Origin of the sequence: Kaistella haifensis DSM 19056, assembly GCF_000735695.2 — a bacterium.
Lineage (GTDB): Bacteria > Bacteroidota > Bacteroidia > Flavobacteriales > Weeksellaceae > Kaistella > Kaistella haifensis.
Genome location: NZ_JASZ02000020.1, coordinates 1 through 46,338 on the forward strand (window position 1 = coordinate 1; position 46,338 = coordinate 46,338).

Consider the following 46,338-nt stretch of genomic DNA (forward strand, 5'->3'; position numbering starts at 1 on the left):
GCTGTTGATTTTCTCATGAGAACTTTGGCATATTTCTTAAGTCCTGTGAAGATTATTCTTGCTGATGGAGGTTACAGAGGAGAAATCATAGAACAGGTGAAAAATAAGTTTGCTTATCTAATCAATGTGGTGATGAGAAATGATGAAAAGAAAACAGATTTTAAGCCCTTTTCTAAAAGATGGATTATTGAACGGACATTTTCCTGGTTTGATAACGACAGGAGATTATGCAGGAATTACGAATTACTAATGGAAAATTCTGAAAATATGGTAAAATTATCCGCTATAAAAAATTTATTGAATAAAATTTAAACAGGCTCTAAATTAAAAAAATATAATGTCATTTTTTTATTTGCAAAAATCAATAGTAGTTCTATTTATTTCGATTAAAAGGGTTTTGTAAAAGAAGATTTAACAAAAAAACCGCCTTTTGTTAGGCGGTTTTGATGAGTTTATTTTTCTTTCAGACATTTATCGAGAAATTGCTCTTGTTCCCATAATGTGTGTAGAATGCTTTCTTTTGCAGCATATCCATGAGATTCTTTCGGGAGTAAAACCATGCGAACGGGTGCTCCTAAATTTTTAAGTGCTTGAAAATATCGTTCGGTTTGCAAGGTGAAAGTTCCCGGATTGTTATCCGCATCTCCATGAATCAACAGTAAAGGTTTTTTCATTTGATCGGCGTGCATAAAAGGAGACATCGTATTATATACTTCCGGCACGTCCCAATAATTGCGTTGCTCTGACTGAAAACCAAATGGAGTCAAAGTTCTATTATAAGCACCGCTTCGTGCTACTCCACAGGTAAAATCATCACCATGAGTTAGCAGATTAGCGGTCATAAATGCACCATATGAATGACCTCCTACCGCAACTTTTTTCCGATCGATATATCCTAGTTGATCTACAGCATCAATTGCTGCTTTTCCATTGGCTAGAAGTTGAGGAATAAAGGTGTCGTTTGGTTCAGCTTTTCCTTCACCGATGATTGGGAAGGCTGCATCATCTAAAACCGCATAGCCCTTAGTTACCCAATATATGAACGATCCATAACTTGGAAATGTGAAATCATTGGGATTTTGGGTATTCATTCCAGCGGTATTTTTGTCTTTATACTCTGTCGGATAGGCCCAAATTAGTAAAGGTAATTTTTCTTTTTTGCTTTTTCTATCGTAGCCGGCCGGTAGATATAAGGTTCCGGTGAGATCTACGCCGTCATTTCTTTTGTATTTGATCACTTCTTTATAGACTTTTCCCAAGCTAGCAAAAGGATTTTCGAAGTTGGTTAATGCTTCAATCCTTCCGGTTTTAATATTTTTTTTATAGGAGTTGGGGTATTGGGTTGCGGATTCTTGGCGGACCAAAATTTCACCTTTTTCAATATCCATAATATCGATGATGCTTTCTTTCACTCCGCTTACTTGTGCGGTGTACAATCTTTTCTTTGCTAATGATTTTAAATCGTGCTCATCAATAAAAGGTTTTTGTCCATCTTTCGTGAAGCCCTCTCCGATGAGGTATGCTTTGTCCTTCTTTACATTGATTACATTTCTTCCATATTCATTTTTAGTTTCAAAAAATTGCCCAGGATCATTATACACATCCTGAAAATTCCGATCTTCTATCATCCGTGATGTTCCGGTATTCAAATCTAGGAGATAGGATTTGGTGTTCCTTGTATCATACCAGCTTTCGGAAATAACCGCGTAATTGGAATTAGACCATTCTGTCCCTGAATAACGCTGTTTTGTCCTGAAAAGGCTTTTCGCAGCAGTGGTAAATGGAGCTTCCCATGTGAAAATTTCGTCTCTGTACTCCGCGGTTTTATTTTGGTCGCCTCCGTCCAATGCTTCTGCGTACACCAAGGTTGCCGGCTGATCATCGCGCCATGTCATGTTTCTTTTTCCGGTTCGAACAGAAGAAAAACCTTTAGGCATAATTTCAGTTAGTGGTACCTCGTTCACTGTTTTTACCAACTTACCAGCTTGGTCGTAAATGGTAGTGGTCATTGGAAATCGACTAAGCGGAACTATGTAAGAAAAAGGTTTCTTGATGGTGGTAAGCATTAAATATTTACCGTCCGGCGAGAAACTCATTCCTGCATAGAGATCTGCAGTTTTTTCCTCGGTTATGTCTCCATTGAGATTAACTTTTTTCAGATCGGCTTTAGTCAAAGTTTCAAAATTAATTTCATCCTGAGGATTTTTTAACAAATCCTGATACGTTCTGTTTTGGGAAACTTTTCCATCGGATGTAGAAATAGTGGGGCCTGTAGGAAGATCTTTGCTCGAATCAATTAACTTGGGTTTATCTGTGGGAATAGTTTTAATTAATAAATTCTTGGAGTCTTTATACCACAGATAAGGCATACCGAGGTTTGCATTGAGTTGATCAGCGACGAGTTTGGTAGCTGTTGAACTAGCTAAATCTAGCACCCAAAGTTCTACACCTTTGTCGGTAGTATTAGTAAATGCCAATTTCTTCTCGTCTGGTGATAGAGTGGTATAGGCGATTTTAGCTCCTTTCGGCAACCCTTTCACTTGAGTTTCATCTTTATCTTTTACTTTTTTTATTTTCAGGTTGGTGATGTAGGTTAGTGAGCTTGAAATATTGGTTACAGGATTGATTCGCAAACCGCCCAACCTCATTTCTTGTTGGTTCAGTTCATCTAAAGATTTATAGGTATCTCGGTAAGAGAAAATCATCCATTCTCGTTTGCTGTCCATAGATACCGAAGGTGGTCTTTGGTAATCTGCTAATTTCAGAATCTCTGCAGAAGGTTGTTGGTAGCTTAAATTTTCTTGGCCGTTGATCCATCCTATCATTGCCAAAAATACCACTGTAATAGTTTTTTTCATTTAATATCAGCTTTAATTACGAAAATAAGAAAATTTAATGAAGAAATACCTTGGAAATATAAAATTCATTGAACTTATCTGGAGCTTTATGGAAAAGCTGTCCGCAGCTTTCGAGTCATTAATACTTTCTTAGTCTTCCTATCTCAATTCTTAGGATTTCGAACAATTGAGCCGATTAGAAAGGATAATCGGCTCATTATTTTTAGTATATTTGAGCCGAATATTAATCGCAATCGGCTCATGAACTATATTTGGCAATTAGAAAACTTTCCGGATTTCTCGTACAGCACCGAGAAACTACTTCCTGGTATTCAGAATTTTGCTTTAGAATTGGGAGAGACCAATGGTATTTTGCAAGGTTTTTCTGAAGAAACAAAACGGGATGTTTTTACAGAATTATTGCTTTCAGAAGCATTGAAAACTTCTGAAATCGAAGGTGAATATTTTAGTAGGGAGGAGGTAATATCATCATTGAAACTCAATTTAGGATATAAAGATTTCCATAAAACCACAAAAAATAAAAAAGCGAATGCTATTGCGGTATTAATGATTGAAGTCCAGAAAAGTTATAACAAAACATTGGACGAAAATCTATTATTAGATTGGCATAAAATATTAATGGAATACGAAGAATCCATTAACCACGGTCAGTTTAGAAAAGGTAAAGAACCAATGCAAGTGGTTTCTGGGAGCTTCGGAAATTTCACCGTTCATTACGAAGCACCTCCTGCTAAAGATTTACCGGTGCTGATTCCGGAATTTATTGGTTGGTATAAAAGCTTTACTGAACCAAATTTAGGGAAAGTTGGAGAGGCGATGTTATTGGCGGCAATTGCTCATTTATATTTCGAGACATTGCATCCTTTCGAAGATGGAAACGGACGTATCGGACGCGCCTTAGCCGAAAAAGCGTTAGCTGAAAAATTGGAAATACCCATTTTTGTAGGTCTTTCAAAAGCAATTGAGAAAGACAAATCAAGGTATTATAATGAATTGAAAAAGGCACAGAGAAACTTGCAGATTACAGACTGGGTGCATTATTTCTTTGATATTTTGAATGCTGCGCTTATTAATTCTAAAAACGTAGTGACTTTTACACTAAAAAAAGTCCGGTTTTTTGACAGTTTTCAGGATCAGCTTAATGAAAGGCAATTAAAAGCCATCAATAAAATGATGGAGCAGGGAGAAGAGGGATTCGAAGGTGGCATGACTGCCAAAAAATACATCTCCATCACTAAAACCTCAAAAGCTACAGCAACAAGAGATTTACAGCAACTCGCAGAAATGAACGCCTTTATTAAAGTAGGAGCCGGCCGTTCCGTTTCGTACGAGTTGAACATGTACTAAAACTCAAACTTCTTTCTACCACACTTAACATCATTCTATCCACACCCCCAATCACATAAAAAACTCTCACAACCTAATGCGAGAGTTTTTTATGTTTAAAAGAAAATACAATTAAGAATTTTCTAAAATATAAGTAAACATCAGCGGTGCGCAAATGGTGGCATCACTTTCAACAATGTATTTTGGTGTATCCACATCGAGTTTCCCCCAAGTGATTTTCTCGTTCGGAACTGCTCCGGAATAAGATCCGTAAGAAGTTGTAGAATCTGAAATCTGGCAGAAATAAGCCCAGAAAGGGACATCTTCCCATTCCAAATCCTGATACATCATCGGTACTACACAAATCGGGAAATCTCCAGCAATTCCTCCTCCGATTTGGAAGAAACCAACGCCTTTTCCACCGGAATTTGCACGATACCATTCCGTTAAGTAAATCATGTACTCGATTCCAGATTTTACGGTATGAACATTCAGTTTCCCTTTGATGACGTTTGACGCAAAAATATTTCCTGTGGTCGAATCTTCCCAACCTGGACAAACAATCGGAAGGTTTTTCTCGGCTGCTGCGACAATCCATGAATCTTTCGGATCGATTTCATAATATTGCTCCAAAACACCGGAATTCACTACTTGATACAAAAATTCATGCGGGAAATAACGTTCTCCTTTTTCTTCTGCAGCATGCCACACATCTTCCAAATGCTTTTGTAGACGACGAAATGCTTCCTCTTCCGGAATACAAGTATCGGTTACACGATTGAAGTGTTGATCCAGCAAATCTCTTTCTTGCTCGGGCGTCAAATCTCTATAATTAGGTACTCTTTTGTAGTGTGAATGAGCAACTAAGTTCATTACATCTTCTTCAAGGTTAGCTCCTGTACACGAAATAATCGCTACTTTGTCCTGACGGATCATCTCAGCCAAAATCTTTCCTAATTCCGCTGTTGACATCGCTCCGGCCAAGGTAATCATCATTTTACCGCCGTCTTTTAGGTGCGCAACATAGCCTTTCGAAGCATCCACCAATGCTGCTGCATTGAAATGGAGATAATATTTTTCTAGAAATTCTGTGATCGGTTTATTCATTTCTCTAATTGTTTTTGCAAAGATAATATTTTAGGTTGGAATCGAAATCCCGTACGTTTAAAAGCTTATTATTCCAAAGAAAAAAGTACAGCCCATCATGAGCCGTACTTTCATTTTTATATAAAGAAATTATTTTTAGTTCTGCCAATTTTCAACCTTCAAGACTTCAATTCTACGCTCTCCGTCTCGGAAAGGCCATTCAATGACATCACCAACCTTGTATCCTACCGTTGCCAAAGCCATATCCGACAAAATGGAGTGCTTATTTTTCTTTGGTCTGGCTTCTGAAACACCTACAAAAATATATTCTTCTTCCTTATTTTGGCTTAAGTCCTTGATGGTTACTTTTCGGTTCACCGTCACTACGTCTTCCGGTAAAACCCTTCTTCGCACTTGTAGCGCATTTCGCAGTTCGGAAGCCAATCTTACTTCTTCATTGTGACTTACTTTTTTTCTTCTTAAATTATCTTTTATTGCGTCGTAAATTCCTGTTGTTAAAATGATTTGATCGGACATTATTCTTATATTTTTTAAAATGAATTAAATATGCTTCCAAGTTCGGTTCAACGCAATTAGGCAAAACGTCAATGGATATTTTGTCTGCCGAAAGCACATCTCGAAATGATTATTAAAAAACGATGGGTTCCCCGTCTTGAACCTGACAGGGATTAATGGATAAAGTCCTTGGAACTTTTCAGAAATGAATCGGTATGAAGATACATCAATGACTGCAAAAGTCCTGATAGACGACCAAAGTCGGATAAAAAGAGCGATAAAGCCATGATGATTGAAGATTTTTACGAAGATAATGAATAACTTACTGAAAAACAAATATTTAACGTCGATTAACAAATGGAGAAAGAACCAAGAATCAAGAACCAAGAATCTGAAATCTTGCATCTCGAATCTTTTACCCCCTTTTGAATAACTAAAAAAAGAAAAAACTTTTGATCCTTTTGTGGTTGAAAAAGAGTTAGAAGGTTAAGAGGTTATAAGGTTAAAATGTTTTCGAATGAAGAGTCAGGAGCCAAAAATCTGAATATCATTACTTGAATCTGACGTTCACCTTTTTCGTCCTTTGGAATAGCTTAAAAAAGAAAAAACTTTTGATCCTTTTGCGGTGAAAAAAATGGCTTTATAATCAAGAGCCAAGGATCTGGAATCTGACATCTAGCATCTAACATCTAACATCTAACATCTTCAAAACCTAAACCTCCTATTCTCCTTCTTTTCGGAAATCTGTTTTTTTGCCATGATGCGTTTTTCAATTTGCCTTTTCGATGGTTTTGTGGCCTTTCGCGGTTTCGGTTTATAAAGTGATTTCTCCACCAATTCCAAAATCTTGTCGGTTGCTATCTTTTTATTCTGAAGTTGGGTGCGACCTTCCGAAACGGTAAGCTGAAGAATTCCGTCTTGATTGATACGGTTTTTGAGCTTTTCCGAGATCAGTTCAATTTCTTCGTTGCTAAAAAATTCGGTGTCGGCAACTTTCCATAGCACCGTCACGGATGTTTCTACTTTATTCACGTTTTGGCCTCCTGCGCCACTGCTGCGGGAAGTTTTGTAGGTAAGCTCTTTCGTGAAATTTCTCATGGCGGAATCAATCGGATTTAGAACAAATGTAGCAATTCTTTCCTATTAATTTTTCCGTTGGGAAGTCTCGGAATTTTTTCAAGATAAAAAATCTGTTTCGGAAGATGATTTTTGGTAAAAGTTTCGGCAAGTTCCGATAGAATAGGGCGAAGCTGTGATTTCAGTTTGTCGCTTTCATCGCTTTCAATAATCGCAACCAGTTTTTGACCATAAGTTTCATCATTTAAACCTAAAAAAACAATCTCGTTGGAGAGTTTTTGCTTCATGAAATATTCCAATTGTTCCGGGAAAATCTTCAAACCTGCGGAATTAATGACATTATCGAATCTTCCTAAAAACTTAAATTGTCTGTTGTTTTTTAATTCAACTAAATCGTTCGTTTGAAGAATCTCAGGATTAAGTTTTGGAGCTTTTATGTTGAGACATCCTCTTTCATCCAAAGAGATTTCAACGCCTTTAAATAAGGTGAAATGTTCTTCCTGAATGGGATAAAGTTGTTTCAAAGCAATGTGGGAGAGCGTTTCGCTCATTCCATACGTTTCGTAAATCGTAGTTTTGTTGGAAGTACTGCGAAGGACTTTATCGATTTTTTGTTTTAAGGATTCCGAAACTTGCGCACCACCGATGATGATTTTTTTAATGAAATGAATCTCATCAAGCGAATTTTCAACCTGAAGTGGCGACATCGCACAAAAATCAATGTCATGATCGAGGTTTGCAAGAGGTGTTGATGAAGGGCTTTCGATCGTAAGTTTTAATTTTCTTACCACAGAACGGACGATCATCATCTTACCGGAAATATATTCAACAGGAAGGCAAACCAAGGCGGAATCTCCTTCTTTTAATCCAAGATAATCGCAGGTCATCTTTGCTGAACTCCTCATGCGTACCTTTTCGATTTCAAAAACCTTCGGAACGCCGGTGGAACCGGATGTTTGTACGGAAACCGTGGTAGAATCGGAATACCAATCCTCCAAAAAAGAAATCACTTTCTCCTCAAATTCGGTTTGGGGAAAAAGTGATTTTAATTGTATATTTTTAGAAAAATCGAGTTCCATTACATTCTGTCAACCGTTCCGATTCCCAGTAGTTCTAGGCCTTTGCGGATGGTTTTTCCGGTAAGGGCGGATAATTCGAGACGGAAGTTTTTTGTGTTTTCGTTTTCTTGGTTGAGGATCGGATTGTTCTGGTAGAACGAGTTGTAAGATTTCACCAACTCATAAACATAATTGGCAACCAATGCCGGCGAAAGGGTTTCCGCTGCTTTGGCAATCACCTCCTTGAAGTTGGAAAGATTCATCACCAATTCCTTCTCATAATCGTTCATTTCGTACTCGGCAATCGTTTGGTCCGCATAGTTGGCTTTGTTCAGCAACGATTGAATTCTCGCATAAGTGTATTGAATAAAAGGCCCTGTATTTCCGTTAAAATCAATACTTTCTTTTGGATTGAAGAGCATTTTTTTCTTCGGATCTACTTTCAGCATGAAATATTTCAAGGCGCCTAAACCTACTGTTTCGTAAGATTTTTCTTTGTCTGCCTCAGACAGGTTTTCCAATTTGCCCAATTCTTCGGCTTTTTCCTTGGCGGTTTCTACCATTTCCTGCATCAAATCATCAGCATCTACCACTGTTCCTTCACGGGATTTCATTTTTCCTTCTGGCAATTCTACCATTCCGTACGAAAGGTGGAAAAGGTTTTCTGCCCAGCTGTAGCCCATTTTCTTTAGGATCTTGAACAGCACATCGAAGTGATAGTCTTGTTCGTTTCCTACGGTATAAATCAATTTCTGTATGTTATTTTCCTTGAATCGCTGAACAGCAGTTCCCAAATCTTGAGTCATATAAACCGAAGTTCCATCGGAGCGAAGGAGTAATTTCTGATCCAAACCTTCGTCGGTAAGGTCGCACCACACCGATCCGTCGTCTTTGCGATAAAGCACACCGCTGATTAAACCTTCCTGGATAAGATCTTTTCCTAAAAGATAAGTATTGCTTTCATACTGAACTTGATCGAAATCTACGCCCAATCTTTGATAGGTTGCACCGAAGCCTTCATATACCCAGCTGTTCATCTCTTTCCAAAGCGAGCGTACTTTTTCGTCTCCTTTTTCCCAGTCGAGCAACATTTTTTGAGCTTCAAGAATAATAGGAGCTTGCTTTTTGGCAACGTCTTCATCATATCCTTGCTCCTTCAGTTCGGCGATTTCTTTCTTATAGTGTTGATCGAATTCTACATAATAATTCCCCACAAACTTATCCCCTTTAATTTGGGTGGATTGTGGAGTTTCACCATTTCCGTAACGTTCCCAAGCAAGCATCGATTTGCAGATGTGGATTCCTCGGTCGTTGATAATTTGGGTTTTGATAACATCGTATCCGTCTGCTTTAAGGATTTGTGCTACCGAATATCCCAATAGATTATTTCGGATATGTCCCAAGTGAAGGGGTTTGTTGGTATTGGGTGAAGAATATTCCACCATGACGGTTTCGTTCTTTGGAGCTGCTTGATCGAAGTTTTCTTTGGTAGATTTAAAATTCTCTAAAAAGAAACTTTTCTTAATGGTTAGGTTAAGGAAACCTTTCACCACATTGTAGCTTTCCACAAGATCGGATTGCGTAGAAAGGGCATCACCCAGTTCCATTGCGATAAGGTCCGGACTTTTCTTCAATACCTTCACGAGAGGGAAGGTCACGATCGTAAAGTCGCCTTCAAACTCTGATTTGTTTTGCTGTACCTCAAGCTTGATGGAATTCGGATGATTCACATCATCAACCTGAAAAACCGATTGAATAACCTCCGCGATTTTATCTTCAATGATATCTTTAATATTCATGTTACAATTTTGAATGACAAATATACGGAAATAAAAAAACCACTCCGAAGAGTGGTTTGGAATTATCATAAACTAATTCAAATTAGTTTTTGTCCCAGATTAGTTTGGTGCTCATTTTATCACCTCCTATAGCTGTTGCTGCTGCAGCGTAGTTTTGAGGATTCAACGTTTGAATTAATGTTGGATAATACAATCTTGTCGGTAAATCTGTAAGATCTGCAATTAGTGGTTCAAACATGTAAGTAGTTGCTCCTTCAAACGGTACATTCAATGTTCCTGTTTCGCCAGGAAGTAAAAGAACAGAGGTGTCAGGATATCCAGTTCTTCTGTAATCCGCCCAAGCTTCGTATGGTTGCATGAATAAAGCAACATACTTTTGTGTCATTACATTTTCAGCATTCGCTGGGGGTAAAGAATTTACGAATGCATCTATATCTGCACTATTAACTCCCCACTTTTCCATAGAAGCTCTAACTCCCTTTTCATAATTAGACTGGCTCCAACCATTGGCCTCACTTAAAAGGAATTCAACCTCAGAATATTCCATTAAGATTTCAGTATAGTCTTGTTTGTAAACATGCTTACTAAAGAAGTTTGATTGCTCTGCTTGTGACGTAGATAAAGATTGATCTAGACCATATGGCTGCCCTATGTAAAGGCTAAGATCTGTAGACTCAGACAGAGAACCATCAATTATCCTCTCTTTTAGAGTCTTGTCTGGATTAGCTGCGATTTCCTCATCTGATAATTTATTCTTAGATACATATTTAAAAAGTCTAGGATCCAGACCAAAGCTCGCTGTATTTCCTTTTAGGAGATCAATAAATGTTTTAGAAACAGAGAAATCGGATCTCTCAAGGAAGTCTTGAAACAGGGGTGAAGGGTTGGTACGATTGTTTTCGTAGGTTACACCAACATTATCATCATTGGAAGTCATTAAACCTCCTGCAATGGCAGAAGCGATATGTGCTTCCGCACCAGGAACTACTCCTTTAACTCTTGTTGCAACACGAAGTCTCAATGAATTTGCAAATTTCACCAATTTTTCTGCGTCCCCGCCGAAAAGAAGGTCACCTTGGGTAAAGACAGGTTTTCCAACTTCAACCATTGCAGCTGCCTCCTGCAATTCTTTCATAATGTCTGCATACACTTTCTGTTGGGATGCAAATTTTGGCTTAAGAAATTCTTCTACATTCAATGCCTGAAAATCTGCGTCTTTATTCCCATAAGAATAGTAAGGAATATCACCAAAAGTATCTGCAAGGTTTAAAAATACGTAAGAAAGCATAACTCTTGACGCAGCAATCTGATTTTTATTGGATCCATACGCACTTGCGGCTACAGCTGTTTGAGGATTTGTGTTGATATCAATAATTTGCTTATAATTAGACGCTGCACCGTAAAGGTTTCTCCATAGCGCATCACCACTCGTAAGACGGTATTGATATCTGTCTTCTTCTGTATATGCGGTTTGCGCTGAATATTGCATCCATGGTAATGCTACTCTTGCAGACTCGAAGGAATTTCTTGTCGCGTCAGTCACTGCCTTATTCGCAGCGTTATAAATACCGTAAGTAAGTGCTACTTCCGGGTTATTAGGATTCGTATTGATTTCTTCAAAGCTGTCTGAACAACTCACAACCGCAGTTGTGGTAAAGAATGCTGATGCTAATACGAATGCATATCTTTTAATATTTTTCATTGTTATAATTAAAATTTAAAGTTTACGTTTACACCATATTGTCTTGTTGAAGGAAGTGAACCTCCTTCGAGACCTTGAATGTTACCGGAACCGTAACTTGTGTTTTCAGGATCCATACCCTTCCAGTCAAGTCCCCATGCAAATAAGTTTCTACCAAACGCGGTAATTCTTACACCTTCCAAGAATCCTCCAATTAGAGATTTCGGCAGGTCGTAACCTAAGGTAAGATCTCTAAGTTTGATATAATCTGCATCAAAAACATTAAGTGCGTCCACTGTGTTGTAGTGCATTGCGCCGTATTGTTGTGCAGTAAGTTTACGAGTGTTTGGACTTCCGTTTGCTAATACACCCTCCAAGATAATTCCCTGCGATCTGTCTCCGCCAAGTGTGGATTCTTCGATCATACCAGAATACATTCCCCACATATGCGAAGTTGAGAAATATTTTCCACCTTTTTGCATATCGAACAAGAAAGATAAGGTAAAGTTCTTGTATTTTACGGTATTTCTTAGCCCCATTGTGTAATCAGGCAGTGTTGATCCTAAGTTTTTGATACTAGAAGGTGCATATCTACCATTAGATGCAATAATTTTGTTTCCGTTTGCATCATAAGTAAAGTCTGTACCATAGATAGAACCATAAGATTCTCCCTTAACAGCCATTAATCTTGCTCTGAACGGTGCAGTAGTAAGCTGATAAGTCTCTACGTCCTCATATAGTTCTTCAATAACGTTATCATTCTTAGCGAAATTCCAGTTTAGCGTCCAGCTAAAATCATCAGATTTTACCGGTGTTGCCCAAACCATTGCTTCGACACCTTTGTTATTGATTTTACCGGCATTAACTAGTTGGCTTCTAAAACCTGTTGCAGGATCAATAGTTAAAGGAAGGATTGCATCTGTAATGTTTACATCATAGTAAGTTACATCAAATCCTAACCTGTTTCGTAAGAAGTTAACCTCAATACCAATCTCTTTGGTATCTTTCATTTCCGGTCTTAATTCCTTGTTGTTGTTCTGCGTAGTCAAGGTATATCGAGGGGAGCCTGCGAAATTAATGGGTTGGTTGAAGAAATTGTTTATTTGGTAAGGATCTGTATCACTTGCCACTTTTGCCCAACCTGCTCTAATTTTACCAAAAGACAACCAATTTGCGTCAATAAGATTAGAGAAAACGAAACTACCAGTAACAGATGGATAAAAACCATCGTGAACAGTCGTGGAGAACCAGTCGTTTCTTCCAGTAGCTTCAAGGAATAATGTTTCTTTAAATCCTAATGATAACGATCCAAAAACTGAATGCACCATTTTGTTAAAGTCGTCATTTTGCGCTAAAGGAGTTTCCACACTGTTTTTAAGGTTATAGAAATTTGGCTGAACCAATCCTCCAACTGTTTGGCCAAATATTCTTGAAAGTCTGCTATTTCGGATATTTCCCCCTATAAATGTTTGTAATGAAAAATCATCAGAGATTTTTGGATTCCAGTGTACTCTACCTTCATAGTTGTACTCGCTGAAAGTTCTTGTACTGGTTGCATAGCCAGAGGTTGACTGAGAACCGATAGCAACACGGGAATCATTATCCTGAGAATACATATCCGCGTACACTTTTCCGACGGCATATAAATTAGGTAGAATTTTGTATGTTAAACCTACATTACCAAAGAATCTGTTTCTCTTATCGTTTGCAACATTTTCATAGATTGTCCAGTAAGGGTTGTCAGAGTATTTTGGAGTTGCATCGTCCCAAGCTGTTCTGTTCCAGCTTCTTTGCATCCCATTTGCTAATTTATAGTCTTTCAGTTTAGAGAAATCTAATTGTCTTTGCCCCCACTGGAAAAATTTTTGAGCTACGGAGTTGTCGCCGTAACCCTGTTCAGGTCTATTGAAACCGTGGGTTTGTACAAAATTAATTGAAGTTTCTATCTTTAGTTTTTCAGAAAGTTCACTGTTTGCATTGATATTGAAATTGTGCTTTTCAATTGAAGAGTTCGGAACGACACCATTGATGTTAGTATTGGTATAAGAGACTCTCAGGTTTGACTTCTCAAAAGATTTTGCTACAGACAGGTTATTCGTATACTGTGTCCCAACCTCAAAAAAGGAATCAACATCATTTTCAGATGCTACCCATGGGATGGTCTTCATATAGTCATTGGCAAATTCAGGATCAAATGCATTCCAAGGAAGGTAATACAAGTTTGGATCAAAACGTGGTCCCCAGCTTTCATCCATCCCATAATCGGCAATATTATAAGTAACGCCACCAATTGTTGCAGTTGGAAGAGAATTCGCTAAACCACCACCGTAGAGTTTTTGTAATTGCGGATAAATATATATACTCTCGAAAGATACACCTGTGTTAAATTCTACATTAGTTCTTCCTTTTTTCGCACTTTTGGTTGTGTATAAAATCACTCCATTACTCGCTCTGGATCCATAAAGTGCAGCAGCTGGACCACCTTTAAGTACCGTTACTGATTCAATATCATCTGGGTTAATGTCAAATGCGGCATCGCCATAATCTCTACCACCTGATCCTCTTTGAGTGTCAACATTATTCACGTTGCTGTTGTCCAATGGAACGCCGTCAACGATGATTAAGGGTCTGTTTTCACCTGTGATAGAACTGATTCCTCTCATGGTAATTCTTGTGGAGCCACCCATACTAGAAGGAGAAGTTACTTGTACACCGGCTACATTACCTGAAAGAGCACTTAATGCATTAGTTTGACCAGCTTCTGAAATGTTCTCTCCCGAAATCTCCTGAGATGCATATCCCAAAGATTTTTTTTCTCTTTTAATACCCAAGGCTGTTACTACAACGCCTTCGATATCTTGCGTTTTTGTGGTATCTACCTGTGCATTCACCAAAGCAAATGACGAAGTCAAAACTACCGCTAAAACGCTTGTTGTTAGTTTTTTCATATCAAATTAAATTTTTTCATTGGAGCAAATGTGCAAAACTTTCTTAATATAACCAAACTTTTTGTTAATTATTTCTTAATAATCTAACATTTTTATGGGTTCTATGTGTTTTTACTAATATTTTCGGGTTTTCTGTTAATTTGTCAAAATTAAGGGGTGTTTTTTGATGATTTTAACTTAAATATTAACTTAATGTTAAATTATCGATTTTTTTTAACTTGTTTTTTCTTTAATGTTGTAAATATTTTTAGGTTAATTTAACTTAATTTCAATTTAAAACATATATGTTTTTGCGTCTGTTTTTTCGCTGAAATTAGCTGCTTATATTCAAATTCCTCTTTGTTTTCTCTCTTTTCCATTTTTTTTATGCCATCTTTCCAGTTTTTAGTGGTTTGGGTTCATTCAATGCTGAATGTTGGCTTCTATCGTTATTCATCTTTATATTCCTCTGAAAGTTTGTATTTTTACCTCTCGATTTTTTGTCTAATAATCAGTTGTGTTTAGAGGAGAAGTGATTTATTGAAAGTAGTTTAATATGACTTAGGAAGCGGAGGCGTTAAGAAATTTTATAGAATTCCCGTTAAAAAACCTGCCGAAGGCAAGGTTCGCTGATTCCTTAAAAAAATAAAAAAGATGAAGCAAATTCCCACTGTTTGAGTGGCGGCCAAAATATAGTTTTATAAAACCCTTGTCTTTTCGCCCGAAACCGCTTGCGGTTCGCTGATTCAAAAGAAAAGAATAAAAAGAAGAAGCAGTTTTGGGGATTTTAGGGAATACTTTAAAATTTTAGCCGGAGTTTCCAGTCTTGAACTTTTGGTTCTTTTTGTTTCAAGACAAAAGAACATATAATCAAATAGTTATGTTTTTTTTACTAAATGCACAACATGGGTCTAATATTATAGTTATATCAGTTTTATGGAATTGTTAAAAAGCTGGTCTCAGCAATATATTGAAGCGGGTTGCGATGAAGTAGGTAGGGGTTGCTTATGCGGTCCGGTAGTGGCGGCTGCGGTGATTATTGATGAGGATTTTCAGCAAAATTTAATCAATGATTCCAAAAAACTCACCTTCAAAACCAGGTTGCAGTTAGACGACTACATCCGGAACAATGTGGTCGATTATGCCATTGCAGAGGTCGCCCCGGATTTTATCGATGAGCATAATATTCTGAATGCAAGTATTCACGCCATGCATTTGGCATTGGATCAGCTCACCACCCGACCGAAATTCATCCTTGTTGATGGCAATAAGTTTCACCCTTATCCTTTCATTCCTCATCAATGCATCATCAAAGGGGATTCTAAATTCCTTTCCATCGCGGCGGCATCTATTTTAGCAAAAAACTACAGAGACAGGATGATGATCGCGCTTCACAAAGATTTCCCAGATTATGGCTGGGCTACCAATATGGGCTATGCTACCAAGCAACATCAGCAAGCTTTGAACAAGTACGGTCCCACCATTCATCACCGACGATCTTTCCGTCTCGATTACACCATCGACATTATCAAGTAGCTCCTTCGTGGGTGTTTGTTTTTTTTAATGTTTTAAATTTAATTAGGGATGCTTTGTTATTAAATAGAGCAATCAGCATTGTAAACAATCACTTAATTACGACCTAGTAAGTGGAGACGTTAAGGAAATAAATTGCAAGATAATTGAGCGATTGATTTTGAAAGCGTAGCGTCTTTGTATTTCAAAAAAAATCTTTTCATAAAACAAAAACTTTTGATGCTTTTGCGGTTAAAAAAACTTTAGCAGACTAATCTTTTTTCCGCCCGAAACCGCTTGCGGTTCGCTGACTCAAAAGAAAATATCAAAAGATCAGCAATTTTGGGGATTTTGGGACTTCTTGTTTATTTTTAGTCGAGCTTCCAGTCTTGATCTTTTGGTACTTTTGCATCAAGGCAAAAGTACAGTGCAACACAAATCACTTACAATGGCTATAGCTTACACAAAACCATTGCTACCGTTTAAGTTCTCCGTTTATTAAATTCAAATCCTTTCTTTTACATAGTCAATGAACGACCTAGGAAGCGGAGACGTTAAGAAAATAAATAAGAAGTCCGTTAAGAAACCTGCCGAAGGCAAGGTTCGCTGATTCCTTAAAAAAATAAAAAAGATGAAGCAAATCCCCACTGTTTGAGTGGCGGCAATAATCTTGTTTAGCAGATTAATCTTGTTTCCGCCCGAAACCGCTTGCGGTTCGCTGACTCAAAAGAAAATATCAAAAGATCAGCAATTTTGGGGATTTTAGGACTTCTTGTTTATTTTTAGTCGAGCTTCCAGTCTTGATCTTTTGGTACTTTTGCATCAAGGCAAAAGTACAGAAGACTACAAAACATATACAATGCGCATGTATATTATTCTTTTATCTCAATCCTCCCTCCCCAAAAATAGCTATTCGCTGTAGTGAGCAACTCCCCATTTTGCTGTACACGCGACTGCTGAAAACGGATTTCACCAATCACAAACAACAGTTGTCCTTCAGGAAGCTCTGTTAAGGTAAAGCGGGTTTCCTCAATCTGCTTTCCGGGATAAACTTCCAAAGTCACTTCTTTTAACAATTCGACATTCGGGTAATTTTCCAGATCGGGGAGTGCGGCGATACAAATAATGCGCAATTTTGCAGTGTGTGTTTTTGGGGGAGCTTTCAGTTCTCGGTTCCACACTAGTTTCGGAATGGCGATGGTCATCGAGCGCATTTCTGCATCCAACTGTATTTGCGGAAAAAAGCGACAGGTGTTTTGCCACTCAAGATGTCTGTTAAACCCGAAACCTTCCATCAATTTCGGATTCCCTTCCACAATCGAAACATCACCTTGCAGGGTGTGCCTGTGACTCGTTGCCATTTTATAGAACTGACTTCGATGTCGGTAGGCGTAGCGGTCATCGGTTACGAGTTTACACAATTGCATCAGCTTTCGGCGGTACTGCGCATCTCGCTTGCTGATGTACCCGAAAATACCTGCCGCTTTTTTTGTGTTTGCGCTCTGTCTTACTTGGTCTGGTTTACTTCGGACAACATTTCGATCGCCTTGGTTTACAAAAACCAAATTCGATATTCCCCCACTGATTAATCCGTTTTTACTCAATCGTGCCATAATAAAAAGGTATTTTAATTGAAACCGATAATCAGCTAATCCTTTATGAATAAGCCTCACTATCTTGTAGTTATCTTCTACGAATATACAAATTTTTAAAATAGATTATCAGTAGTAAATCTATATTTTACATAGATATTCTATTGACTTAGTATGGACTTACTATAGAGATATGGCGAAGATGATAGCACTATGATTGGGCTTAAGGTTGAATATAGAATGGAGAAAGGTTGAAGTAAATAAACAAAAAAAGCGGAAAATTACTTTCCGCTTTATAAATTATTCAGGTTGAAGAAGGGTTATTTCTTTTTGCCAGGTTGTTGTTGCTGTTGCATTTTTTGTTGTTCCTGTGCTTTTTCCATCATTTCTCGCATTCTTTTCTGGAATTTGCCTTCTTTTTTCGGCTCTTTTTGTTTGTTAGCTTGAATTTGAGCATGGATTTTTTTCTCATCAAGAATCCAATATTTAATGACTAAAATGATAAGGATGTTGATGGCATTTGAAACGAAGTAATACCAAGATAATCCGGAAGCTGAAGTGTTTAGGAAGAATAGGAAAGTAATCGGGAAGATGTACATCAATACTTTCATATTCGGCATGCCTTCTTGCTGTGGTTGCTGCATGTTTCCGGAAGTCATTACCGTATAAATTAAAATCACTACCGTACACGCAATCGCGAAAATACTTAAATGCTCACCCAGGAAAGGAATATTGAACGGAAGCTTAATCACATCATCGTAAGCAGTCAAATCTTTTGCGAACCAGAAACTTTTACCTCTAAGGTCAATCATATTCGGGAAGAATCGGAACAGGGCATAGAAAATCGGGACCTGAAGCAATGCCGGTAAACAGCCTGCCATTTGGTTCACTCCAGCTTTTCGGTAGATGGCCATGATTTCCTGTTGCTTTTTCATCGGATCTGCATCCTTGAATTTGGCATTGACCTCATCGATTTCCGGGCGAATTACCTTCATCATTGCACTCAGTTTATGCTGCTTGAACATGACCGGTGAAAGAATGATTTTCACAATAATCGTCATTAAGAAAATAACCCAACCTGCTGCTAATCCCCAACTGGAGATCAGGTTGTACATCGGGATAAAGAACCATCTGTTCAAACTTCCGATAAACGACCAACCTAATGGGAGTAACTCGTCAAAATTTTTGTTGTAAGATTTTAATAAAGGCAAATCCAATGGCATAAAGTACCATTTGAAGTTTTGGTTTAGTTCGTTTCCTGCCAAATCTACTTGTCCGTTGAAGTTGAATTTTTTCAGGAATTCGCCTTCTTCGATCATCTCTTGGGAGCCTTTAGAGTTTTTGAAACCGTGCTGAGGTTCAATTACGGCCGAGAAAAACTGTTGTTTCACAGCAAGCCAGTTCAGTGTTTCGTCGGGTTCTTCCATAGTGGTTCTACCGTCGTAATCGAAACTCTTGTAATTGTTGAAACTGTAATTAAATTCGGTGTGCGTCTGTTCCTGTGAACGGCCTTTCTCCATTTGTCTTGCGCTAAAGTCCCACACAAAATCAGCTTTGGAATCTGCTACCAAACGCGATAAACCTTGGGTTTTCACATTGAAATCAACGGTGTATTTATCCAACAAAGTATAGATGAATTGGATCACGGCACCATTGGCATTAGCTTGCATGGTTACGCTGTTTCCGTTCTGAATCGGGATAAAAACTAAATCCTTAGTATTAAAGGTTTTGCCTGTTTTATCTTTGAATTGAAATCCGTAAGAAGAATTGTTTTTATCAAAAATCAATAAATCCTTGTCGTTTTTGTCAGTATTTTTATTGTAAGCTTTATACTCGTTAAGCTGCACAGTAGTGATTTGCCCGCCCAAAGTAGAAATTCCTACGGTCAATTCTTTGTTTTTCAGTTGTACCTGCTGGATGGAAGTGGTCTTAACACTGTCGTTCAAGTTGGTCACCAAAGCGGGTTTGGTGGTGTTTTGTACTGCGGTTTGCGTGGTTTGAGCTTTGTTTTGTGCATCCAGTAATGCTTGTTCTTGGGTTTGCTTGTTTTGGAAATAAAACATCGCACCGATAAGAATGAGTGAAAACAGGGCGAAACTGATCAGTTGATTTTTATCTAAACCGTTATTTTGCTGCATCTTTTTTAATTGATTATTTGATGATTAGGCAGGTTTTTGTTCAAACACTGGACCTTTTAATTTTGGCTGACAAAAATACAGAATTTTTTGTCAATGAAGAATATTTTGTCAACTCATTTAAAAACAGAGAGATAAAAAACATGGCGTCTTTTATCTCTCTGGAATTTATTTTTTGGTTGCTGCTTTTATCAATGCTTTAAAGAGCGGATGAGGTGATGCTACCGTACTCTTGTATTCTGGGTGATACTGCACACCGACGTAGAAAGGATGGTTTTTAAGTTCCAGGGTTTCCACCAATCCGGTTTCCGGGTTCAATCCGGTAGGAGCAAGTCCATTCTTTTCGAATTCTTCTTTGTACTCGGAATTAAATTCGTATCGGTGGCGGTGTCTTTCGGAGATGTTTTTGGCTCCGTATATTTCAAAAAGTGTTGAGTTGGGTTTCAGGCTGCATTTCCATGCGCCCAATCTCATGGTTCCGCCTTTGTGAACTACGTTTTTCTGTTCTTCCATTAATGAAATTACCGGATCGGGAGTGGAAGTGTCGAATTCCATAGAGTTGGCTTTGGCGTATCCTAAAACGTTTCTGGCAAACTCAATCGTCATGATTTGCATTCCTAAACATATTCCTAATAAAGGAATATTATTTTCACGCGCGAATTTGGCTGCGGAAATTTTACCTTCTATACCTCTGTCACCAAATCCTGGTGCAATCAGCATTCCGTCGATTCCTCTTAGGGTTTCCTGAATATTAGCTTCGGTGAGGTCGCCACTATACACCCATCGTACATTAACCTCGGTTTCCAGATCTGCTCCTGCGTGGATAAATGCCTCAGCAATAGATTTATAGGAGTCTTGAAGAGAAACATATTTACCAACCAAAGCAATTTCGACCGTTTTTTTAGGGTTTTGGTACCTTTTCAGGAAACCTTTCCAATCTTTTAGATCAGCCTCTTTGTCGGATTTCAGGTTGAGCTCCTTTAAAACAACATCATCAAAGTTTTGTTTTTGCAAATAAAGCGGAACTTCATAGATAGTTTCGAGGTCGCGACATTCAATGACATTATCTAATGAAACATTGCAGAACTGAGCGAGTTTTGCACGCTGTTCTTTTGGGATTTTATGCTCGGTGCGACATACCAAAACGTCGGCTTGGATACCGCTTTCCATCAGTTGACGCACGGAGTGCTGTGATGGTTTGGTTTTGAGTTCACCGCTGGAAGCAAGGTAAGGAAGCAATGTGAGGTGAATCACCATAGAATTACTTTCGCCGAGTTCCCACTTCAACTGTCGTACACTTTCAATATAAGGAAGCGACTCGATGTCGCCTACCGTTCCACCTATTTCGGTGATGATGATATCGTAATTTTGTTTAGCAAGAATTTTTATTCTTCGCTTAATTTCATTGGTGATGTGAGGGATTACCTGTACTGTTTTCCCCAAGAAATCACCTTTTCTTTCTTTCTCGATAACGGTTTGGTAGATTTTCCCGGTCGTTACGTTATTGTTTTGCGAAGTGGCAGAATTCAGGAATCTTTCGTAGTGTCCCAAATCCAGATCTGTTTCCGCGCCATCTTCGGTAACGTAGCATTCGCCGTGTTCATAAGGATTTAAGGTTCCTGGGTCGATATTGATATAAGGATCAAGCTTTTGAATAGTGACATTGAAGCCTCGGGATTTTAGGAGAAGTCCCAAAGAAGCGGAAACAATTCCTTTTCCCAAAGACGAAGTTACACCTCCCGTTACGAAGATGTATTTGGTGTTCTTTTTACTCATTAGATTAGGTTTGTGCAAAGTTAAGTGAATTTGCAACGCGGGACAAATTAATACTGTCGAAAGTCATGAAAATTAAGATGGATGATTGAAAAATTTTCAATATGTTGGTCTTCAAACAGTTAAAGCTTGATTGGGGTAAGAAATGTCATTTTTAATTACGAAAAAGTGCGCTTAACTTTACACTAGAAAATAGGTCCAAGAAACAGAAAACAATTAAATATTAAAGAAATGAAAAATACTCTTAAATCCGTAATGCTCCTGTTCGCTGTTACTTTTTTTGGTTTTGTAAATGCACAAAACATTACAGGTAAATCTACAAAAATCGCTGTTGACGGAACTTCTCCAATGCACGACTGGACCATGACCTCCTCTTCCGCTAATTTCAGCGGTACCATTAACGGAAACGCCATTACCAATGTTAAATTCAATATGCCTGTAAAAAACCTGAAAAGTACCAAAGGAAAAATGATGGATAACAAAGCTTATGACGCTCTGAAAGCTGATAAAGCCCCGAACATCAGTTTCACTGCGACTTCATTAAGTGTAGGTAAAGGTAATTTAGCCGGAAAACTCACAATAGCAGGAGTTACAAAAGACGTCAGCTTCCCGGTAAATGTAGTTAAAAACGGTGCATCTTATAATATTACAGGAACAGAAAACCTTAAATTATCGGATTTCGGAATGGAAAGACCAGGTTTTATGGGTATAAAAAACCGGTGATGCGATTAAGGTTACGGTAAATATTGTTGCCAAGTAGTATCATATATTTTCTTACAAAATAACCGCTCAGAGGCGGTTATTTTTTTGACTAAAATCTGCTTAATTGAAAAAAAAGCAGGAAATTCGCAACATGGCAAAAGTGAAAAAAGCATATTTCTGTCAGAACTGCGGGACACAATACCCACAGTGGCTCGGGCAGTGCAAAAACTGCGGCGAATGGAATACTTTGGTAGAAGAAATTGTTGAAAAATCCCCTGCTAAAAGCTATTCCGACCGATCGAAACAGCATATCATCAATATTATTGAAGTAGAAACTTACGAAGAACCGAGAATTAAAACTCCTTCCGAAGAACTCAATCGTGTTTTGGGTGGCGGAATTGTTTTAGGTTCTGTTACTTTAATCGGTGGCGAACCGGGAATCGGAAAATCTACATTGCTTCTTCAACTGGCTTTGAAAATGAAGAAAAAAATTCTTTATGTTTCCGGTGAAGAAAGTGCTTCCCAAATTAAAATGCGTGCCGATCGATTGACGGAACTTCAGAATCCACATTGCTATCTTTTCACTGAAACTTCATTAGAAAAAATTCTTCATGAAGCCAAAAAATTAGCTCCCGATTTTGTAATTATCGACTCCATTCAAACCCTGCAAAGTCAGTTGATTGAAAGTTCGCCCGGAACCGTTTCCCAAATTCGCGAGTGCTCCAATGAAATTATAAAATTCGCCAAGGAAACCAATACGCCTGTTTTCCTGGTTGGACATATCACTAAAGACGGACAAATTGCCGGACCGAAAGTTCTGGAACACATGGTCGATGTTGTTTTGAATTTTGACGGCGACCGAAATCATCTGTTCCGATTATTGCGCGCCAATAAAAACCGTTTTGGTTCTACCGCCGAAATCGGGATTTACGAAATGGTTTCGCAAGGATTGAAAGAGATTAAAAATCCATCAGAAATTTTGATCACCAAGAAGTTTGAGGAACTTTCCGGAAATTCAGTTGCGGTAACTTTAGAAGGTAATCGCCCGATGCTTATCGAAATTCAGGCATTGGTAAGTACCGCGGTTTACGGAACGCCACAAAGAAGTTGTACAGGTTTCGATTCGAAACGGCTTAATATGTTGTTAGCCGTTCTGGAAAAACGTGCAGGTTTTCAGTTGGGTGCGAAAGACGTTTTCCTGAACATCACAGGCGGAATCAAAACTGATGATCCTGCTTTGGATTTGGCGGTGGTTGCTTCGGTTTTATCGAGCAACGAAGATGTTGCCATTTCCGAGCATTTCTGTTTTGCCGGAGAAATAGGGTTGAGCGGAGAAATTCGTCCTGTTTCCCAAATAGGACAGCGAATTTCAGAAGCCGAAAAATTGGGTTATGACAAGATTTTTGTCTCTAATTTAAATAAAATTCCAAAAAAGAATTTCGGGATTACAATTGTTGAGGTAAGTAAAATTGAGGATTTTCATGAGCACCTTTTTTAGAAGTAGGATGTTTGGAGGATGGAGTATGAATTTTGGAGGATGGAGTATTAGGTATGAAGTATGAATTTTGAAGTGGTGTTTACAGTATAGAAATAATTTATAAAAAAGTGAAGTTATGGGTGATATAGTCCGTGATTTGAGTTTCCAGTTTGCTTTGGATATCATTGAACTTTATAAATATTTAGTTTCTGAAAAGAAAGAATTGGTGATGAGTAAGCAGTTATTGCGATCCGGAACTTCTGTAGGAGCGAATCTTCGCGAGGCTAAAAACGCACAGTCACCGGCAGATTTTATCCATAAAAATGCCGTTGCCCAGAAGGAGTGTGATGAATCCCTCTACTGGCTGGAACTTTTGAATGCATCAGGATATATTTCAGAAAGTAAATTTCAAGAACTGAATGAAAAGGCAACTTCTTTATTAAAGATTATTAAAAGTATCATCCTCACCAAAAAACAAAATTTAAAATAAACATTTGTTCAAACTCCAAACTCCAAACTCCAAACTTCAAACCTCATCCTTGATCCTCCATCCTTCTTACTTCATCCATCATCCTCCAAATTATGAATTTCCTTGCCCATTCTTATCTTACGTTTTCCGATGAACAGATTGTCGGGCAGTTTTTGGAAGATTTTATCCGAAACAAAGACCGTTTTTCTTTCCCTAAGAAAATCGGACAAGGAATTACTTTGCATCGCGCGATTGATACTTTTACCGACGCGCATCAGGAAATTCATGAAGCTAAAAAGGTGTTCAGTCCTTTGGTGAGGCTTTATGCGGGTGCTTTTGTGGATGTGTCTTTTGATTATTTCTTGGCCAATTCTTTACCCGATAAAACATTGAAAGACCATTCCGAAAGGGTGTATCGGGTTTTGAGAAATCATGAAATGTTTTTGCCGGAAAACTTCCTTCGAATGCTCAATCACATGGAAAAAGACAATTGGTTGTACAATTATCGGGAAGATTTAGGGATTAAATTTTCCATTCAAAATGTACTCAACAAAGCGAAATATTTAGATAAAGATACCGCTGTTTTTGATGCTTTTCTAAAACATAAAGCTCAGTTACAAGTTCATTTTGATGCGTTTTTCCCCGATGTTTTGGTGGAAGTTCAGCGAATTAATGAGACTTTTAACCATTAAAAATTCTGATATAAATACCGATCCGGATAATTTAATCTCTGGCTTTTTCGGTTTCCGTTGACAATGATGTGGATAATGTTCATTTGGTCATCGAAAAAATTGTAGAGCAAACTTACAGCAGTTTCTACTTTTTTCGGAGGATTTGTTTTTTCAGATTCCAAATAGATGTTTACGGATTCGCTGTCTTCTTCGTAGCCAATGTAGTTGATTTTCAGGAATTTATTATCGGATTTTAGCTTTAGGTATTCTGCACAATATTGAATCAGGTAAGCGTTAATCTGGCTTTTGTATTTTTCATCATTAAAATGAAATGCTTTTCCGTATTTTTCTTTCAAGGCGTTTTCTAAATCATCCAAGAAAAACTTGCCACTTATTTCGAATGTTTTTGTTTTGGAATTATAGTTAAATTCAACAGAACCAACATGATATGGATGTAAATCTTCGGTTGGGAATGACTTGGAAAAAGCTGTTGTAAATAAAAATGCAAAAAGGATTAGGAGGATTTTTTTCATTTTAAAAGGTCGAGTATTTTTTTAGGATTTTGACGAAGGTCGAAAAACAATAGGATTTTGATTGAATTTTCATCTTCTTTTCGGAAAAACATTCTGATGTGTTTTTTACCGATTAATGCGCTTCGGGTTTTGGATTGAGATTTTTGGTATTGCTTGTATTTTCCGGCTTCTAATTCATTAGTCACTTTTTTAATATCAAGTAATAAATGAACAATTTCACGTTGTGGCCATATTTTTTCAAGAAATTCAATGTTTTCCCTTAAACTTTTCTTGGCTATTCTTGAGAATTCAACCTGCATATTTCATCATCAATAAATTTAAAAAATTCTTCTTTTGAAATCATGTCTTCCTCCTTTAGGTTTTCACCGTATTTGTCGATGGCTTCGAAGATATGAGCAGGAACTCCTTCGATCATTTCATAGGGTTGTGGAAGAACTTTTACGCCCTTTAACCGCTCCAGAAGTTGTTTGATGAAATCGTAGTCTTCCTTGTTTTCTATTTCTATGGTGAGATTCATCTTTGTAATTTTAAACAAAGTTAAAATAAATTTTGTATTATCGTGCCTCTAAAAATTATACGACAGATGCAGGATTTTATGCTTTATTTAAAATTGGGTTGGGAACATATTGTTTCTTTGGACGCACTTGATCATCAGCTTTTTGTGTTGGTTTTGATGGCTATTTTTGTTTTCAAAGATTGGAAAAAAATCCTTTGGGTGGTTACTGCATTTACCATAGGACATTCGATTACTTTGGTGCTTAGTGCATTCGATATTTTGCGCGCACCGGCGAAATGGGTGGAGTTTTTAATCCCTTTAACCATTGTGATCACGGCTTTAGATAATATTTTGATGCGGAACAAACCACAGAATTTGATGCAGATGAATTATTTTTTCGCTCTGTTTTTCGGATTGATTCACGGGATGGGATTTGCGAATACCGCGCGAATGATGATGTCGAAAGAGCAAAGTATTTTCGTTCCACTTTTGGGATTCAATATCGGGTTGGAAGTGGGGCAAATTGCTGTAGTTGTTGTGATTATGATCCTTCATTTCGTGATGCTTACTTTGTTTAGAGTCAACAAAAAAGAATGGGTAATGTTTGTTTCCTCCGCTGTTTTTGCTTTGGCTTTGAAAATGGCTTTAGAAAGAATTCCTTTTTAAAATGTTAAAATCATTATTTATTAGGCGTTTTTTGTAACGATTTCATAGTTTTGAAGACTATTTATTAAAAACCACGACATTCCATGAAGTTTAAATCCACCATTATTCTCTCTTTTTTTATTCCTTTAGGAATTTATGCCCAAGATATTCAGAACAATCCGAAAAGCAATCACGGCAACAAATTTGAGCAACTAGGAACCATTTTGCCATCGCCCAATGTGTATAGAACCGCTTCCGGAGCACCCGGACAAGGGTATTGGCAAAACCGAGCAGATTATCAAATCAATGCTTATTTGGATGAAGATAAACGAAATTTGAAAGGCTCCGAAACCGTAACTTACTATAATAATTCACCCGACGATTTAGAATATCTTTGGCTACAGTTGGATGAAAACCAACAATCAACCGTGAAAAATGCGGGTTATGATTTCGAATCAAAATTGCCAAAACAAACCACCACAGATCGCTTAAGAACTTCGGATTTGCCTGCGAAGGACAATGGTTATGGGGTGAATTTAGAAAAAGTAACCGATGCTTCCGGCAATCCGTTGAAATATATCGTGAATAAAACCATGATGCGGATTGATTTGCCAAAAGTTTTGAAGAAAGGTGAAAAGTTTGTCTTCAAAATCGATTGGAATTATAATATTCCAAACCGGATGGAATTGGGCGGTAGAGGTGGTTACGAAAACTTCCCGGAAGACGGAAACGATCTTTACACGATTACGCAATGGTTCCCGAGAATGTGCGTTTATAGTGATTTCAAAGGTTGGCAAAACAACCAATTCACCGGAAGAGGCGAATTTGCTTTAGCTTTCGGAGATTATAAAGTGACGATGAACGTTCCTGCGGATCATATCGTGGCATCAACGGGAGTTGGGAAAAATTTTGAACAAGTGCTTACTTCGGCTCAATTGGCAAGATGGAAACGGTCTCAAAGTTCTGCGGAACCGGTAGAGATTGTTACTTTAGACGAAGCCAAAAAAGCAGAAAAGAATAAATCAAAACAAAGAAAAACTTGGGTTTTCGAAGCGGAAAATGTAAGAGATTTTGCTTGGACTTCCTCTAGAAAATATGTTTGGGACGCAATGAAAGTAGTAATTCCTGAAAACAACAATCAGGTGATGGCGATGAGTTTGTATCCGAAAGAAGCATACAACCTTTATAGAAAATTCTCAACCAAAGCGGTTGCGCATACCATCAAAACTTATTCAGAATTCACCGTTCCTTATCCATATCCAGTGGCGCAGTCCATCGAAGCGGCAAACGGAATGGAATATCCGATGATTTGTTTTAATTACGGAAGAACCGAAAAAGACGGAACCTATTCCGAAGGAATTAAAAACGGAATGATCGGTGTAATCATCCATGAAGTTGGACATAATTTCTTCCCAATGATCATCAATTCTGATGAAAGACAATGGAGCTGGATGGATGAAGGGTTGAATACTTTTGTGGAATATTTAACCGAAGAAAAATGGGATAATAAATTCCCCTCAAGAAGAGGTCCCGCTCACACGATTGTTGATTATATGAAGCTTCCGAAAGAGCAGTTGGAACCCATCATGACGAATTCCGAGAATATCATTCATTTTGGTCCGAACGCTTATGCAAAACCGGCAACGGGACTTAATATTCTGCGCGAAACTATTATGGGAAGAGAACTTTTTGATGAGGCGTTTAAAACCTATTCCAAAAGATGGGCTTTCAAACATCCGGAACCTGCAGATTTTTTCAGAACAATGAATGATGCGAGTGCCGAAAACCTCGATTGGTTCTGGAGAGGTTGGTTCTACGGAATTGATCCTGTGGATATTTCTATTGATAAAGTAACAGTGGCGTCTCCGAATTTGGAGGTCGAACCTAAATCCCGCGAGATTACTTATACCGTAGATGAGCCGCTTCAAAATGATTTTGAAGATATTTCGAAAATCCGAAACAGAAATGATAAAAATATCAGTTTCTACACCGATAAAGACAAGGAAACCCAAGATTTCTATTGGAGATACAACCGAGGATTGGAGAAAGTTGATCAGAACAAAAAATATACTTTGAAAGTTGATAATTTGGAGAAAATTCCGAATAATGAAAAAGCAAAATTAAAGGATATTTATGCATATCAAATCGATTTCAGCAACAAAGGCGGTTTGGTAATGCCGATTATTCTTGAGTTTAATTTTGAAGATGGCAGCAAATTGAATGATAAATCTTCCGCGCAAATCTGGAGAAAAAATGAGCAGAAAGTTTCGAAAACTTATTATTTCGATAAAAAACTGAAATCCATTCAGTTGGACCCGATGAGAGAAACCGCGGACATCGATACTTCTAATAATTTCTGGGGAGAAATTCCGGAACCGGCTTCAAAATTTGAAGTCTTTAAACAGAAAAACGGAGAAGTGGCAAGAGGAGCTGCACAAGGAAAAGTAAATCCGATGCAGGCCGCCGGAAAGAAAAATTAAAAAAACCAAAAAGAAAGTCATTCAAATCGCTGAATGGCTTTTTTTCTGCCAAAATTGCACATCCTTCATTTTTAAAATGACAGTTTTGCAGTTTGTTTTTGTTGGCATTGTTTTGGAGAAAAGTCGGGTGTACATTAATAATTTAAACCCTAAAAAATATGTCAGTAAATTTTAAACCTTTAGCAGACCGAGTATTGATAGAACCAACGGCTGCAGAAACGAAAACCGCGTCAGGAATCATCATTCCGGACACAGCAAAAGAAAAACCACAAGAAGGAACTGTAGTTGCAGTTGGACCTGGAAAAAAAGACGAGCCAACAACCGTTCAGGTAGGCGACAAAGTTCTTTACGGAAAATATTCAGGTTCTGAATTAAAACTGAACGGTAAAGATTATTTAATTGTAAAAGAAGGAGATTTATTGGGAATTCTGGGATAAGATTTCAGATTGCAGACATCAGGTTTCACACATGAAATTTGATGCATTTTTTATAGTAAATCATTAAACAAAATCTGACGTCTAAAATCTGACGTCTAAAATCTAAAATAACAATGGCAAAAGAAATAAAATTCGATATCGAATCAAGAGACGCACTAAAAAGAGGTGTTGATGCTCTTGCAAACGCAGTAAAAGTAACATTGGGTCCAAAAGGACGTAACGTAGTCATTGAAAAATCTTTCGGTGCACCACACGTAACCAAAGACGGGGTTTCCGTGGCAAAAGAAATTGAGATGGAAGACAAAGTTGAAAACATGGGTGCTCAAATGGTGAAAGAAGTTGCTTCTAAAACCAACGATATTGCCGGAGACGGAACTACAACCGCAACTGTTTTGGCTCAAGCAATCGTTCGTGAAGGGCTGAAAAACGTAGCTGCAGGTGCTAACCCAATGGATCTGAAAAGAGGAATTGATAAAGCGGTAACCGCTGTTGTTGAAAACCTAAAATCTCAGTCTCAGGCAGTAGGTGATTCTTCCGAAAAAATCAAGCAAGTAGCTTCTATTTCAGCTAATAACGATGATACCATCGGTGCATTGATCGCTGAAGCGTTCGGAAAAGTAGGTAAAGAAGGTGTAATTACTGTGGAAGAAGCAAAAGGAACCGATACAACCGTAGACGTGGTTGAAGGAATGCAGTTCGACAGAGGTTACCAGTCTCCATACTTCGTAACCAACCCTGAGAAAATGGTTGCTGAATTAGAGAATCCTTATATCCTTTTGGTAGAGAAAAAAATCTCTTCCATGAAAGAATTGCTGCCGGTTTTGGAGCCGGTTGCTCAGGCAGGAAAATCGCTTTTAATTATTTCTGAAGAAGTAGAAGGTGAAGCTTTAGCAACTTTAGTTGTTAATAAATTAAGAGGTTCTTTGAAAATCGCTGCGGTAAAAGCACCGGGATTCGGCGACAGAAGAAAAGCAATGTTGGAGGATATTGCAATCTTAACAGGTGGACAAGTAATTTCTGAGGAAAGAGGTTTTACAATGGAAAACGCCACTTTGGAAATGCTTGGAACTGCTGAAAAAGTAACAATTGACAAAGACAATACTACAATTGTAAATGGTGGTGGTGACGAAGCTCAGATTAAAGGAAGAGTAAACCAAATTAAAGCGCAAATGGAAACCACGACTTCCGATTATGACAGAGAAAAACTTCAGGAACGTCTTGCAAAATTAGCAGGAGGTGTGGCAGTTCTTTACGTTGGTGCTGCTTCCGAAGTAGAAATGAAAGAGAAAAAAGACCGTGTAGATGATGCACTTCATGCAACCAGAGCTGCCGTAGAAGAAGGTATTGTACCTGGAGGTGGTGTTGCTTTGGTAAGAGCAATTTCTGCAATTAATGTAGAAGGAAGCAACCTGGACGAAACTACCGGTATCAAAATCGTGAAGAGAGCCATCGAAGAGCCGTTGAGACAAATCGTAGCCAACGCAGGTGGAGAAGGTTCCGTAATCGTAGCTAAAGTAGCGGAAGGAAGCGGAGATTTCGGTTTCAACGCGAAGAACGACGAGTATGTAAACATGTACGAAGCAGGAATCATCGACCCAACCAAAGTGGTGCGTGTAGCTTTAGAAAACGCAGCTTCAGTTGCAGGGATGCTTCTAACTACCGAGTGTGTCATCACCGAGGTGAAGAAAGACGAACCAGCCATGCCAATGGGCGGCGGTATGCCGGGCATGATGTAAGACTGGCTGCCAAAACCTTATAGGTTTCTGAAACCTATAAGGTTTCGAAAGTTTCGAGATATACAAATCCGTTCAGAATTTTCTGGGCGGATTTTTTTTTGTAGCCGGGAACCTGCTCTCCGCTATTACTCCTCGCTCTGCCGCTCCCGGCTCGTACCTCGCCGTCCGCGGCTTCGCTGTGGGGTAGCCGCTGCGATCAGGGCTAGGGGTTCGGTTTCCAAAAACAACTTATTAAAAGCATATTAATATTTTGATAAAGTAGAAGCTTAAACCAATCTTGTTTCTACATGTGTCTGAAAAATGAAGGAATAATAGTAACTTTGCAATATGGATAAAAAAACTAAAAATAGGTTTAAAAAAGATTTTAAGGACGCTTTAAATATTTTTTCGGAAGAACTGGAAAAATATGTTTCCACGGAAAATGGAGATTGGTCGGTAAAAGGTTTTATAGATGTCTATAAGAATATCTATACCATATCTTCAGATACAAAAATAGTTTCTAAAATCCTTGAAATACACATATTCCCACAAATCTTACAATTCGCCGAAGAGAATAATTATAATATTATTCTTACGGAGCATCAAAATTATTACCCTGATCTAACTTTTATACATAAGAAATATCAGGAAGTGAAATTTGCTGTCGATTTAAAGACCACTTACCGGAAGAAAAGTGGTGTGTCTAGTTTTACTTTGGGCAGCCATGGAAGTTACTTTAAAGAAAGAGACAAAAAGAAAAATATACAATACCCTTACAATGAATATCTCGCACATTTTTGCTTGGGTATAATCTACACTAGAACAGATATGTCGGATGATGCTTCGGATACAGAAATATATCAAGTCCAAGATCTTCAAGAGGAATACGAAACCGAGAATCAAATGGTGGGAGAAAGGGAAGTAACGACCGTTAAAAATTTAAAATCAATTACATCCGTAATTAAAGATTTTGACTTTTTTGTTGCCGAAAAATGGAAGATTGCAAGTGATAAACAAGGCTCTGGAAATACAGCGAACATTGGAGCAACTCTAAGCATTGAAGATCTTAGAAAAGAAAATGGTATTTTTAGTCAATTGGGAGAAGAATGGTTTGATGAATATTGGATAAATTATGAGTCTGCTACAATGCTAAAAAATGGAGAGCCCAAAAAAATTACTACGCTTAAAGATTTTTTAGAGTTTAAAGGAAGAAGTGACTTTTGGGATAAAATTGTTACTCGTCCAACTACAAGAAAAAACACAAAATGAAAGTTATAGTTCCGCCTATTAAAAGCCAAGGCATAAAAACAAAGCTTGTCCCGTGGATTAGGGATCTAGCACCTAGAGTTCCCGGTAGATGGATTGAGCCATTCTTGGGAACAGGAGTGGTTGCATTTAATTCAGGTTATAAAAAGGCTTTGCTAAATGATACAAACCCGCATATCATAAATTTTTATAAGGGTATACAAAAGAAAGAAATTACTGCAGCTTTGATGAAGGACTATCTTGAAAAAGAGGGTGCTATCTTAAGCAAGGCAGAGAATAATGGTTACGAACACTATCTAAAAATTCGTTCACGCTTTAATAAGGAATTTTCGCCTTACGATTTTATCTTTTTATCCAGAGCGGGATTTAATGGTATGATGAGATTTAATAAAAAAGGCCACTGGAATATTCCGTTTTGTAAAAAACCAGACCGTTTTGCGCAAGCTTACGTTACTAAAATAACTAACCAAGTAGCTATTACTTCTCAAATTATTCAAACCGAGCCTAATTGGATGTTTCAAAATAAGTCGTTCGCAGAGATTATTCCATTAGCCAATGAAAACGACATTATCTATTGCGATCCACCTTACTATGGTAGGCATGTTGATTATTTTAATGGCTGGACTGAGGATGACGAGGAACTATTATTTAATTTATTAAGTGAAACAAAAGCTAAATTCATTCTTTCAACATGGCATCATAATGATTGGCGTAAAAATGAAATGATTGACAAATTTTGGGGAAGGTTTAATGTAGTTACTAAAGATCACTTTTATCATAACGGCGGAAATATAGAAAACAGACGGACAGTAGTTGAAGCTTTGATTTGCAATTTTGATACTGGCAATTTTGAACAACATAATCATGGTGTGAAGGATAAAATAAAAATCGAACAATTAGAAATTAATTGGAGAAGCTAAGAAAATGTTACTAATTTAAAACTGTATCCCACCTCAAAATTTTCTCAAGCCAACCCGAACCACCGCTCTTAAACCCCATCGATAGGGTGGCCTACCCCAAAAATGAGGCTCTGCACCCCAAAAATAAGGTCTCGCACCCCAAAAGTGAGGTTCGGAACCCCAAATTTTAGCCAAAGAACCCCAAATTTGCACCTTTGAACCGCATCTATGCACGGTGAGACCGCATACATGTGCATTAATCGATATTTTCGGGAACAAAAATCCCCAGCTGATGCCGGGGATTGTTCTAAGCGGTTGGGCTATCGGTTTCTGGAGCGGGCTTTTCTTTACCTTTACCCGAGCGGTTGAAAAACTGTTTCATTTCATTCATCTTGGTCTCGTAACCGGGTGCCTGCGAACCGGCTTTGTAGGTGGTGTAGGCATAATCATCCAGCGCGCTTTGGTAATTGTCGTAATCGTGCAGAATTTTTGCGTTTTTAATTCTTTCCGAAAGTGCATCCAGGCGGTACTGAAGATTTTCCATCACCTGTCGGCTGTTGTAATCTTTTTCAAATTCGTCCCAATCCAGATCGGGTACCGAAAGGTTGGGCGAGTTGCGGCGGTAGTCCCATACTTTGTTCACCAGCAGTTTGTTCTGCTCATTCACACTGCCATAGGTGCTGCGTTCTTCAGCGGTAAGGGTTACCGTAAGCACCGCGAGTGCATTTTCTAGTTGGGTTAGGGCATCTTGTGCGGCGGTTACCTGAGCTTCTGTCAGGTGCGCATTGTTCAAATTGGTAATAGGCATAACTTTGTGTTTTTTGATTACGATAAATATAATAAATTTCTTTAAACAAAAAAATCCGTTCAACGAATTGAACGGATTGCTATAAATATCGTAACGATTTCTAAATCGTCGTTAATCTCAGGGTATTGGTTTTACCACCTTCGTAAGCTGGTGTTGCGTTCAGGTTGATCACGAAATCGCCCTGTTCTACAAAACCGTTGGTGTGCGCCAGCATATTCACCTGAATAATGGTTTCGTCGGTAGATTTCTGCATGTCGTAATAAAATGCACGTACGCCCCAAAGCAAATTCAACATCGTAAGCACTCTTCTGTTGGAAGAGAATACGATGATGTTGGAATTCGGACGGTGTGCCGAAATTTGAAACGCGGTATAACCAGAATAGGTAAGCGTGATGATCGCTTCTACGTTGGTTGTTTTTGCAATTCTCACTGCTGCCAAACATACCCGATTGGTAATAAAACGCTCGTCAACACAATTGAATTCGTGCTCGATCGGAGAGTTCTTGCTTTGGTAGAAATGAGTTTGCTCGATGTTTTTTACAATTTTCGACATGTTGCTTACTACATCTACCGGATATTTTCCTACGGAAGTTTCTCCGGAAAGCATCACCGCATCAGCCCCATCAAGTACCGAGTTTGCCACGTCATTGACCTCTGCTCTGGTTGGGGTTAAACTGGTGATCATGGTTTCCATCATCTGGGTTGCAATAATTACCGGTTTAGAATATTTTCTGGCGATTTCTACCAAGTTTTTCTGGATGGCGGGAACATCTTCCATAGGAACCTCCACACCCAAATCTCCTCGGGCAACCATTAATCCATCACATTCTACCAAGATTTGCTCGATGTTTTTTACTCCTTCTGGTTTTTCAATCTTGGCAATGATCGGGGTTTTGTGCTTGTTGGTTGGGTGATTTTTCATCAATTCTTTCAAATCGATGATATCCTGCGCATGGCGCACGAAGGATAAAGCGATCCAGTCCAGCTCCAGATCAAGCATGAAGTTTGCGTCTTCCACATCTTTTTCAGTAAGTGCGGGAAGCGAAACATTGGTGTTCGGCAGGTTGACCCCTTTTTTAGAACTCAGTGGCCCACCCTGTATTGTTTTTGCTCGTACGGTATCGATTTCGTTGGTTTCAATAACTTCTAAAACCAGTTTACCATCGTCGATTAGGATTCTTTCACCAACTTTCACATCTTGAGGAAACTTTTGGTACGTCATGTAAACTTTGGTAGAATCTCCTTCGATTTTTTCGTTGGTAAAGGTGAGAATATCACCAGGATTGAGGTAAGAACCTTCTTTTACAACGCCAACACGTAGTTTAGGACCTTGTAAATCTCCCAAAATACCCACTGAGTAGCCATATTCTTGGTTCAGTTCGCGGATGGTGTTTACATTTTTCCTTACTAAATCGTAATCTGCGTGGGAGAAATTTATTCTGAAAACATCTACACCTGCCTGGATCAGTTGCAGCATCGTTTCTTTATCGGATGAAGCAGGGCCTAAGGTGGCAATGATTTTTGTCTTTTTTAAATATTTATTCATAATATTGAAATATGTGATAAAGTTCCTCTTCGGAACTCAGGGTAAAATCTTGTATTTGGAACATAAGATTTTCCGGGAGCAAAATTAAGGAAAAATCATTAAATGGCTCCGATGTTTTGATGATATAATCAACATCTTGAAAATGTTCTAGCAAATATTTATTTTCAAACTCGCCGGAAAAGAGTTCTGTGGCAATTTTCTTCTGTTTAGAATGGCAACATTTATTACCTATAAAGTGAATACAAACCTTGGAATCATTATGAAAAGCTTGAAATCTTGGGAAATGATACTCGAAATATTCGCCGTGGTAAACAAGATCATCGATGCGCGTGAAATTAAAAGAATTGATGGTATTGATGTGAAAGAATAGCTCGTGCGGCGGAATATCCATTGCCAGCCTTGCTAAGCCCAACGAGATGTTTTCATCTTCGTCTTCAATATCAAGCAGTATCTTTTGGGTTTTCAATGATGCTTTGTTTTTTGTTTAAAATATAGAATGCTCTTTGTGCAGCTTTTTCTTCTGCTTTTTTCTTGGATGTTTCTGTGGCGTTTGATATTTTCTCGTCATCTAGCCAAACATGACATCGGAAAACCAGGTTTTTATTGGCCTGAAACTCCTCACAGGTTTCATATTTGATGCTCACTTTCTTTTTTTGGCTCCATTCCAGCAGTAAACCTTTGTAACTCACAATTTTATTTTCGAGTTTGTTGATTTCTGATGGGGTTAAAAGCCTTTCTAAAACAACTTTTTTACAGGTTTCATAATCCACATCAAGATAAAGAGCACCAATTAGGGCTTCAAATAAATTGCCCGAGATATTTTCGCTCAATGTAGAAGAAGTATCGTTCTGCAAAAATTTCGTTAAACCAAGATGTTCTCCTAATTTGTTGAGGTTTTTTCGGTTCACGATTTTCGATTTCATTTGCGTCAGATATCCTTCATTCGCTTGCGGATAGGTAGAAAACAAATGACAGGAAATTATCGCACCCAAAACTGCGTCTCCTAAAAACTCCAGCCTTTCGTAATTTTGAGTTGGTTTTTTTGAAGAGGTTTTCAAAGAAAATGCCTCGCGATAAAGATTGATATTTTGCACACTGCAACCGGTAATTTTACTGATCTCCGTGCTTAGGTAATAATCTTTTTCGGAAAGGATTTTTTTTCTGTGAACTAGGAATCTTGGAAAATATTTCTTTAACTCCATAGAAATTTTCAATTAGATTTTGGAGAAAAGTACACACGCATTGTGCCCACCAAAGCCAAAAGTGTTACTCATTGCAACATTTACCTCTTTTTCCACTGCCTTTTGGAAGGTGAAATTAAGACGGCTGTCTATCTTTTCATCATCACTAAAATGATTAATGGTAGGAGGAACTGTGTTGTGGATGATAGAGTTAATGACAGCGATTGCTTCGATCACTCCTGCAGCACCTAAAAGGTGACCTGTCATTGATTTGGTAGAGTTAATCTGAATGTCATATGCATGATCGCCCAGCAATTTGGAAATTGCATTAGATTCCGCGATGTCACCCAATGGAGTAGAAGTACCATGCATGTTGATATGATCTACTTCGTCGGCCGTTACACCAGCATCTTCTAAACAATTTTTCATCACCAAGTATGCGCCCAAACCTTCAGGGTGTGGAGCTGTCATGTGATATGCATCAGCACTCATTCCGCCGCCTTTCAATTCGGCATAGATTGTAGCGCCTCGTTTTTTTGCGTGTTCGTATTCTTCCAAGATGATTGATCCAGCTCCTTCCCCCAATACGAAACCATCACGGTCTTTATCAAAGGGTCTTGATGCTGTTTTAGGATCATCATTTCTAGTAGAAAGTGCCATCATGGCATTGAAACCCCCTACGCCACTTGCGGTAACTGCAGCCTCGGAACCTCCACAAACGATTACATCAGCCTTTCCTAATTGAATAAGCATTTTAGCATCGATAAGTGCGTTTGCAGATGAAGCACATGCGGAAACAGTGGTGTAGTTCGGACCGTGGAAGCCGTATTCAATAGAAATTTGTCCTCCGGTTATGTCCGCAATCATTTTAGGAATAAAGAAAGGGTTGAAACGGGGAATTTCGGTATTTGCCCAACCCAAAACTTCGGTTTCGAAGGTTTCTAAACCTCCAATTCCTGAACCCCAAATTACTCCGACTCTGTTTTTATCTAGATTATCCGAAAGAATTCCGGAATGCTCTACAGCTTCACGAGCAGCCACGATTCCCAATTGGGTATTTCGATCCATTTTCTTAGATTCTTTTTTATCGAAATGATCTAATGGATTGAAATTCTTGACTTCGCAGGCGAATTTGGTTTTGAAGTTTGTGGCATCAAAAAGAGTAATAGGAGCAGCACCGCTCACGCCTTTTACAAGGTTTTCCCAGTATTCTTTGGCATTATTTCCGATGGGTGTAATGGCTCCGAAACCAGTAACTACTACTCTTTTTAATTCCATAAATTTTAGATTCTTGTTAATAGAATATTATTTGTTCACTACTTCTTCGATGTAAGTAATAGCGTGTCCTACAGTTGTAATTTTTTCTGCTTGATCATCAGGGATTTGGATGTTGAATTCCTTTTCAAATTCCATGATTAATTCTACAGTATCCAAAGAATCTGCTCCTAAATCGTTTGTGAAGCTTGCTTCTGGAGTTACTTCTGTTTCCTCAACGTCGAGTTTATCAGCGATAATAGCTTTTACTCTTGATGCAATGTCTGACATAGTAATTTATTTTTTAATTAATTGTTAATTGGTGCAAATATATAAAATTCTTTATCATCTAAGATTTTTTTTTACCATAATTAATAAATAATTGTCGTTTGGTCTCGTTTGATTTAGATGAATTTTCTAAGCTAATTTAGCTCATTTTATTTAAATTAAAGTCTTTGTAAATCGATGAGTTGATCATTTTGATATCATAGAAATAAGAAAGAAATGTCTTGTATAATCGTGAATATCATCAAAGTAAATTTCAACTCATCAACCATTCGTTGGCTAAACTCGCGGCCAATCTTGCAGTTCTTTCGGCGATGTCTAATGATGGATTAACTTCTGCGATATCCATCGCAATGAGTTTTTCATTTTTCAGAATGTGTTTGAAATAATGCATGAAAGTGGAATCTGCCATAATTCCGTTGTACGCAGTTGCGGAAACTCCTGGTGCAATTGATGCATTGAAAACGTCCATACAGATCGTAAGGTATAAAACATCAACTCCAGCTAAAAATTCATCGATTTTTTGATAGATGTTGGGCAAGTTTTCGAAGAAAAGTTCGTCTGCCAGGATATATTTCATTCCAAATTGATGGGCAATGTCAAATAGCTTTAAAGTGTTGGAGTTTTTCTGAATTCCTATATGAAGTGAATGGATTTCTCCCTGCTGTGCGATTTGCCAAAATCCGGTTCCGGAACTTGCACCAATGTTCGGGTCAACTTCTCGGTTGTCGAAATGGGCGTCAATGTTGATAATTCCTACTCTTTTATCGGGAAAGGCTTGTTTGATTCCAGAATAGTGAGCGAAAGTTACTTCGTGCCCGCCACCGAAAACAAGGGATTTTCCTTTTCTTTTTAAAACAACGGCTATTTTATTTGCGAGTTCTTTTTGGGATTTTTCTAAATTTCGATCTTCGCAGGTAATATTCCCAAAATCTTTTAAAACAAATGCAGGATTTACCACCGGAAAATTTGCGGTATTTTTCCTAATAATATCGCATCCTTCTTTAGCGCCGACTCTTCCTTTGTTTCTTTTTACGCCTTCGTCAACGGCAAAACCGTGGAGAATAAAATCGTTTTCCGAAATTTTGTTGTAATTGTTCTCCAAAGATACTCTTTGAAAAATCCTGTGATATAGTGGATCCTCACCATCGAAGCGTCCTTGCCAAATCATATTTTTAATTTAGGAATTTGGAAATGGGTTAATTCGAGAATTAATTATTTATTGATTCAGTTTTCATTTTAGAAGCGTACGCCATCGCAGCTTCTTTTACCCAAGAATGTTTGCGTTGTGCTTTTCTTTTTGTTTCCAAACGTTTCTTGTTGCAAGGTCCGTTTCCTTTCAGAACTTCCATGAATTCGTCCCAAGGCAATTCCCCGAAATCGTAATGTCCGGTTTCTTCATTCCATTTTAATTGCTCATCGGGAATTTTCAACCCCAAAAACTCCGCTTGCGGAACGGTTACATCAATGAATCTTTGTCTTAAAGAATCGTTGCTTTCGCGTTTAACACGGTAATTCATTGATTTTTGTGAATTCGGCGAAGCGTCGTCATTTGGTCCGAACATCATTAGTGCAGGCCACCAAAAACGATTTAGCGCTTCTTGTGCCAAATCTTTCTGCTCTTTCGTTCCGCGACAAAGCGTCATTAAAATTTCATAACCTTGTCTTTGGTGGAAAGATTCTTCTTTGCAAATTCTTACCATTGCTCGGGAATATGGGCCGTAAGAATTTCCCATCAACATTACTTGATTCATAATCGCAGCGCCATCAACCAGCCAGCCAATTGCTCCAATATCTGCCCAAGAAAGCGCCGGGTAATTGAAAATGCTGGAATATTTTGCCTTTCCCGAAAGCATATCATTGTAAGTGGAATCGCGATCGGCGGCGATTTCTCCGTTGTTTAAAGTCTCCGTTGCGGCATATAAATAAAGTCCGTGTCCGGCTTCATCTTGAATTTTTGCCAAAAGTGCCATTTTTCTTCGAAGTGATGGCGCTCTGGTGATCCAGTTGGCTTCAGGGAGCATTCCAACAATCTCGGAATGTGCGTGTTGAGAAATTTGCCGAACTAAAAGTTTTCGGTAATCATCGGGCATTACGTCTTTAGGTTCTACTTTATTTTCTGCCTGTACGTACGCTAAAAATTTTTCTAAATGTTCCATATTTCACCGCGGATGCGTTGTTTTTTAATTAAATTTAAAAAATCAGAGTTTGGTATCGCTTAAATCATCTTTAAGGTAAATTCCGACTTTGGAATCGATGAATTCACCAGCAACAAAATTGATGATTTTGTCGTTGTTTTCAATTTGGTATTCTTTGAAAAAATACACATTTCCCCCGTCAGGTCCTTTTACTTCTACCTTTTTATTAACGCAATGCCAGTAATGATTCCAGATGTTGGTTCCGTCAATCTTAAAAGCTTCATTTTCGTTAATCGCTTTTGCAAATTTCCATTGTGCCATAATTGATAGTTTTTTTTAATCCGTTTCGGATGGAGTTAAACGTCGTAATTCAGCATCACCACATTTGTTGTTGGGTGACATTGGCAAGTTAGTACAAAACCTCTCGCAACTTCATCTTCGGTCAACGCGAAATTTTTCTCCATGAAAACTTCGCCTTCCATCACCTGGGCTTTGCAGGTACAGCAAACTCCACCTTTGCAAGCGAAAGGAACCGGCAATTTATCATTGAGAGCTTGGTCTAAAATGCTTTTTTTCTTTGAATTAAGGTGGAAAGAATATTCATCATCATCAATAATCAAAGTTACCATGCTTTCGATATTTGGAATGCCCTTGAATTCATCACTCATTTCTGCATTTTCATCTTCATCTGGTGCGGCGTAATATTCGTACATGATTTGCAGTGAAGGAACTTTTTTATCTTTTTTTAAAAATTCCGCAACTTCCTTGATCATATCTGCAGGTCCACAAATAAAATAAGTAGCTTCCTGAGTCGGAATATCCGTGAATTTTTCTAATAAAAGATTTAGTTTTTTGGCAGAAATTCTCCCTTCAAACAATTCGTCTTCAAAGTGTTTTTCGCGAGAAAGTAGATAAATAACCTGCAATCTTCCTTCGAATTTATGCACCAGTTCATCAATTTCTTTTTTGAAAATAATATCGTTGAGACTTTTATTGCTGAAAAACAAGTATGCTTTGCTTTTTGGTTCTTGGTAAAGCGCTTCTTTTAAGTTTGATAGCACCGGCGAAATCCCGCTTCCTGCCGCAATTCCTACGTAAGTTTTTTCGTTGGAAGGATGGTAATGAGTGTAAAAATGTCCCATCGGTGCGGAAACTTCTACTATGTCGCCAGATTTTAAATTTTCGTTTAAAAAAGTCGAAACTTTACCGTTTTCTAAATGTTTTACAAGAATTTCCAAGGAAGTGTTTCCTTCCGTTGGAGCGTTTACAATCGAATAGGAGCGGCGCAAATCTTCTTCCCCAAAAACAAATCTCACGTTCAAATATTGTCCTTGTTTGAACGAAAATTTGTGTCGTAAATTTTGAGGGATTTCGAAAGCGATATTCACTGAATCGTTCGTTTCCTTCGCTACTTTGATGGTTTTTAATGGATGAAAATGATGCATATTTTAGTCTAAAACTTAAAAAAATCTGATTTTAACAAATATACTTATTTTTTAATGGTAAAAAAGAGGTTTTCAAAATCGCGAGTTTTCAGTGAGTTTTTTTTAGAAAAAAATATCGAACTTTTTGTCCGTTAACGAAATCATTTCGAAAATCTTTCGGAAATTTTGTCCTAATATATTTGTTTTCAAATATTTTTTTTCGGTAAATTTGTCTTTGAAGATGAGGAAATTTGCTTTGAGAATAGTTTTTGCGATCAATGTAGCGATTAACAAAATGAATGATAACAATATTAAGAATTCATCAATTTCAGTGGGTTCTTAATATTTTATAAACTAAAAAAATTAAAAATTATTAATATGAATTTAAACCAATACACCGTAAAATCTCAAGAAGCCATCCAAAAAGCGCAACAAATCGCTATGGAATTTGGCAATCAGAGTATCGAGCCTCAACATTTGCTTGAAGGAATATTTCAGGTAGATGAAAATATTTCTGAATTTTTGTTGAAAAAATCAGAAGCTGAACTTAATTTAGTGAGAGAGCGAAACCGCGAAAACATTGAAAAACTGCCTAAAGTGCAGGGCGGGGATATCTATCTCTCCCAATCCGCAAACCGCGTTCTGCTAGAAGCACCGAACATTGCCAAGAAAATGGGCGACGAATTTGTGACGATTGAGCATCTTTGGCTTTCGCTCTTTGATGTGAATTCGGATGTTTCGAAAATGCTGAAAGACATGGGTGTTACCAAAAAAGGTCTGGAAATGGCGATTAGCGAAATTCGAAAAGGTTCAAAAGCAACTTCCGCAAGTTCAGAAGAAACATATCAAAGTTTGAACAAATATGCGAAAAACTTCAATGAACTCGCCGCGGAAGGAAAACTAGATCCGGTAATTGGCCGTGATGAAGAAATTCGACGAGTTTTGCAAATTTTGTCGCGAAGAACCAAGAATAATCCGATCCTGATTGGTGAACCAGGAGTTGGTAAAACTGCAATTGCTGAAGGAATTGCACATCGAATTATTTCGGGCGACGTTCCGGAAAATTTGATGGATAAAACTTTGTATTCATTAGATATGGGGGCTTTGATCGCAGGAGCTAAATACAAAGGTGAGTTTGAAGAAAGATTAAAATCTGTAGTGAATGAAGTGATTAAATCTGATGGGCAAATTATTTTGTTTATTGATGAAATTCACACTTTGGTCGGAGCCGGTGGTGGTGAAGGCGCTATGGATGCTGCAAATATCCTTAAACCTGCGCTGGCAAGAGGGGAGTTGAGAGCAATTGGAGCGACGACTTTAAATGAATATCAAAAATATTTTGAAAAAGATAAAGCGCTCGAAAGACGTTTCCAAAAAGTAATGGTAGAAGAGCCGGACACGGAATCTGCAATTTCGATTTTGCGTGGAATCAAAGATAAATATGAAGCGCATCATAAAGTTCGAATCAAAGATGAGGCGATCATTGCTGCTGTAGAACAATCTCAACGTTATATTACCGATCGTTATCTTCCGGATAAAGCGATTGATTTGATCGACGAGGCTTCCGCGAAACTGCGAATGGAAATCAATTCCAAGCCTGAAGAACTTGATGTTCTCGACCGAAAATTGATGCAGTTGGAAATTGAGCTCGCTGCGATTTCTAGAGAAGGAAACGAAGTGAAAATCAACCATCTAAAAGAAGATATTGCCAGAATCCAGGAGCAACGAAACGAAATCAATGCAAAATGGTTGAAAGAGAAACAGAAATCTGAAGATCTTACCCGTATTAAAAAAGAAATTGAAGCTTTAAAATTAGAAGCTGAAAGAGCTTCCAGAGTGGGTGATTATGCAAAAGTTGCTGAAATTCAGTACGGAAAACTTCGGGAAAAAGAAGAAGAACTTCAAAAGCTGGAGCTTGAAATGCAGAATAGTGAAAATGAGTTGATTAAAGAAGAGGTTACTGCTGAAGATATCGCGGAAGTCATTTCAAAATGGACCGGAATTCCGGTAACGAAACTTCTGCAATCCGAAAGAGAAAAACTTCTTCATTTAGAAGATGAACTTCATAAAAGAGTTGTTGGTCAGGAAGAAGCGATTTCCGCCGTTGCCGACGCGATTCGTAGAAACAGAGCCGGGCTTAATGATGAGAAAAAACCAATCGGTTCCTTCCTTTTTTTAGGAACTACCGGAGTCGGAAAAACCGAGCTAGCAAAAGCTTTGGCGGAGTTTCTTTTTGATGATGAAAATAACATGACCAGAATCGATATGAGTGAATATCAGGAAAGGCATTCCGTCTCTCGTTTGGTGGGCGCGCCTCCAGGATATGTGGGCTACGACGAAGGTGGTCAATTGACGGAAGCGGTTCGCAGAAGACCTTATTCTGTGGTTCTTTTGGATGAGATCGAGAAAGCGCATCCGGATGTTTTCAATACTTTGCTGCAGGTTTTGGATGATGGAAGATTGACGGATAACAAAGGTAGAGTGGTGAATTTCAAGAATTCAATTATCATTATGACTTCCAATTTGGGATCGCATTTGATTCAGGAAAATTTTGAAAATATTACCGATGATAATGTAAAGGAAGTTGTCGAGAAGACCAAAGATGAAGTTTTCACGCTGTTGAAACAAACTTTAAGACCGGAATTCCTGAACAGGATTGATGAAATTGTGCTTTTCCAGCCTTTGACCAAAAAGGAAATCGGAAAAATTGTGCATTTCCAACTTCGTGCTTTCAATAAAATGCTCGAAAAAAGAGGAATATTTATGACCGCTACCGAAGATGCGATCGATTATCTAACCAAAAAAGGTTATGATCCGAGTTTCGGAGCTAGACCGCTGAAAAGAGTTTTGCAGCAAGAAGTTTTGAATAAATTGTCCAAAGAAATTCTTGCCGGAAACGTCAAAGATGGCGATCGAATTACCCTTGATTATTTCGAGGAAACCGGATTGGTTTTTCGACCAACGGAATAATTTTTAAATATTGATAACAGTAAAGCGATCGAATTTCGGTCGCTTTTTTTATTGAATTTACATGGTAATTTGAAATTTTATAAATGATTTTTATTCAATTTTCAAATGTTTTGAGGTTTGTTTAATGGTGTTTTTGATCAAATTTTGATTATAATCAACATAAATAATCAATTTATTAAAAAATTAATACAATGAAATTCATTTAATTAAATATTTTTCAATAATATATTTGTAATATTTGTGAAATACCTATTGTGTAGTAATTTCCAACTCTATAAATTCGCTTCTTCAAAATTAATATTTAAACTATGAAGAAATTGTTAATGGGAGCATTTGCTTTGTCAATGCTAGTTGCGTGTAATGCGGGTGATGAAAACCTGCTTAATCAAGAAGGAAATGATTTAACAGCAAACTCCAGTGGGGCAAGTGCTCAAAGGGTTTGTCCTTCTGAAGAAATTAGGGAAGAAGCTTTAGCGAAAAACCCTGAATTAATGGCCAAGTTTACGGAAAACGAAAGTTTAACTAAGCAATTTGCTAATGATTTAGCGCTTGGAAAAGTTTTGGCAGATGGAACTGTTGAAATCCCGGTAGTGGTGAATGTATTGTACAGAACTTCCGCGGAAAACATTTCTGATGCACAAATTGCTTCACAAATAGCAACGCTGAATAATGATTTTGGAGGAACAAATTCCGACGTGAATAAAATTCCTTCCGAATTTGCTTCTGTTGCGGCTGGTGATACCAAAATTAAATTCCGGTTGGATCGTGTAATCCGTAAATCTACAACCGTGCGTTCGTGGAAAACAAATGATGCGATGAAGAAGACTTCATCAAAAGGTCAGGATGCCTTTAAGCCTGCTAACTATTTCAATATATGGGTTGTTGGCGAAATGGGTGGTGTTTTGGGCTATGCAACATTCCCGGAATCGGCTGGGCTTTGGAATGACGGCGTGGTAATCGCAGGGAAATATTTCGGAAACACTTCTTCAGCGCCTTATAACTTAGGAAGAACTGCAACTCACGAAGTGGGACATTACCTGAATTTGCGTCACATTTGGGGTGATGGAAACTGTGCAACTGATTTTGTAGATGATACTCCAACTCAACAAGACAAAAACTTCGGAAAACCAACTTATCCTCAGTATGACCTTTGTGGAGGCGTGAACAGATCGATCCAATTCATGAATTATATGGATTATGTGGATGATGCAGCGATGTATATGTTCTCATCGGGTCAAAAAGCGAGAATGATGGCAGTTACCAGTACTTCCGGACCAAGAGCTGGACTTAGAGTTTACTAGAAATTATGTTGTTATATAGTCGTTCCTTAACAAAACCCACTATTTAATTTATATTTAAAAACAGGATTAGAAAACAGCATAATTTGTATCTTATAAAATAAGAAAATAATTTTCTGTTTCAGTAGTTCCATCATTTTCTTCATGTTCCAAGCGGTTGCAGCTAGTAATGCATTGATTTGTGGTCCCGTTTCTCCCATGAAGTAATTTTTTGCCAGCCTAAAATCGGTTTTTAAATGTCCGATGATAGGTTCTATTGCCGCTCTGGTTCTAAATTTTTTGCGCTTTGTCTGCTTTTGATAAG

39 protein-coding genes and 1 pseudogene are annotated in these 46,338 nt (G+C 38.0%); 15 read left to right on the top strand and 25 right to left on the bottom strand.

Features of this window, described 5'->3' with window-relative positions:
• A partial coding sequence (locus tag AP75_RS09390) for a transposase (RefSeq protein WP_143755802.1) occupies positions 1-312 on the top strand: 312 nt, incomplete at its 5' end.
• A 140-nt stretch (positions 313-452) separates the two neighbouring features.
• Here the strand turns inward: AP75_RS09390 and AP75_RS09395 are convergent.
• Positions 453-2,858: an alpha/beta hydrolase family protein gene (locus AP75_RS09395; protein ID WP_088264436.1), complete on the bottom strand. Its 2,406-nt coding sequence runs from the start codon at positions 2,856-2,858 to the stop codon at positions 453-455.
• A gap of 240 nt (positions 2,859-3,098) precedes the next feature.
• Between AP75_RS09395 and AP75_RS09400 the strand changes: the two genes are divergently transcribed.
• Positions 3,099-4,205: a Fic family protein gene (locus tag AP75_RS09400; RefSeq protein WP_031501517.1), complete on the top strand. Its 1,107-nt coding sequence runs from the start codon at positions 3,099-3,101 to the stop codon at positions 4,203-4,205.
• A gap of 111 nt (positions 4,206-4,316) precedes the next feature.
• Here AP75_RS09400 and AP75_RS09405 read toward each other — a convergent pair whose 3' ends face one another.
• The 7 genes from AP75_RS09405 to AP75_RS09435 form a co-directional block, all read right to left on the bottom strand.
• Entirely contained in the window at positions 4,317-5,291 is a 975-nt protein-coding gene (locus AP75_RS09405; protein ID WP_088264438.1) for a deoxyhypusine synthase family protein, read from the bottom strand.
• Between the two features lie 135 nt (positions 5,292-5,426).
• Positions 5,427-5,807, bottom strand: a complete 381-nt coding sequence (locus AP75_RS09410) for a GreA/GreB family elongation factor (RefSeq protein ID WP_088264440.1) — start codon at positions 5,805-5,807, stop codon at positions 5,427-5,429.
• A 684-nt stretch (positions 5,808-6,491) separates the two neighbouring features.
• Positions 6,492-6,884, bottom strand: a complete 393-nt coding sequence (gene arfB, locus AP75_RS09415; protein ID WP_088264442.1) for an alternative ribosome rescue aminoacyl-tRNA hydrolase ArfB — start codon at positions 6,882-6,884, stop codon at positions 6,492-6,494.
• 17 nt (positions 6,885-6,901) lie between these two features.
• Positions 6,902-7,942: an AMP-binding protein gene (locus AP75_RS09420; RefSeq protein ID WP_088264444.1), complete on the bottom strand. Its 1,041-nt coding sequence runs from the start codon at positions 7,940-7,942 to the stop codon at positions 6,902-6,904.
• Positions 7,942-9,720, bottom strand: coding sequence for an arginine--tRNA ligase (gene argS, locus AP75_RS09425; RefSeq protein ID WP_031501518.1), 1,779 nt, complete (start codon positions 9,718-9,720; stop codon positions 7,942-7,944). Before argS ends, AP75_RS09420 begins: the two co-directional genes overlap by 1 nt.
• A gap of 82 nt (positions 9,721-9,802) precedes the next feature.
• Positions 9,803-11,422: a SusD/RagB family nutrient-binding outer membrane lipoprotein gene (locus AP75_RS09430; RefSeq protein WP_088264446.1), complete on the bottom strand. Its 1,620-nt coding sequence runs from the start codon at positions 11,420-11,422 to the stop codon at positions 9,803-9,805.
• An 8-nt stretch (positions 11,423-11,430) separates the two neighbouring features.
• Positions 11,431-14,349 carry a SusC/RagA family TonB-linked outer membrane protein gene (locus AP75_RS09435; protein WP_088264448.1) on the bottom strand — a complete coding sequence of 973 codons (2,919 nt, stop codon included), beginning with the start codon at positions 14,347-14,349 and terminating at the stop codon, positions 11,431-11,433.
• A 915-nt stretch (positions 14,350-15,264) separates the two neighbouring features.
• Between AP75_RS09435 and AP75_RS09440 the strand changes: the two genes are divergently transcribed.
• Positions 15,265-15,864, top strand: a complete 600-nt coding sequence (locus tag AP75_RS09440) for a ribonuclease HII (RefSeq protein WP_031501519.1) — start codon at positions 15,265-15,267, stop codon at positions 15,862-15,864.
• A gap of 848 nt (positions 15,865-16,712) precedes the next feature.
• On the opposite strand, the gene AP75_RS09445 is transcribed toward AP75_RS09440, so the two are convergent.
• The 3 genes from AP75_RS09445 to AP75_RS09460 form a co-directional block, all read right to left on the bottom strand.
• Entirely contained in the window at positions 16,713-17,453 is a 741-nt protein-coding gene (locus AP75_RS09445; protein ID WP_051872554.1) for a hypothetical protein, read from the bottom strand.
• 299 nt (positions 17,454-17,752) lie between these two features.
• A complete protein-coding gene (yidC, locus tag AP75_RS09450) occupies positions 17,753-19,570 on the bottom strand; it encodes a membrane protein insertase YidC (RefSeq protein ID WP_088264450.1) in 1,818 nt (605 codons plus the stop codon).
• Between the two features lie 165 nt (positions 19,571-19,735).
• Positions 19,736-21,343, bottom strand: a complete 1,608-nt coding sequence (locus tag AP75_RS09460; RefSeq protein ID WP_088264454.1) for a CTP synthase — start codon at positions 21,341-21,343, stop codon at positions 19,736-19,738.
• 228 nt (positions 21,344-21,571) lie between these two features.
• Here AP75_RS09460 and AP75_RS09465 point away from each other — a divergent pair, with 228 nt between their 5' ends.
• From AP75_RS09465 to AP75_RS09480, 4 genes are all read left to right on the top strand, one after another.
• A complete protein-coding gene (locus AP75_RS09465) occupies positions 21,572-22,063 on the top strand; it encodes a YceI family protein (protein WP_031501520.1) in 492 nt (163 codons plus the stop codon).
• A 130-nt stretch (positions 22,064-22,193) separates the two neighbouring features.
• Positions 22,194-23,540 (top strand): DNA repair protein RadA, encoded by a 1,347-nt coding sequence (gene radA, locus AP75_RS09470; RefSeq protein WP_031501521.1) that lies wholly within the window; start codon positions 22,194-22,196, stop codon positions 23,538-23,540.
• 115 nt (positions 23,541-23,655) lie between these two features.
• Positions 23,656-24,009, top strand: coding sequence for a four helix bundle protein (locus AP75_RS09475; RefSeq protein WP_031501522.1), 354 nt, complete (start codon positions 23,656-23,658; stop codon positions 24,007-24,009).
• 92 nt (positions 24,010-24,101) lie between these two features.
• Entirely contained in the window at positions 24,102-24,680 is a 579-nt protein-coding gene (locus AP75_RS09480) for an acyl carrier protein phosphodiesterase (RefSeq protein WP_031501523.1), read from the top strand.
• On the opposite strand, the gene AP75_RS09485 is transcribed toward AP75_RS09480, so the two are convergent.
• From AP75_RS09485 to AP75_RS09495, 3 genes are read right to left on the bottom strand one after another with little or no spacing between them, the layout of a single operon-like run.
• Positions 24,677-25,192 carry a DUF6702 family protein gene (locus AP75_RS09485; protein WP_031501524.1) on the bottom strand — a complete coding sequence of 172 codons (516 nt, stop codon included), beginning with the start codon at positions 25,190-25,192 and terminating at the stop codon, positions 24,677-24,679. The genes AP75_RS09480 and AP75_RS09485 overlap by 4 nt on opposite strands.
• Positions 25,189-25,491 carry a hypothetical protein gene (locus AP75_RS09490; RefSeq protein WP_031501525.1) on the bottom strand — a complete coding sequence of 101 codons (303 nt, stop codon included), beginning with the start codon at positions 25,489-25,491 and terminating at the stop codon, positions 25,189-25,191. The genes AP75_RS09485 and AP75_RS09490 overlap by 4 nt, the downstream gene beginning before the upstream one ends.
• Entirely contained in the window at positions 25,467-25,709 is a 243-nt protein-coding gene (locus AP75_RS09495) for a hypothetical protein (protein ID WP_088264456.1), read from the bottom strand. The genes AP75_RS09490 and AP75_RS09495 overlap by 25 nt, the downstream gene beginning before the upstream one ends.
• Positions 25,710-25,775: 66 nt before the next feature.
• Between AP75_RS09495 and AP75_RS09500 the strand changes: the two genes are divergently transcribed.
• From AP75_RS09500 to AP75_RS09525, 6 genes are all read left to right on the top strand, one after another.
• Positions 25,776-26,354 carry a HupE/UreJ family protein gene (locus tag AP75_RS09500; RefSeq protein WP_031501527.1) on the top strand — a complete coding sequence of 193 codons (579 nt, stop codon included), beginning with the start codon at positions 25,776-25,778 and terminating at the stop codon, positions 26,352-26,354.
• Positions 26,355-26,437: 83 nt separating this feature from the next.
• A complete protein-coding gene (locus AP75_RS09505; RefSeq protein WP_088264458.1) occupies positions 26,438-28,813 on the top strand; it encodes a M1 family metallopeptidase in 2,376 nt (791 codons plus the stop codon).
• A gap of 158 nt (positions 28,814-28,971) precedes the next feature.
• The gene (locus AP75_RS09510) at positions 28,972-29,250 is read left to right on the top strand and encodes a co-chaperone GroES (protein WP_031501528.1); all 279 of its coding nucleotides are present in this window, start codon (positions 28,972-28,974) and stop codon (positions 29,248-29,250) included.
• A gap of 113 nt (positions 29,251-29,363) precedes the next feature.
• Entirely contained in the window at positions 29,364-30,986 is a 1,623-nt protein-coding gene (gene groL / locus AP75_RS09515; protein ID WP_088264459.1) for a chaperonin GroEL, read from the top strand.
• Positions 30,987-31,313: 327 nt separating this feature from the next.
• Positions 31,314-32,234 (top strand): type II restriction endonuclease, encoded by a 921-nt coding sequence (locus AP75_RS09520; RefSeq protein ID WP_088264461.1) that lies wholly within the window; start codon positions 31,314-31,316, stop codon positions 32,232-32,234.
• A complete protein-coding gene (locus tag AP75_RS09525) occupies positions 32,231-33,151 on the top strand; it encodes a DNA adenine methylase (RefSeq protein WP_088264463.1) in 921 nt (306 codons plus the stop codon). Before AP75_RS09520 ends, AP75_RS09525 begins: the two co-directional genes overlap by 4 nt.
• 286 nt (positions 33,152-33,437) lie before the next feature.
• Here the strand turns inward: AP75_RS09525 and AP75_RS09530 are convergent, their stop codons facing one another.
• The 10 genes from AP75_RS09530 to AP75_RS09575 form a co-directional block, all read right to left on the bottom strand.
• Positions 33,438-33,938 (bottom strand): hypothetical protein, encoded by a 501-nt coding sequence (locus tag AP75_RS09530; protein ID WP_031501530.1) that lies wholly within the window; start codon positions 33,936-33,938, stop codon positions 33,438-33,440.
• A gap of 100 nt (positions 33,939-34,038) precedes the next feature.
• A complete protein-coding gene (gene pyk / locus AP75_RS09535) occupies positions 34,039-35,484 on the bottom strand; it encodes a pyruvate kinase (RefSeq protein ID WP_031501531.1) in 1,446 nt (481 codons plus the stop codon).
• On the bottom strand, positions 35,477-35,950 hold the full coding sequence (locus tag AP75_RS09540) for an IPExxxVDY family protein (protein ID WP_031501532.1): 474 nt from the start codon (positions 35,948-35,950) through the stop codon (positions 35,477-35,479). The genes pyk and AP75_RS09540 overlap by 8 nt, the downstream gene beginning before the upstream one ends.
• A complete protein-coding gene (rnc, locus tag AP75_RS09545) occupies positions 35,925-36,686 on the bottom strand; it encodes a ribonuclease III (RefSeq protein ID WP_088264471.1) in 762 nt (253 codons plus the stop codon). The genes AP75_RS09540 and rnc overlap by 26 nt, the downstream gene beginning before the upstream one ends.
• Positions 36,687-36,698: 12 nt before the next feature.
• Complete coding sequence (fabF, locus tag AP75_RS09550; protein ID WP_031502992.1) at positions 36,699-37,943, bottom strand: beta-ketoacyl-ACP synthase II; 1,245 nt, start codon at positions 37,941-37,943, stop codon at positions 36,699-36,701.
• 27 nt (positions 37,944-37,970) lie between these two features.
• Entirely contained in the window at positions 37,971-38,210 is a 240-nt protein-coding gene (locus AP75_RS09555) for an acyl carrier protein (protein ID WP_015807007.1), read from the bottom strand.
• 250 nt (positions 38,211-38,460) lie between these two features.
• Complete coding sequence (gene hutG / locus AP75_RS09560) at positions 38,461-39,375, bottom strand: formimidoylglutamase (protein ID WP_088264465.1); 915 nt, start codon at positions 39,373-39,375, stop codon at positions 38,461-38,463.
• Between the two features lie 40 nt (positions 39,376-39,415).
• Positions 39,416-40,363 (bottom strand): 1,2-phenylacetyl-CoA epoxidase subunit PaaA, encoded by a 948-nt coding sequence (paaA, locus tag AP75_RS09565; protein WP_031502994.1) that lies wholly within the window; start codon positions 40,361-40,363, stop codon positions 39,416-39,418.
• A 42-nt stretch (positions 40,364-40,405) separates the two neighbouring features.
• A complete protein-coding gene (locus tag AP75_RS09570) occupies positions 40,406-40,663 on the bottom strand; it encodes a hypothetical protein (protein ID WP_031502996.1) in 258 nt (85 codons plus the stop codon).
• A gap of 35 nt (positions 40,664-40,698) precedes the next feature.
• Positions 40,699-41,787 carry an FAD-binding oxidoreductase gene (locus AP75_RS09575; protein ID WP_031502998.1) on the bottom strand — a complete coding sequence of 363 codons (1,089 nt, stop codon included), beginning with the start codon at positions 41,785-41,787 and terminating at the stop codon, positions 40,699-40,701.
• A gap of 357 nt (positions 41,788-42,144) precedes the next feature.
• On the opposite strand from AP75_RS09575, the gene clpB reads away from it, so the two are divergent.
• Both clpB and AP75_RS09585 read left to right on the top strand, forming a co-directional pair.
• On the top strand, positions 42,145-44,736 hold the full coding sequence (gene clpB / locus AP75_RS09580) for an ATP-dependent chaperone ClpB (protein WP_031503000.1): 2,592 nt from the start codon (positions 42,145-42,147) through the stop codon (positions 44,734-44,736).
• 308 nt (positions 44,737-45,044) lie between these two features.
• A complete protein-coding gene (locus tag AP75_RS09585; protein ID WP_088264467.1) occupies positions 45,045-46,037 on the top strand; it encodes a zinc metalloprotease in 993 nt (330 codons plus the stop codon).
• A gap of 26 nt (positions 46,038-46,063) precedes the next feature.
• Here AP75_RS09585 and AP75_RS14290 read toward each other — a convergent pair.
• Positions 46,064-46,338 (bottom strand): annotated as a pseudogene (locus AP75_RS14290) (hypothetical protein); the annotation flags it as partial.

What these genes read in the sequence shown, in the direction of transcription:
- radA (WP_031501521.1), top strand. Translation starts at nt 22,194, where the DNA reads ATGGCAAAAGTGAAAAAAGCATATTTCTGTCAGAACTGCGGGACACAA.
- AP75_RS09575 (WP_031502998.1), bottom strand. Translation starts at nt 41,787, where the DNA reads ATGCATCATTTTCATCCATTAAAAACCATCAAAGTAGCGAAGGAAACG.
- AP75_RS09445 (WP_051872554.1), bottom strand. Translation starts at nt 17,453, where the DNA reads ATGGCACGATTGAGTAAAAACGGATTAATCAGTGGGGGAATATCGAAT.
- AP75_RS09510 (WP_031501528.1), top strand. Translation starts at nt 28,972, where the DNA reads ATGTCAGTAAATTTTAAACCTTTAGCAGACCGAGTATTGATAGAACCA.
- arfB (WP_088264442.1), bottom strand. Translation starts at nt 6,884, where the DNA reads ATGAGAAATTTCACGAAAGAGCTTACCTACAAAACTTCCCGCAGCAGT.
- AP75_RS09475 (WP_031501522.1), top strand. Translation starts at nt 23,656, where the DNA reads ATGGGTGATATAGTCCGTGATTTGAGTTTCCAGTTTGCTTTGGATATC.
- pyk (WP_031501531.1), bottom strand. Translation starts at nt 35,484, where the DNA reads ATGAATAAATATTTAAAAAAGACAAAAATCATTGCCACCTTAGGCCCT.
- AP75_RS09525 (WP_088264463.1), top strand. Translation starts at nt 32,231, where the DNA reads ATGAAAGTTATAGTTCCGCCTATTAAAAGCCAAGGCATAAAAACAAAG.
- AP75_RS09430 (WP_088264446.1), bottom strand. Translation starts at nt 11,422, where the DNA reads ATGAAAAATATTAAAAGATATGCATTCGTATTAGCATCAGCATTCTTT.
- AP75_RS09530 (WP_031501530.1), bottom strand. Translation starts at nt 33,938, where the DNA reads ATGCCTATTACCAATTTGAACAATGCGCACCTGACAGAAGCTCAGGTA.
- AP75_RS09555 (WP_015807007.1), bottom strand. Translation starts at nt 38,210, where the DNA reads ATGTCAGACATTGCATCAAGAGTAAAAGCTATTATCGCTGATAAACTC.
- AP75_RS09520 (WP_088264461.1), top strand. Translation starts at nt 31,314, where the DNA reads ATGGATAAAAAAACTAAAAATAGGTTTAAAAAAGATTTTAAGGACGCT.
- AP75_RS09435 (WP_088264448.1), bottom strand. Translation starts at nt 14,349, where the DNA reads ATGAAAAAACTAACAACAAGCGTTTTAGCGGTAGTTTTGACTTCGTCA.
- AP75_RS09420 (WP_088264444.1), bottom strand. Translation starts at nt 7,942, where the DNA reads ATGGAACTCGATTTTTCTAAAAATATACAATTAAAATCACTTTTTCCC.
- AP75_RS09485 (WP_031501524.1), bottom strand. Translation starts at nt 25,192, where the DNA reads ATGAAAAAAATCCTCCTAATCCTTTTTGCATTTTTATTTACAACAGCT.
- AP75_RS09480 (WP_031501523.1), top strand. Translation starts at nt 24,102, where the DNA reads ATGAATTTCCTTGCCCATTCTTATCTTACGTTTTCCGATGAACAGATT.
- clpB (WP_031503000.1), top strand. Translation starts at nt 42,145, where the DNA reads ATGAATTTAAACCAATACACCGTAAAATCTCAAGAAGCCATCCAAAAA.
- groL (WP_088264459.1), top strand. Translation starts at nt 29,364, where the DNA reads ATGGCAAAAGAAATAAAATTCGATATCGAATCAAGAGACGCACTAAAA.
- argS (WP_031501518.1), bottom strand. Translation starts at nt 9,720, where the DNA reads ATGAATATTAAAGATATCATTGAAGATAAAATCGCGGAGGTTATTCAA.
- AP75_RS09570 (WP_031502996.1), bottom strand. Translation starts at nt 40,663, where the DNA reads ATGGCACAATGGAAATTTGCAAAAGCGATTAACGAAAATGAAGCTTTT.
- AP75_RS09495 (WP_088264456.1), bottom strand. Translation starts at nt 25,709, where the DNA reads ATGAATCTCACCATAGAAATAGAAAACAAGGAAGACTACGATTTCATC.
- AP75_RS09490 (WP_031501525.1), bottom strand. Translation starts at nt 25,491, where the DNA reads ATGCAGGTTGAATTCTCAAGAATAGCCAAGAAAAGTTTAAGGGAAAAC.
- AP75_RS09410 (WP_088264440.1), bottom strand. Translation starts at nt 5,807, where the DNA reads ATGTCCGATCAAATCATTTTAACAACAGGAATTTACGACGCAATAAAA.
- AP75_RS09500 (WP_031501527.1), top strand. Translation starts at nt 25,776, where the DNA reads ATGCAGGATTTTATGCTTTATTTAAAATTGGGTTGGGAACATATTGTT.
- AP75_RS09395 (WP_088264436.1), bottom strand. Translation starts at nt 2,858, where the DNA reads ATGAAAAAAACTATTACAGTGGTATTTTTGGCAATGATAGGATGGATC.
- AP75_RS09460 (WP_088264454.1), bottom strand. Translation starts at nt 21,343, where the DNA reads ATGAGTAAAAAGAACACCAAATACATCTTCGTAACGGGAGGTGTAACT.
- yidC (WP_088264450.1), bottom strand. Translation starts at nt 19,570, where the DNA reads ATGCAGCAAAATAACGGTTTAGATAAAAATCAACTGATCAGTTTCGCC.
- hutG (WP_088264465.1), bottom strand. Translation starts at nt 39,375, where the DNA reads ATGATTTGGCAAGGACGCTTCGATGGTGAGGATCCACTATATCACAGG.
- AP75_RS09400 (WP_031501517.1), top strand. Translation starts at nt 3,099, where the DNA reads ATGAACTATATTTGGCAATTAGAAAACTTTCCGGATTTCTCGTACAGC.
- paaA (WP_031502994.1), bottom strand. Translation starts at nt 40,363, where the DNA reads ATGGAACATTTAGAAAAATTTTTAGCGTACGTACAGGCAGAAAATAAA.
- AP75_RS09505 (WP_088264458.1), top strand. Translation starts at nt 26,438, where the DNA reads ATGAAGTTTAAATCCACCATTATTCTCTCTTTTTTTATTCCTTTAGGA.
- rnc (WP_088264471.1), bottom strand. Translation starts at nt 36,686, where the DNA reads ATGGAGTTAAAGAAATATTTTCCAAGATTCCTAGTTCACAGAAAAAAA.
- AP75_RS09405 (WP_088264438.1), bottom strand. Translation starts at nt 5,291, where the DNA reads ATGAATAAACCGATCACAGAATTTCTAGAAAAATATTATCTCCATTTC.
- fabF (WP_031502992.1), bottom strand. Translation starts at nt 37,943, where the DNA reads ATGGAATTAAAAAGAGTAGTAGTTACTGGTTTCGGAGCCATTACACCC.
- AP75_RS09440 (WP_031501519.1), top strand. Translation starts at nt 15,265, where the DNA reads ATGGAATTGTTAAAAAGCTGGTCTCAGCAATATATTGAAGCGGGTTGC.
- AP75_RS09585 (WP_088264467.1), top strand. Translation starts at nt 45,045, where the DNA reads ATGAAGAAATTGTTAATGGGAGCATTTGCTTTGTCAATGCTAGTTGCG.
- AP75_RS09465 (WP_031501520.1), top strand. Translation starts at nt 21,572, where the DNA reads ATGAAAAATACTCTTAAATCCGTAATGCTCCTGTTCGCTGTTACTTTT.